This window comes from Candidatus Peribacteria bacterium (assembly GCA_023038255.1).
GTDB lineage: Bacteria > Patescibacteriota > Gracilibacteria > Peribacterales > Peribacteraceae > CALREJ01.
This window is the reverse complement of the sequence record CP082927.1, coordinates 1,144,794-1,202,464: the sequence shown is the minus strand read 5'-3', so window position 1 is coordinate 1,202,464 and position 57,671 is coordinate 1,144,794. Positions and strand designations below refer to the sequence as shown.

Annotated in this window: 48 protein-coding genes, 2 tRNA genes, 1 rRNA gene and 1 pseudogene (2 of these 52 cut by a window edge); 29 read left to right on the top strand and 23 right to left on the bottom strand. The window is 52.5% G+C overall.

All coding sequences use genetic code 11. From position 1 onward, the window contains the following. Positions 1–81 carry the 3' portion of a low affinity iron permease family protein gene (locus K8942_05905; protein UPA23151.1) on the top strand. Its footprint begins 345 nt before the window's first position, so the window shows 81 of its 426 coding nt (coding positions 346–426); its start codon lies beyond the left edge, outside the window; its stop codon occupies positions 79–81. A 242-nt stretch (positions 82–323) separates the two neighbouring features. On the opposite strand, the gene K8942_05900 is transcribed toward K8942_05905, so the two are convergent. Further along, a 16S ribosomal RNA gene (locus tag K8942_05900) occupies positions 324–1,789 on the bottom strand. 417 nt (positions 1,790–2,206) lie between these two features. Here K8942_05900 and K8942_05895 point away from each other — a divergent pair. The 5 genes from K8942_05895 to K8942_05875 all read left to right on the top strand — a co-directional run bounded on the left by K8942_05895 (position 2,207) and on the right by K8942_05875 (position 5,282). Beyond that, positions 2,207–2,959: a hypothetical protein gene (locus K8942_05895; GenBank protein UPA22549.1), complete on the top strand. Its 753-nt coding sequence runs from the start codon at positions 2,207–2,209 to the stop codon at positions 2,957–2,959. Positions 2,960–3,067: 108 nt separating this feature from the next. Beyond that, on the top strand, positions 3,068–3,658 hold the full coding sequence (gene rpsF, locus K8942_05890) for a 30S ribosomal protein S6 (GenBank protein ID UPA22548.1): 591 nt from the start codon (positions 3,068–3,070) through the stop codon (positions 3,656–3,658). Positions 3,659–3,702: 44 nt separating this feature from the next. Beyond that, on the top strand, positions 3,703–3,939 hold the full coding sequence (gene rpsR / locus K8942_05885) for a 30S ribosomal protein S18 (protein ID UPA22547.1): 237 nt from the start codon (positions 3,703–3,705) through the stop codon (positions 3,937–3,939). A gap of 181 nt (positions 3,940–4,120) precedes the next feature. Further along, the gene (locus K8942_05880) at positions 4,121–4,417 is read left to right on the top strand and encodes a hypothetical protein (protein ID UPA22546.1); all 297 of its coding nucleotides are present in this window, start codon (positions 4,121–4,123) and stop codon (positions 4,415–4,417) included. A 127-nt stretch (positions 4,418–4,544) separates the two neighbouring features. After that, entirely contained in the window at positions 4,545–5,282 is a 738-nt protein-coding gene (locus K8942_05875) for a YebC/PmpR family DNA-binding transcriptional regulator (GenBank protein ID UPA22545.1), read from the top strand. Here the strand turns inward: K8942_05875 and K8942_05870 are convergent. Together K8942_05870 and K8942_05865 are read right to left on the bottom strand one after the other, a co-directional pair. Beyond that, complete coding sequence (locus tag K8942_05870) at positions 5,272–5,655, bottom strand: hypothetical protein (protein ID UPA22544.1); 384 nt, start codon at positions 5,653–5,655, stop codon at positions 5,272–5,274. The two genes, K8942_05875 and K8942_05870, sit on opposite strands and share 11 nt — an antisense overlap. 43 nt (positions 5,656–5,698) lie before the next feature. Then, entirely contained in the window at positions 5,699–8,884 is a 3,186-nt protein-coding gene (locus K8942_05865) for a transglycosylase domain-containing protein (GenBank protein ID UPA22543.1), read from the bottom strand. Between the two features lie 75 nt (positions 8,885–8,959). Here K8942_05865 and K8942_05860 point away from each other — a divergent pair, with 75 nt between their 5' ends. The 4 genes from K8942_05860 to recO all read left to right on the top strand — a co-directional run bounded on the left by K8942_05860 (position 8,960) and on the right by recO (position 11,825). Further along, a complete protein-coding gene (locus K8942_05860) occupies positions 8,960–9,289 on the top strand; it encodes a hypothetical protein (GenBank protein ID UPA22542.1) in 330 nt (109 codons plus the stop codon). Positions 9,290–9,420: 131 nt separating this feature from the next. After that, the gene (locus K8942_05855; GenBank protein ID UPA22541.1) at positions 9,421–10,020 is read left to right on the top strand and encodes a tetratricopeptide repeat protein; all 600 of its coding nucleotides are present in this window, start codon (positions 9,421–9,423) and stop codon (positions 10,018–10,020) included. A gap of 174 nt (positions 10,021–10,194) precedes the next feature. After that, the gene (locus K8942_05850; GenBank protein UPA22540.1) at positions 10,195–11,160 is read left to right on the top strand and encodes a permease-like cell division protein FtsX; all 966 of its coding nucleotides are present in this window, start codon (positions 10,195–10,197) and stop codon (positions 11,158–11,160) included. A 23-nt stretch (positions 11,161–11,183) separates the two neighbouring features. Next, on the top strand, positions 11,184–11,825 hold the full coding sequence (gene recO / locus K8942_05845; protein UPA22539.1) for a DNA repair protein RecO: 642 nt from the start codon (positions 11,184–11,186) through the stop codon (positions 11,823–11,825). 48 nt (positions 11,826–11,873) lie between these two features. Here the strand turns inward: recO and K8942_05840 are convergent, their stop codons facing one another. The 3 genes from K8942_05840 to K8942_05830 form a co-directional block, all read right to left on the bottom strand. Next, positions 11,874–13,157, bottom strand: coding sequence for a VanW family protein (locus K8942_05840; GenBank protein ID UPA22538.1), 1,284 nt, complete (start codon positions 13,155–13,157; stop codon positions 11,874–11,876). Positions 13,158–13,230: 73 nt separating this feature from the next. Further along, positions 13,231–13,899 carry a ribonuclease HI family protein gene (locus K8942_05835; protein UPA22537.1) on the bottom strand — a complete coding sequence of 223 codons (669 nt, stop codon included), beginning with the start codon at positions 13,897–13,899 and terminating at the stop codon, positions 13,231–13,233. Between the two features lie 152 nt (positions 13,900–14,051). Then, entirely contained in the window at positions 14,052–15,317 is a 1,266-nt protein-coding gene (locus tag K8942_05830) for a S41 family peptidase (GenBank protein UPA22536.1), read from the bottom strand. A gap of 13 nt (positions 15,318–15,330) precedes the next feature. Here K8942_05830 and K8942_05825 point away from each other — a divergent pair, with 13 nt between their 5' ends. After that, on the top strand, positions 15,331–16,005 hold the full coding sequence (locus tag K8942_05825; protein ID UPA22535.1) for a DUF1858 domain-containing protein: 675 nt from the start codon (positions 15,331–15,333) through the stop codon (positions 16,003–16,005). 1 nt (position 16,006) lies between these two features. On the opposite strand, the gene K8942_05820 is transcribed toward K8942_05825, so the two are convergent. Continuing rightward, positions 16,007–17,377 (bottom strand): radical SAM protein, encoded by a 1,371-nt coding sequence (locus K8942_05820; protein UPA22534.1) that lies wholly within the window; start codon positions 17,375–17,377, stop codon positions 16,007–16,009. A 172-nt stretch (positions 17,378–17,549) separates the two neighbouring features. Here K8942_05820 and K8942_05815 point away from each other — a divergent pair, with 172 nt between their 5' ends. Continuing rightward, positions 17,550–18,338 (top strand): hypothetical protein, encoded by a 789-nt coding sequence (locus K8942_05815; protein UPA22533.1) that lies wholly within the window; start codon positions 17,550–17,552, stop codon positions 18,336–18,338. 48 nt (positions 18,339–18,386) lie between these two features. Here the strand turns inward: K8942_05815 and ndk are convergent, their stop codons facing one another. Beyond that, complete coding sequence (ndk, locus tag K8942_05810; GenBank protein ID UPA22532.1) at positions 18,387–18,806, bottom strand: nucleoside-diphosphate kinase; 420 nt, start codon at positions 18,804–18,806, stop codon at positions 18,387–18,389. Between the two features lie 135 nt (positions 18,807–18,941). On the opposite strand from ndk, the gene K8942_05805 reads away from it, so the two are divergent. Further along, on the top strand, positions 18,942–20,825 hold the full coding sequence (locus tag K8942_05805; GenBank protein UPA22531.1) for a tetratricopeptide repeat protein: 1,884 nt from the start codon (positions 18,942–18,944) through the stop codon (positions 20,823–20,825). A 60-nt stretch (positions 20,826–20,885) separates the two neighbouring features. Here the strand turns inward: K8942_05805 and K8942_05800 are convergent, their stop codons facing one another. The 6 genes from K8942_05800 to pheT all read right to left on the bottom strand — a co-directional run bounded on the left by K8942_05800 (position 20,886) and on the right by pheT (position 26,178). Then, positions 20,886–21,053, bottom strand: coding sequence for a hypothetical protein (locus tag K8942_05800; protein ID UPA22530.1), 168 nt, complete (start codon positions 21,051–21,053; stop codon positions 20,886–20,888). Between the two features lie 55 nt (positions 21,054–21,108). Further along, positions 21,109–22,371: an insulinase family protein gene (locus K8942_05795; GenBank protein ID UPA22529.1), complete on the bottom strand. Its 1,263-nt coding sequence runs from the start codon at positions 22,369–22,371 to the stop codon at positions 21,109–21,111. A 46-nt stretch (positions 22,372–22,417) separates the two neighbouring features. Beyond that, on the bottom strand, positions 22,418–22,726 hold the full coding sequence (locus K8942_05790; GenBank protein ID UPA22528.1) for a hypothetical protein: 309 nt from the start codon (positions 22,724–22,726) through the stop codon (positions 22,418–22,420). 104 nt (positions 22,727–22,830) lie between these two features. After that, positions 22,831–22,974: a 50S ribosomal protein L34 gene (gene rpmH, locus K8942_05785; GenBank protein UPA22527.1), complete on the bottom strand. Its 144-nt coding sequence runs from the start codon at positions 22,972–22,974 to the stop codon at positions 22,831–22,833. A gap of 57 nt (positions 22,975–23,031) precedes the next feature. Further along, complete coding sequence (locus tag K8942_05780; GenBank protein ID UPA22526.1) at positions 23,032–23,577, bottom strand: cob(I)yrinic acid a,c-diamide adenosyltransferase; 546 nt, start codon at positions 23,575–23,577, stop codon at positions 23,032–23,034. A gap of 219 nt (positions 23,578–23,796) precedes the next feature. Further along, on the bottom strand, positions 23,797–26,178 hold the full coding sequence (pheT, locus tag K8942_05775) for a phenylalanine--tRNA ligase subunit beta (protein ID UPA22525.1): 2,382 nt from the start codon (positions 26,176–26,178) through the stop codon (positions 23,797–23,799). Positions 26,179–26,317: 139 nt separating this feature from the next. Here pheT and K8942_05770 point away from each other — a divergent pair, with 139 nt between their 5' ends. The 4 genes from K8942_05770 to K8942_05755 all read left to right on the top strand — a co-directional run bounded on the left by K8942_05770 (position 26,318) and on the right by K8942_05755 (position 27,677). Then, entirely contained in the window at positions 26,318–26,602 is a 285-nt protein-coding gene (locus K8942_05770; protein UPA22524.1) for a hypothetical protein, read from the top strand. A gap of 104 nt (positions 26,603–26,706) precedes the next feature. Beyond that, a tRNA-Ser gene (locus tag K8942_05765) sits at positions 26,707–26,796 on the top strand. A 95-nt stretch (positions 26,797–26,891) separates the two neighbouring features. Beyond that, positions 26,892–27,266, top strand: coding sequence for a hypothetical protein (locus K8942_05760; protein UPA22523.1), 375 nt, complete (start codon positions 26,892–26,894; stop codon positions 27,264–27,266). Between the two features lie 9 nt (positions 27,267–27,275). Further along, positions 27,276–27,677, top strand: coding sequence for a peptide chain release factor-like protein (locus tag K8942_05755; protein ID UPA22522.1), 402 nt, complete (start codon positions 27,276–27,278; stop codon positions 27,675–27,677). A 22-nt stretch (positions 27,678–27,699) separates the two neighbouring features. Here K8942_05755 and rpmB read toward each other — a convergent pair whose 3' ends face one another. After that, positions 27,700–27,909, bottom strand: coding sequence for a 50S ribosomal protein L28 (gene rpmB, locus K8942_05750; protein UPA22521.1), 210 nt, complete (start codon positions 27,907–27,909; stop codon positions 27,700–27,702). Between the two features lie 386 nt (positions 27,910–28,295). On the opposite strand from rpmB, the gene K8942_05745 reads away from it, so the two are divergent. After that, positions 28,296–28,967 (top strand): site-2 protease family protein, encoded by a 672-nt coding sequence (locus K8942_05745; protein UPA22520.1) that lies wholly within the window; start codon positions 28,296–28,298, stop codon positions 28,965–28,967. Here the strand turns inward: K8942_05745 and K8942_05740 are convergent, their stop codons facing one another. The 3 genes from K8942_05740 to K8942_05730 all read right to left on the bottom strand — a co-directional run bounded on the left by K8942_05740 (position 28,968) and on the right by K8942_05730 (position 42,942). Further along, positions 28,968–41,363, bottom strand: a complete 12,396-nt coding sequence (locus K8942_05740) for an FG-GAP-like repeat-containing protein (GenBank protein UPA22519.1) — start codon at positions 41,361–41,363, stop codon at positions 28,968–28,970. After that, on the bottom strand, positions 41,360–42,073 hold the full coding sequence (locus K8942_05735; GenBank protein ID UPA22518.1) for a helix-turn-helix domain-containing protein: 714 nt from the start codon (positions 42,071–42,073) through the stop codon (positions 41,360–41,362). Before K8942_05735 ends, K8942_05740 begins: the two co-directional genes overlap by 4 nt. A 311-nt stretch (positions 42,074–42,384) precedes the next feature. Further along, positions 42,385–42,942 carry a hypothetical protein gene (locus K8942_05730; GenBank protein ID UPA22517.1) on the bottom strand — a complete coding sequence of 186 codons (558 nt, stop codon included), beginning with the start codon at positions 42,940–42,942 and terminating at the stop codon, positions 42,385–42,387. 105 nt (positions 42,943–43,047) lie between these two features. Between K8942_05730 and K8942_05725 the strand changes: the two genes are divergently transcribed. From K8942_05725 to K8942_05715, 3 genes are all read left to right on the top strand, one after another. After that, a complete protein-coding gene (locus K8942_05725) occupies positions 43,048–44,067 on the top strand; it encodes a hypothetical protein (GenBank protein UPA22516.1) in 1,020 nt (339 codons plus the stop codon). Positions 44,068–44,121: 54 nt separating this feature from the next. Next, positions 44,122–45,312 (top strand): hypothetical protein, encoded by a 1,191-nt coding sequence (locus K8942_05720; GenBank protein UPA22515.1) that lies wholly within the window; start codon positions 44,122–44,124, stop codon positions 45,310–45,312. 82 nt (positions 45,313–45,394) lie between these two features. Beyond that, positions 45,395–46,132, top strand: a complete 738-nt coding sequence (locus K8942_05715; protein UPA22514.1) for a hypothetical protein — start codon at positions 45,395–45,397, stop codon at positions 46,130–46,132. Positions 46,133–46,189: 57 nt separating this feature from the next. On the opposite strand, the pseudogene K8942_05710 reads toward K8942_05715, so the two are convergent. The 4 genes and pseudogenes from K8942_05710 to K8942_05695 all read right to left on the bottom strand — a co-directional run bounded on the left by K8942_05710 (position 46,190) and on the right by K8942_05695 (position 48,106). After that, positions 46,190–46,305: pseudogene (locus K8942_05710) on the bottom strand. A gap of 15 nt (positions 46,306–46,320) precedes the next feature. Continuing rightward, positions 46,321–46,395 (bottom strand) — tRNA-Thr (locus K8942_05705). Between the two features lie 14 nt (positions 46,396–46,409). Beyond that, positions 46,410–46,829, bottom strand: coding sequence for an iron-sulfur cluster assembly scaffold protein (locus K8942_05700; protein ID UPA22513.1), 420 nt, complete (start codon positions 46,827–46,829; stop codon positions 46,410–46,412). Positions 46,830–46,849: 20 nt separating this feature from the next. Continuing rightward, on the bottom strand, positions 46,850–48,106 hold the full coding sequence (locus K8942_05695) for a cysteine desulfurase (GenBank protein ID UPA22512.1): 1,257 nt from the start codon (positions 48,104–48,106) through the stop codon (positions 46,850–46,852). A gap of 133 nt (positions 48,107–48,239) precedes the next feature. Between K8942_05695 and K8942_05690 the strand changes: the two genes are divergently transcribed. The 5 genes from K8942_05690 to K8942_05670 all read left to right on the top strand — a co-directional run bounded on the left by K8942_05690 (position 48,240) and on the right by K8942_05670 (position 54,371). After that, positions 48,240–51,062 (top strand): glycosyltransferase family 39 protein, encoded by a 2,823-nt coding sequence (locus K8942_05690; protein UPA22511.1) that lies wholly within the window; start codon positions 48,240–48,242, stop codon positions 51,060–51,062. A gap of 64 nt (positions 51,063–51,126) precedes the next feature. Further along, on the top strand, positions 51,127–51,792 hold the full coding sequence (locus K8942_05685; protein ID UPA22510.1) for a glycosyltransferase family 2 protein: 666 nt from the start codon (positions 51,127–51,129) through the stop codon (positions 51,790–51,792). After that, positions 51,789–52,154 (top strand): DUF2304 domain-containing protein, encoded by a 366-nt coding sequence (locus K8942_05680; GenBank protein ID UPA22509.1) that lies wholly within the window; start codon positions 51,789–51,791, stop codon positions 52,152–52,154. The genes K8942_05685 and K8942_05680 overlap by 4 nt, the downstream gene beginning before the upstream one ends. Positions 52,155–52,158: 4 nt before the next feature. Continuing rightward, entirely contained in the window at positions 52,159–53,262 is a 1,104-nt protein-coding gene (locus K8942_05675) for a glycosyltransferase family 4 protein (GenBank protein ID UPA22508.1), read from the top strand. Between the two features lie 50 nt (positions 53,263–53,312). Beyond that, positions 53,313–54,371, top strand: a complete 1,059-nt coding sequence (locus K8942_05670) for a glycosyltransferase family 4 protein (GenBank protein UPA22507.1) — start codon at positions 53,313–53,315, stop codon at positions 54,369–54,371. Here K8942_05670 and K8942_05665 read toward each other — a convergent pair. Continuing rightward, positions 54,356–55,072, bottom strand: coding sequence for an NTP transferase domain-containing protein (locus K8942_05665; protein UPA22506.1), 717 nt, complete (start codon positions 55,070–55,072; stop codon positions 54,356–54,358). The genes K8942_05670 and K8942_05665 overlap by 16 nt on opposite strands. Before the next feature lie 88 nt (positions 55,073–55,160). Here K8942_05665 and rfbB point away from each other — a divergent pair, with 88 nt between their 5' ends. The 3 genes in view from rfbB to K8942_05650 are tightly spaced (each overlapping or abutting the next) and all read left to right on the top strand, a layout consistent with a single transcriptional unit that may run on beyond the window. Continuing rightward, positions 55,161–56,156, top strand: a complete 996-nt coding sequence (gene rfbB, locus K8942_05660) for a dTDP-glucose 4,6-dehydratase (protein UPA22505.1) — start codon at positions 55,161–55,163, stop codon at positions 56,154–56,156. Then, positions 56,153–57,232 carry a glycosyltransferase family 4 protein gene (locus K8942_05655; protein UPA22504.1) on the top strand — a complete coding sequence of 360 codons (1,080 nt, stop codon included), beginning with the start codon at positions 56,153–56,155 and terminating at the stop codon, positions 57,230–57,232. The genes rfbB and K8942_05655 overlap by 4 nt, the downstream gene beginning before the upstream one ends. Then, positions 57,229–57,671 carry the beginning of a glycosyltransferase gene (locus K8942_05650; protein ID UPA22503.1) on the top strand. The gene runs 682 nt beyond the window's last position, so the window shows 443 of its 1,125 coding nt (coding positions 1–443); its start codon is at positions 57,229–57,231; its stop codon lies off the right edge, out of view. The genes K8942_05655 and K8942_05650 overlap by 4 nt, the downstream gene beginning before the upstream one ends.

Genomic DNA, 57,671 nt, shown 5'->3' with positions numbered 1-57,671 from the left:
TTGAAATACGAAGACATGGCGGAAAAGGCGAGGGCGCATTTACAGAAGAGAAAGAAGACGACGGTTAAACGGAAGAAGTAAGACTGCAGTTCAGATAGGGGAGGGCCTATAGTTTTTATGCTACAAAAAACACCCCTTGCGGGGTGCTGATTGTGTTTTGTGGCGGTCACCACATCGTGTAGTAGAGAGACCTTCCGGGACCAATACTCTGGTTCCTTGCAATGGCAAGAAACAGGGCATTGGTGGTTATTCCCCGGGCAATCAATCATATGTTAGCAATTGAATAACCAGCTAGAGCATATGTAAGAGAGATAACTCCCTGGTAAGGAGATGTTCCATCCGCAGGTTCTCCTACGGATACCTTGTTACGACTTAGTCCCAATCAGTAGTTTCACCGTGGTCCCGCCGCTTGCGCGTAACGGACTTTCGGGTGCTCCTACCTTTCATGACTTGACGGGCGGTGAGTACAAGACCCAGGAACATATTCACCGTGACGTAGCTGATTCACGGTTACTAGCGATTCCAACTTCATGAAGTCGAGTTGCAGACTTCAATCCGAACTGAGACCGGTTTTCTCAGATTTGCTTACCCTCGCGGGTTTGCTGCTGTTTGTACCGGCCATTGTAGCACGGGTGTTGCCCCAGGCATAAGGGCCACGCTGATCTGACGTCATCCTCACCTTCCTCCGCCTTGGAGGCGGCAGTCTCCCATGAAATAACAACATAGGATGAGGGTTGCGCTCGTTGGCTGACTTAACAGTACACCTCAAGGCACGAGCTGACGACGACCGTGCAGCGCCTGTCTCTAGATTCCTTGCGGCACTCCCGAATTTCTTCAGGATTTCTAGGATGTCAAGCCTGGGTGAGGTGCTTCGCTTGTCATCGAATTAAACCCCATGCTCCACCGCTTGTGTGGGTCCCCGTCTATTCCTTTGAGTTTTAGCCTTGCGGCCGTACTTCCCAGGCGGCGAGCTTACCGCGTAAGCTTAAGGCACGGGACCAGATTGAAGGTCCCACACCGAGCTCGCATCGTTGAGGGCGTGGACTACGGGGGTATCTAATCCCCTTTGCTCCCCACGCTTTCGTCTCTGAGTGTCAGTACATCCCTAGCATCCTGCCTTCGCTTTTGGCGTTCCATCGTGTATCTACGGATTTTACCCCTACACACGACATTCCAGATGCCTCTGAATGACTCGATTTTTCTCGTTTCCAACATGGTTACGGAGTTGAGCCCCGTGATTTAATGCCAGACGTGGAAAAACACCTACAGACGCTTTACGCCCAGTAATTCCGAGTAACGCTTGCACCTTCTGTCTTACCGCGGCTGCTGGCACAGAATTAGCCGGTGCTTTCTCCTGAGGTACCGTCAAAAATTTCGTCCCTCAGAACAGAAGTTTACACCCAGAAAGGGCTTCATCCTTCACGCGGTGTCGCTCCATCAGGCTTTCGCCCATTGTGGAAGATTCCTAACTGCTGCCTCCCGTAGGAGTATGGGCCGTTCTCAGTCCCATTCTGGCTGGTCGATCTCTCAATCCAGCTACCCGTCATTGCCTTGGTAAGCCATTACCTTACCAACTAGCTGATAGGGCACAGGCCCCTCCCGAACCGAAACATCTTTACCCTTGCGGGACTATCCGGTATTAGCCCACCTTTCGGTGGGTTATCCCTGAGTTCGGGGTAGGTACCCATGTGTTACGCAGCCGTCCGCCGTGGGTCTAAACCCACTCGACTTGCATGTTTTAGGCGCACCGCCAGCGTTCACTCTGAGCCAGGATCAAACTCTTCGAAAGACTTCCTTTGAGTTTTAATGCCATTCTTACGAACGACCTCTCGGGATCATCTTTAAAGATAATGATAATGGCTACATGATCATAGAGTGATCACTGTAGTAATGAGTTATTTAAGTGCCTCCGCACTTGAGTATTTTGAGTGACTCCTCACTATATATTCAAAGAATATTGGGTTGTGCACCAGATAAGACTTGCGTCTTATAAAGTGACAAACACATCTCTCTACTACACGATGTTGTGAATGAGCCGTCAAAACACCTCCGTCACTCCTTCGCAATGGAAAACCATCTCAAAGAGCGCAGAGTAGGGATACTCTACCAGTCAAAAAGGGTGCGTCAACAGGATTTATATACTTTTCTTCAGAATGCCTGTTTCGCCTCTGGCCCCCACCCCAATCAGGACCCTATACTTCCTGCCGTGCGACGGACTTGTGCGGTCATCTTCGGCCTGGGGATCCTGATAACGCAAACCCATGCACAGCAGCTTGAACGTGCCAAAACAACCAATTATCAGATTCCGAGTGATGTGGTGAGTAGTGGGGGCGGAGACGGTGCAAAGTCCACGAATTATCTTTTAGACGATACAATCGGAGAATCTAATATCGGGTTCGGACGGTCGGGTAATTATGATTTGAATGCAGGGTACCGGCAGCCGGATGGAGGAACATTTCTGTCTTTAACTTGTGAAGATCTGACGAACCTTGGGACCATTACCATGAATGGACAGGCAACTGCGGATAATACCTGCACGGTTATTACGGATCATGATGCGGGGTATGCGTTGATTTGGCAGGTTCGGACGGGAAGTGGTGGCGTGAATACCGGATCGCTCATTTCTACGACGCCACCCCATACCTCTGTCATTCGTCCATTTTCACCAACGGTGACCGATACGCCGCAGACATGGTCTGTTGCTGCCACCGATTCCCGTTGGGGAGGAAGATTGCGTTCAACCAGTACGGATACCGATGTGAAGTGGGGAATAGATAATTCTACCGATAAATGGTTGAATGTTGGAACGGGTAGTTACACCGTTGTATCGCGCGCATCCCGTACATCAGTTGCCGGATCCACGCAGATCCTGCAGTTCAGGGCGGAAGTCGGGGCGACGGCGATTGTGCCGAACGGGGTGTACGAGACGACGGTGACGCTTACAGCCTCTTCCTTATAGAGCAGGCTCATGACGTGAAAACTTGACTCCAGGCCGGAGTCCCCTTATCCTCGCGTCCCCATTTGATTCTCCAACCTCATTTTAGCGTTGGATTTACCCACGAATTCTATGGCTACATTGAAGGAAATTGCCAAAAAGAAGGCAGCCCCGGTCCTGGAACTGGACGAAGACAACGAGCCGCGCATCTATGAAGTTGCGGTTCTCTATCCGTTTCCGATGAACCAGAAAGAGGAAACAACGCTCCAGAAGAGCATCGAGGATATTTTTACAGCAGCCGGTGCGACTCAGGTCATGAAAGACGTCTGGGGACGCCGTGGTCTTGCGTACAAGATCGGTGGCTACACCGAAGGAACGTTCATTATCTATTACTACAACATGGACCCATCCAAGGTGAAGGATGTGGATACAGAACTCCGTATCCTGAAGGGCATGCTCCGTCACATGATTGTGAAGCCGCCCAAGAATTATCAGATTGTTCCGTATGCAGATAACTATCTGAAGTGGAAGGATCAGGAGAAACTGATGCAGGAGAAGGCGACGATGGACAAAGAAGAGAGATTGAAGAAGCAGGTGGTCGACAAGGCAAAGCGCCAGACCAAGAAAGAGGAGAAGCCGGAGGTAAAGGCCACGCCGATGTCCGGTGCCGCTATTACCCAGGAGCTTGATAAGTTGATTTCTGACAAGGATCTCAACATGTAATTTCTATTCTTCACTCTTTAACCTCAACCCTTACCCTTACGAATATGGCTCGCAATCAGAATCAGAACCGTTCCGACCCACGTCTCAAGAAGTGCACCTTCTGTGACAAAGAGGTCAAATATGTCGACTACAAGGACTACCCCATCATGAAGCCGTTCATCGACTATTTCGGAAACATCCGCAAGCGTTACTACAGCGGCGTCTGTCTTCGCCACCAGAAAATGCTCAAGCAGGGCGTCGAACGCGCGCGCTTTATGGGAATGCTTGCGTATCGCAAGTAATCCTTCGACTCCGCTCAGGATGACGTGAATAAAAAGGCGGCCGCAAGGCTGCCTTTTTGTATGTTTTACTATACTTACCGGAGGCGTATAGTATGCGGGTTCAGTCGGTCTTTCTCACTTTACCCCCGTTTGCGAAAGGTCTCGTATGTGTTCACTGTTGAGAACTGAGGATGCTGGAACTATGGTCATTGCGACCATTCTCACTCCAGATATTCCTGACCCAGGAGCGCTGTGTGATGCATTGAGTGCGGTTGCACCAGAGAGCCCGCGTCATTTGCTCATCGACTGTGTTTTTGTGACGAGTCTTAGTGCAAATACACGGCAGAATCTCTGCGCATTCGCGCAGAAAATGCTCGACGGAGGATCCAAGGTCAGGTTGTGTAACCTGACAGAATTCAATGCTTTCGTGATCCATTTTGTGGCTCTGGATAGGTACTTCGATATCTTTGATACGCAGGAGGAAGCATTATTGGCGTAGCCAGCATGGCGTACGTTTGTCGTCGACTGATCACCGCCATCTAGATCTGTATTATGCAGGTCTAGGTGGCAGCCTTTTTTCTGCGCGCCGAACGCGTTAGAATGGAAACCTTTTCCATCACTCTCCTATGTCCGGTCACTCCAAATGGCACAACATCCGCGTGAAAAAAGGCGCTGCCGATGCAAAGCGCGGCAAGGTGTTTACGCGTCATGCAAAGCTGATTGAAATCGCGGCACAGCGTGGTGGAGACCCCAGCATGAACCCGTCTCTCCGCACGGTCATCGACAACGCGAAAGCAGACAGCGTGCCGAACGCAAACATCGAGCGTGCCATCAAAAAAGGAAGCGGGGAGCTGAAGGGGGAGAAGATGGAAGAAATTGTCTACGCAGCCATGGGTCCCGGGGGCACCGCATTTCTGATTGAATGTCTGACCGACAACAAGAACCGCACGCTCAGCAATTTAAAGACCGCCATCAGCAAAAACGGCGGCAGCTTTGCAGACGGTGGATCAGTCATGTGGATGTTTGGACGCAAAGGTGTGGTCACTGCCAGTAAGCCGGAGAAGGGAACAGTGAAGCCGCTTGAAGAGATGGAACTGGAACTGATCGATTTTGGTGCAGAAGACATTAATGCGGATGACGACATGCTGACTGTAACAACTGACATGACCAACTGGAGCCAGGTCAGAGACTTCCTGAAGGGGAACGGTTATGTGATTGATGCAGCAGGATTGCAGTATGTGCCTACGCAGAAAACGGAAGTGTCGGACGCTGAGACCGCTGAAAAAGTCATGCACTTTATGGACATCATCGAAGAGGATGACGATGTGTCTCAGGTGTATACGAATGCCGATATTACGGCCTGAGTATTTTCTGCATAACGTCTGCCAGCGCATTTTTATATGCCTCGCGCCAACTGTCACTCACGTGTTCTTCAAAGGCGGGATCGTTTTCCCGCAGGTCGAGATCAATCTGATTTTGCGGAACCCACGGATTAAAACGCAGTATCCTATTCAGTCCGATCCGGAAACTCCGTTCGCAGTCTGCATAGTCTGTTAGTGTCAGTACCTGCTCCAGAATCTCCTGATAATCTGCAGGATCATCCAGAAAAAGATACCAGGCTAACCCTTTGGTTGTTGAAACAATCACTTCTTTCTGTATGGCAAGAGCCGCTTCCGGGACTGCGGCAGGGGCGTCGCAGTGAATCTCAGAACCGCCTTCAGCAAGTTCCAAAAGCATTAGGGATGACGCTACTCTTCTTTTGTCCGCTCGCAAGAGATCGTCACTCTGTGACAGTTACCTCGACTTCATCATCCGCTTTCTTGTTGGAGTAGTCCGTTGCCACTGCTTTGAGAGTGTAGGTGCCAGCCGGAAGCGTGACGGTGTAACTCAGATTGTATGGTGCGTTCGGCTTTGTGGTGAGCAGCTGACCATCCAGGAAGAATTCCACATATTTGATGCCTGCGGGACTGTCTGCATTTGCGCTCATACTGAGGCTCTCACCACTCTGAATGCTTGTCTCGCTGGCCGGACTGATAAGACGGATATCCGGGCCGCCGCTTGTTGTTCCGAAACGGAAACTGACCTCGTCGGATGCGGTGTTGTAGTATTCATCCGTGATGACAATTTTGAGCGTGTGCGTGCCGCTCTCACTGATGCTTCTCGGAACACGGATGGGGTCTTTGAAGGGGGAGTCTGTCAGCACGCCCACAGATTTATCATCAATGAAAAACTCGACAGATCGCAGGCTGGAGCCGACGCTGGATTCAAACTGCGGCTGGAACGCGGGGTAGGGGGCACTGTCTCCGGACTGCGGGAAGGTGAGTTCGACCTCCGGCTTTTCCATGCGGCCGGGTGTCATGCGGAGCTCGCATTTTTCTGTCGGTGCGAGAGGTAGCGGAAGAGAAGAGCCGGAGAAGGTGTTGGTGAGCGGATCGTAACCGGCCATCTTGCCCTTTGCCCATTCCTGCACTGCGCGATCCCATTCCGGGAAACGCTGTGCGAGAACGCTGGTGGGCTTCAGGAAGCTGCGCATTTCTGTCGCTTCCGCCGGACATTCATCAGACGCGAGAAGGCCCGTCACTTTATCGACAAGCAAACGTACGCAGGCGGAATCTTCTTTGCTCGGGGCATTTTCCTGCAGGAAGATATCGGTCTGGCGATTGGCAATCGGGGTGCATTCGGTCGGAAGTTCTCCGGAGAGGGTGGAGATCTGTGCCTGCACAATGCCGGACGGCATCGGGAAGCTGGTCTTTGGATTTTCGAGCAGCTTGTGTGCACGGATCATGTAGTCCTGCCACATGGGGGCGGCCTGCGAGAGGGACTCCGCTTTTTCGGACAGCGCTTTGGAATCCGCGTTGCCGATCCAGACACCGGTAATGATGTTTGGCGTATAGCCGATGGTCCAGAGATCGGACGGTTTGCGGTCGGTGCATCCGCCGCTTTCGGCACGGTCCATACATTTGTTACTCGTGCCTGTTTTGGCAGCGGTCTGATAACCGGGGACATTCAGGATGTTCTGCCAGAATTCGTTCGGACGGGATGCGGTATCACTGAGAACGGCTGTAATAAGATAGGCAATGCGCGCGTCGATTCCCTGAACACCAACGTCCTGTGTGGAGGCGTCATACAGAATATTGCCGCGGCGGTCTTTGATTTTGCTGATGGCATTGAGCGGCTTCTGCATGCCTCCGTTTGCAAATGTTGCGTAGCCTTCCACCATCTGGACGAGTGGCGTTTCGGCGGCACCGAGTGCCAGGGGCCATCCGAATTCATACGGTTCGCCGCCGCTGCCGGTACGAATTTTTTTCTGTTCAGCAGGATCAGTCACACCCAGGCGCGAAGCAAATGCCAGCACGCTGTCTTCTCCTCCGCCCATGAAGAATGCTTTTGCAGCGGGAATGTTGCGGGAGCCGTCCAGTGCGCGGCGCACGTTCAGGAGACCCCAGAATTGCCCGTCGAAGTTCTGCGGTTCGTCGGTACCGATTTTGGTCGGGACGTCGTAAATAATGGTGGAGGGGCTGTAGCCTTTTTCGAATGCCTGTGCGTACACAAACGGTTTAAAGCTGGAACCCGGCTGGCGCGGCGCCTGCGCCATGTCGACTTTGCCGCTGAATTCTTCGTCTGCGTAATCGGTGTTCCCGACGTACGCGAGAATATTATTGGTGCCGGTTTCCACCGAGACAAGCGCGATGTTGTGCGCCATGTAGACACGGGCAATATCGGCGGCTTTTGCGGCGACTGCTTTTTCCGCAGCCTGCTGCATGTCCCAGTCGAGTGTTGTTTCAATCTGCAGTCCGCCCTGATCCAGAATGCCGTCTTCACTGCCGCTGTTCAGAAGTTCCTGTACCTGATCCTTCACCCACAGGACAAAGTGCGGAGCACGGATATCTTCGCGCGACTGCTGGAAGGTCATTGTCAGCAGGGAGGCGATGGCATCTGTCCGCTCTTTTTCTGTGATGTACCCGAGGTCCTCCATATTCTTGAGTACCTGATCGGTACGGCCACCGATGTAGACCGTTGTACTCCCCGTGCCGACATTGGCACCAAGAAGCCCGATCCAGAAGTCTTCATCGCGGATCTGGCTGGAGTTGGTAATGCGTCCGTCGGCAATTTTCTGCACTACCTCCGGAGTCACTGTTGTACGGACCTGCTTGCCGTACGGGTTGTAGTAGCTGGGCGCTTGCGGGAGAGCTGCGAGAATGGCGGACTCCGGAAGTGTGAGATCTTTTGCTTCTTTGTTGAAGTACGTCTTGGACGCAAGGCCGATACCGTAGGCATTCTTTCCGAAGGGAATCCAGTTGAGGTAGAGGTTCAGAAGATCCTCTTTGCTGTACTGGCTTTCCAGCTGACACCCCAGGATGATTTCTTTGATTTTGCGGTTGAGAATATTTTCCTGTGTCAGGTCGAGCGCGTTTCTCGCAAGCTGACGCGTGAGCGTAGATGCACCTCCTGCCTGTCCGAAACGGAAGACGACTCTGGCCATCGCTCGCATATCAATACAGCCGCGGTCATAGAAGCGGGAGTCTTCAATGGCGACAACGGCATTCTTCAGGTGTTCCGGAATCTGGTCACCGGGAATGTAGGTGCGGTCTTCGTCACTATAGAGGCGATAGAGTTCCACTCCTTTTCTGTCCACAATCACCGAGCTCTGTGCGGCGGTCAGACTCTGCGGGTCACTGATATCCGGGAGTGTGATCCACAAATAGCCGAGATACAGCATCATGATACCTCCAAAGACAAGCACGCCATCGCGCATCAGGCGGCGGCTGCCGCGGCGGTGCATCCACTCGCGGATTGCATAGAGACGCTCCTTCAGTGTCTGTCCGTTTTGCATACGACGGCGCCTGCTCATTCTATCAATCATCCGCAAATTCTCGGGCTTGGGTTCTGGCTGTCTTGCACCAGACAGCGTGTGAGAGGCAAAGCCGTTCCGGTCTTGTCCGTTTTCAAAGGGGTCTCTGTTCATGGAGCATGCATTTTAGGCTGGATGTTCCGGTTTATGCAATGTATGGCAAGAGAAAATCCGTGGTATAGTGGGGCAATGATGCGCGCAGCATTCCGTCGGTTTTCTGTCATTTCACTCATTTTGCTGCCGTCTGTTGCAACTGCACAGCGTACGCTGGATGTCGATATCGGCACCAGTTTCGACTTTGCGACCATTGTGCAGCGTATCATCGACTTTCTTGCTGCCAGTATTACAACGGTGGCTACGGCCATGTTCCTGGTGGGGGCGTTTATGATTGTGCTGGCGGGGGCGAAAGAGGACTTTAAACAGCGTGGGAAAGACCTCATGATCGGTTCTGTCATGAGCGTTGCCGTGGTTCTGGGGGCGTATGCCATCTATAGGACGGTAGCGTCGTTTTTGGCGTAGAGAAGGATTGAATGAAGAACTGCCTCGCCCGGCCCTCCGGGCCACCCTCTCCAGAGGAGAGGGAACGAGGAACGTATTTTCCTCTTAAAATTCCTTGGTGTTTCCTCTCTTTGTGCCTAAAATCTCGCTCTATGGACAACAATCAGCTTCCCCCCAACGTTCTGGAGCGCCTGGAAAAAGCCGAGCAGCTGAAAATGGCCGGCAAAAATCAGGAGGCACTTCTTATTCTTGAGGATCTGATTCTTGAGGATCCGTCCAATGTGTCCGCTCTTGAGGAGATTGCAGATAATGAACTGAGTCTGGAGCGCTACAGCCGTGCCAAAGTGGCGGCAACTCAGGCGATCGCGCTCGATCCGTCCAGCTACACCGGTCATTACATTCTCGGCTTCCTGCTCTCTGCAGAAAGCAAATGGGCGGAATCATTTGTGCGCTTAAAAGAGGCGAACAGACTGAAGGCCAACAACCCTGAAATTCTGCGCTGCCTCGGATGGGTGCTTTTCCAGAGCGGTCAGCGTCCGCAGGGAGTGGTCACCCTTGAACGTGCGCTCAACCTCGACAGCGAAAACACGCTCACACTCTGTGACCTTGGTGTTGCGTACCTGGAACTGAAAAATTTCTCGAAGGCCCGCGCACTCTTCCTTCGCGCACTCGATCTTGAGCCGCACAATCTGCGTGCGAGTGAATGTGTGGCGGCGATTGATAGGATTGAGGAGCAGATTAAGCAGATTTGAGTTATGGGTGTATGAGTTATGAGTTATGGGGTCATTGAAAAGAGATTATCTACATATATCGTCCTCCCATAACCCATAACCTATAACCTGCTTCCTATAATCTGAAGTTTTTTTTAAAACATAAAATTCTTTCTGCATTGAAGCTTTCATAGAAAGAACACTATACTAAGACCCATGCGAAAGAGCATGGACTCATCGGTCGGAATTCGGCGCGGCCTAAAGCGGGGGCTGCTTCTTTTGAAGCGCGAACGGACATGGGGTGCAACGCTCACACTGCTGTCTGCAGTCCTCGTACTCGTCCAGCTTTTTGTGGTGATGCTTTTGAGTGTGTACGGCGTAAACAGATTACTCTCGTCTCAGGCGGCACTCCGTCTGGAAGCGATTGCCGATGCGCCGGACCAGGATATCCAGACATTCTTTGCAGCCGTCCATGCACACCCCGATGTGGGCAGTGTGTCGTTTGTGACCAAAGAACAGGCCTACAACGAACAGCGCAAGCGTGATCCGGATCTTGCTGCATTCCTTGACCAGTACCAGCTTGAGAACCCGTTCCCGGACACCTTCGTTGTCACGCTCAAGTCGCTTGATGCCTACGATTCCTTCCGCCAGTTTATTGAACAGGATCAGTGGCAATCGGTCATCAATCCCACCTTCCTCTCGACCGTGAATACCCAGGAACGCCAGATCCGCGATCTCCTGTCTGTGACCGCCGCCATCCGCTCCGTGACCTACATCTTCATGTTCGTGGCGTTTGCCGTTCTCCTGTTTGTTGTGCTGGAACTGGTGAGCCGCACAGTGCGGACGCATGGTGATGAGCTCTTTGTCGAAAATATGCTCGGAGCATCTCCCATTGGTGTGCTCCTACCCTTCATTGCTGAAATGACCATTCTGCTTCTGGCCGGCACCATCATAGCGACTGCCATCGTCGGGTCGCTCATGACGCTCCTGCCATTCCTTATGCCTGCTCTTGCAATGGAAGCGCCTTTCCGTGCATTTGCCACCGAAGTGCGTCCGTTGCTTCTCTTTGTGTTCCCGTGGATTGTGTTGCTGGAACTTTGTCTGATGCCGGCTATTGCGTACATCGGAACCTTCCTCGGCGCGGGTCGTAAATTATTGTCACCGGTTGCATTCTTTTCTTAAGCCCCTGGCCGTACAATCATCGCATGTCCCGAACGCTCACTGTCGATGCAGTCATTCTCCGCACCGTCGATATCGGTGATGCCGACCGTTTCTGTATTCTGTTTACAAAAGAGCGCGGACGCATGGCGGCGCGGGCGAAGGGTGTTCGGAAAACGACGAGCAGGCTCGGGGGAACAGTCTTACCATTCCGGCATGTGTCACTCCAGCTGGCAGTCAGCGATCATGGCAGCGTGATCACCGGTGCGGTTCCGATGACAAACATCAGTATTGATCTTTCGACGTTCTCCACCTTCATGCGCCTCGAGCGGGGGATAGAATTACTACTCGCGCTTACAGATGATGATGAACCGCTGCCACGCGTGTTCGATCTTCTGCTGCAGTTCATGGCGCTCGCGCCGTCCGATGACTGCGATCCTCTTTCAGCATTCAGCATCCGCCTCCTTTTTTTGCTGGGGCTCCTCCCCTCCAGTCATCAGGATCCGCGGTTTGGGTCGCTCCCGGAAGATGCCCAGATTTTTGTGGAAACAGCGACAAAAACATCGTCGCTCAATACGCTCTGCCGACTCTCTCACCCGATGGGGATAATGGACCACTTCGTGTCGTTGATTGTGACGGATCAGACGAATAGGCCGTTGAAAGCTAGTGAGGTGGCGGCGGAAATGTAGTTGAGAGGAAGACGAGGAGTACGAAGATGACGAAGAGTACGAGGAGTTTTATTCATCCAAGAAGACATCCGGGAGGGCGCCACCCGTCCCGGTTACAGGGAGCTTGTCTGTGCCGACCAGGTAGAAGAGCGGACGGGCGGAGTAGACTGAGTAGGTACCCTCGGTGGTCTCTTTATCATTCTGTTCCACTGTGCGGAACCACGCGACGCGGGCACCGGAGACACGTTCGCCGACTTTTTTGCGCTCACCGGGCTTGAGGTCGAGCGTGAGCTGGGTTTTATCGGGAGGAGGAGAACGCTGATCCCAGATGAAGGGACCAAGAACGTCTGCTTTGCGATCATCTTTTGTGCCGTAGTAGAGGAAATATGCACGGTCGTTTTCGGCATAGGTCTGCATCACGAGAGCGCCCGGAGAATCATTTTTAAACCGCATGTCGATGACACCTGGATACACTGTTGCGTCTGTTCCCTGCGGCAGATAGTGGTTCACCATGTAGCTGTGGTTTCTGCGCTGCACGATGGGGAAGCCGTATTCCCAGATGCCGCGGTACGCAGTCGAACTTACCTGGCAGAGGCCTCCGCCATAATCAGGCACAGTCTGGTCGCCTTTGATCACAAGCTCACGCAGGTACCCCGTCGATCCATCCACCGGACCGAGTGTTTCGTTGAAAGAAAAAACGGAGTCTTTCGGGATGAGATGCCCCTGGAATTTACTGAGTCCCACCGCAATATTGTGCCGGCGGTTATTCGGGGAATTACTGAAGTCCGATTCCCCGACAGTCACGAGCTCCTTCACGCCCTGCGCCTCCAGTTCCGGATCAGTCACCGTCACGGCTGGCTGTGTTTCCGTGACCGGCAGAATAATATGTACGGTTCCGGTTTTGAGCGCTTCGATCGTCATATCGACTGCTGCATCCAGATCCACTTTCACTCCCGGAAATCCGACGCCATCAAAGACAATAGTGCCACTGGCGGATTTGCTGATGGTCACTTTTCCCGGCTCGCGGTTGAGGTTCGCTGCAACAACCTGCTGCAGTGTCTGCAGAATGGCCGCCCGGTTATACGTTGCCTCTGTTTTTTTCTGGAATCCTGGGGGGATGGACGGCGCACTATCTCCATCAGCACGTAATTCCTGAGGCGGGGTCACGGGCTTTCCGTTATATGTCCACACTTCCTGCGGTGCGGTCCATGCAGCCTGACGGCCGGCAGTCACGGTAAAGAGGAAGTGTTTGTGATGATACGTCAGATTCAGCACTGCGGCTTCTGCGGATGACGGGAAGATTCCGAGGATTCCGACGATGCCGATGATTCCGAGGAGAGGACGGGGAAACACGCGGATATTGTGACAGTCTGAGGAAAAATGCGAAACTCAAAATGCGAAATTCGAAGGGGATTTTTTGATGTTTTCAGTATCGCGATGGCGGCCTGAGTCCGCTTCTATACGCGTCACCCGGTCTCTGACTCTGGTTTGACGGTGACGGGAACAGGGTTCGTTGCATCGGGGGAGTCTGCAGAGGGTGCACAGGAGCCGGCATTTCGTCGAGCGCTTTGTTCACGAGGGCATCCGCGCGGTGGTTATCCTCACGCGGAATATGGGTGAAGACCACGTCCGGCAATTCGGCGGCCAGCGCCTGTACTTCATCAAAGTATACTTTGAGCGTCGGCATTTTTACCTGGTATTGGCCGTTTAACTGCCGCACGACCAATTCAGAATCCAGGTGGCAGATGAGGCGATTGGGCTGATACTTCTTTGCCATCTTGAGTCCTTCAATCAGTCCTCTGTACTCAGCCACGTTATTGGTCTCAATGCCGATTCTCTCCTTGTAGTCTTCCAGTACTTTCCCGTGCGTCGGATCTTCGAGGATGGCAGCGATGGCGGCTTGTCCGGGATTGCCGCGCGAGCCTCCATCAGAAAAAAGGTGGAGCGTTCCGCCGATCATTTCTGGGTTTTCATCCATGGGTTCACGGCCTGTTAGTGCCTCTTCCAAAAGATCAGAGACAAACTTCTCGCGTTCCCGGATTTTCGGGAAGAGCTCAGCGAGACGACGCTCGAGGTTGGCAGGGAGGCGGAGCACGGGTGCTAGTATAGAGTTCGTCTTCCTTCAAAGCTACAGGATGGGAGATTGTTGTGTCTGTTTGATGGAGAGGTTATGGGTTATTGGTTATGGGTAATGGGGTCATGAAAGAAAGGGTGCGCTTAAGAGATTCGATCATCTGTAAAAGATGATTAGTTCGAAGTGGAGCCCGTTCCCGTCTTTACCTTTACTACTTTTCCGGTCGCCAGGAATTCCAGCGCTGCGTCGAGCTGCGGATCTTGCTTAGCGCGGATCTGTTCGATGGAACGGTCGACGACAATGTCCGGGGTGATGCCGACTTTGCCCAGGTCTGTGCCGTTTGGAGTCAGCCAGCGGGCAATCGTGACGCGGAGACTGCCTCCTCCCGGGAGATCAAGAATTTCCTGCACCGTTCCCTTTCCAAAGCTCTGCATGCCGATAATGGTTGCGCGGCCGTGATCTTTCATGGCGCCTGCAAAAATTTCCGATGCGCTCGCGCTGCCCTGATTGATCAGTACGACCAGCGGGATGGTCGGCAAGATGGGCTTGCCATTCACAGCGTGCACTTCATTGTCGTCATCACGTCCTGCAACGGTCACCACGTTTCCTTCTTTCAGGAACATGGACGACAAGCTCACCGCTCCATCCAGATAGCCGCCGCCGTTATAGCGCAGATCAATAATCAGGCTCTTGATGGTGTTCTGATCCAGGCCATTCAGAATGGTGCGGATCTCGCGCACGGTATCGGTTCCGAATTCATTGATGGTCAGGAGCCCGACTGTTCCTGCTGCTGTCTGCTTCGTTTCATATTCGGTACTCGGCACGCGGATGTCGTCACGGATAAGCGTGAAGGTCAGCGGTGCATCTTCGCCAGCGCGGATAATGGTGAGCGTGACCGATGTTCCTTTCTGGCCGCGGATCTTGCCGACAATCTGATCCAGCGTCATGTTTTCGTAGGTCTTTCCATCAATGGTCGCAATTTTGTCTTCCGGAAGCAGGCCCGCTTTTTCGGCAGGTGATTCTTTGATGACGTTCTGAATGACGACAATGCCATCCGTCAAAGACAGCTCCGCACCGATACCCTGCAGATGTCCGTCGAGCATGTCGTGGAATTCCGTGTTTTCCTTCGGGGTCATGTAGAGCGTGTAGGGATCGCCAACAGCAGCGACCATGCCGCGGACGGCGCCCTGCACCATTTTCTGTGTGATGAGTTCCTCCGGATGCACGTAGTGTGTCATCAGTAGTTTCCACGTCGTCCAAAGCAGCGAGATATCCGCTTCTTTTTCGGGATTTGACCGGACGGTGCCGCTGCCTGTCTGGGAAGATGTGCCCAGGTCCGGCGATTCACCTTTGATAATGGTCGTATTCAGCCCCAGCTGCCACCCCACAAAAAGGGTAAGAATCGGGAGAATAATGACGGAGAAACGTGTGGACTTCATGTAGAATGAGCATATGTCAGCAACTAGAGGAAAACCAGTGGCCGGGAAGAAAATTCTGGAGAATAAAAAGTCTGATGAGAATATCGGTCACCGGTCACCGGTCACCGGGAGGCCGGTTATTTACCGGACGATGCGGGTTGCGGAAATTTTAGCATTGCTGCCAGACAGTGCAGGACTTTTGGCTCAATATGGACTGAGCTGCTTCAGCTGCAGCGCAAATGCGTATGAAACGCTGGAGGAAGGATGCATGTCGCATGGGTTTTCTTCCGAAGATTTAAATGATCTTGTGACCGATCTGAATGTGATGATTGACGATAAGCCGGAGCGCCCGCAGACACTGACGCTTACCAAAGAGGCGGCCCTTCAGCTGAAAACGATTCTGGAGGCGGAGGGGAAAGCGGGGTGGGGACTGAATGTCGGGCTCGACGAAAATGGTGGCTTCTCGATGGAGCTTCTCGAAAAAGCCGCATCAACAGATAAGACATTTGATTGCGCGGATGTTCCGGGTATTTCTCTCTTCGCATCACCCATCACCTTATTCAGCATCGGTGGCGCGACAGTGGATTTCCGTGAGGGTCGATTCAAATTGGATCTGCCGGAGGATCTGCAGAAAAAGAAAAGCTGCTGCCAGGGGAAAGATGCTTGTGATTGCGGGGGCGGGGAGTGCGGGTGTCAGGATCATGCCTGAATCAGCGATCGCATTTGCCATGATTCCATGCCTTATTTTCCAGTACCTGTTCTTCTGAAAGCCACCATCCAAGTGGTCGGATAGATGCCGTTCTGTTACTGGGAAGTGCTAGATAACGTTCATTATATGCCGATACGGTGCGTCGGATATCTTCATCTGCATGACTCACTGGTGATGGTGCAGCGAGAACATCGAATGCCGTAAATGCATCCGGATGTTTCACGAGAAGATCCATAATTTTCCCCCGGGAATACTCTTTCCAAAAATCACTTCCCGGGAGCGGTTTCCACACATGCGGGCGAGAGATTGCACCATTTTCTTCTGACAGCTTTTTGGTGATTTGATATGCGGCCATCATGTCTTTTTCCGTTTCTTCCTGATGACCAATAACCATCAGGACTTCGGGTGTAATCCCATGTTCCATACAGGCCAAAATTGCCGGCATCGTATTGGTCTCCTGATTGTGTTTTTTATTCATCAGTGCCCATGTAGCTTCCGTTCCATCAATACCAAACCCAAGCGTATGCAAACCTGCCTTTTGAATGGCTTCCAGAATATCCGGATGAGAAGTACGGCAATGAGTGAATGCCGTTGTGGTCGCGAGTCCGCGCATGCCGAAAGTAAAGCCCGGCGATTCCGCTTTAAGTTTCTCCACTGTCTCTGCAAATTCTTTTAATTTGGCTGGCGTCTGAAAGAGGTCCAGATTGCTGATATACATTTCCAGTCGCTCCACTCCAAAGCCTTTTGCTTTTGTCATCAGATACCGCAGATCTTTTTCTATTACGTCCGTTTCCCGATATCGCTCTTTTGTATTTTTCACTGCAGCACAAAAATTGCAGTTAAAGCCGCAGCCTTGTGATAGGTAAAATGCGATCTCTTTAGGCAAAAGCTTCCCGTCTACTGTTAGCGTTACATATGATCGCAAATCTTCATCTGCAATGTGTTCATACACAGGGATCAGTGATGTCTTTTCCGGAGCGGGGAGTGTGCGGATATCAATCTGCAATGCCGTGCATAGTTCCAGCAGATTATTGCCGTAGAGAATATTCGTACCGAAGATTTGGTCGCGGGTTTCGTTACTTAGTGCATTGATGACCTGTCCACCCAATACCCGCATCTGATCGGATCGCAGTGTGCCAAGCAGTCTGATGATTTCCGGAAAATTAGGAGCACCTAGTGCATTGAACCCCACAATGTCTGCATTGTCTGCCTGGAGCGGACGCAGGTTTTCGTCCTGGAATGTTAGGTCCATATCCGGTTTTGCTTGCAGTAACTGCGCGCCTGCCACCCAGAGAGGTCCGGGCGTCATAATATGTGGTCCATACGGAGCCTGCGGCTGGGCAAGAACGACACTGGGTGCATGTATAGACATGACATAAACTCTAAATTGAAATAATTATTGGTATCTGTCTATTAAAGGAATAGGTAATAAATAGATTACTTTTGAGCCAAAAGCCAAAAACACCTCCTGACGAAAATGGTTCGCCATAATTAAATTGACGATCAGTTTTCGTCACCTATACTTCTTTTTCCTTTCAAGTCTTATGCTTCGCACCTTTCTCAAAACCTTTCAGCTCACGGAAAAGGAAATCAAAATTTTCCAGAAGTGCCTGGAGCTGGGTGCGCAGCCCGCGTCTCACATTGCCCGTATGTGCGAATTGCCCCGTAATACGGTGCGGAGCATGCTGGATAATCTGGTGAAGAAGGGATTGATGGTGAAAACCACGCGTGTGAATACGCAGTATTATGCGACGGAGAAAAAAGAAAATCTGGAGCGCATGCTCAAATTCAAAAAGCTACGTACCGATGAAGAAGTGGAAAATCAGCTGAAACTCCTGAGTGAATACGGCGAAGAATTATCTTCCCGTCATTGGGCAACAAATCGGCCCCGCATTACTTTTTATGAAGGGATCGCGGGTCTGGAAAAAGTCTACGAAGACACACTGACATCCAAAGAAGGCCTACGTTCATGGTCTGCGTACGATCCTTTGCTCGAGGTAAAACCGGAATATTTCAATACGTACTTTAAGCGTCGTGCGAAGAAGAATATCCCCATGAAGGCCATTCACCCGGATACAACTGCAGCACAGGAAGCGCAAAAAAGAGATGCCCAGGAATTACGCCAAAGCGCTCTTATCCCCGCTGAGAAATACTATTGGGAACCTGAGATCCAGTTCTACGATAACAAGATCAATATCACGTCGTGGAAAGAAAAACTTGGGATCATCATCGAAAGCCAGGAAATCGCGGATGCCATGAAACAGATTTTTGATTTGAGTTATGAAGCGGCGGAGCGGTATGGGAAGACGACGAAGCCTGTGAAAAAACAATAATAAAAAAGCCCCAGTCTCCCAGGGCCTTTTTGTCGTTGCAAGGATTGTTTAGTACTCGAAGATCTCGCTGTCTGAGAAGAATCTCTTGATCTCCGATGTAGCTGCCTCCAGTCCATCGGACGCATGTGCGACGTTAATCATCATATCCACGCCGAATTCGTTGCGGATGGTGCCGGGAGCGGCCTTGGTGGAATCGGTCACGCCGAGCATTTCGCGGATCTGGCCGATGACGTCGTTTCCTTCCAGGACGAGAGCGATCACGGGCTTAGAGCTCATGAAGGTTTCAACTTCCGGGTAGAACGGCTTATCTGCAATGTGTGCGTAGTGATTGCGGAGGATTTCCGGGCTGAGGTGGATCATCTTGCAGCCGCGGATCGTGAGACCAGCGTCTTCAAAACGGGAGATAACTTTGCCGCAGATTTTCTTTTCGACGGCGTCCGGCTTCAAAAGGATGAGTGTGCGCTCCATATGTGAGGTGAGAATAAAGTGAAGGAATAAGGAAAACGGTTGCCCATTTTTAGCATAATTTCCTCTATTGCGCCAACTGAACCCTTTGGCCGCATTCTTTGTCCTTTTCATGCCCTTTCCCTCTATACTGACCCTATGCAGCCTCTTCCGTCCCTTCCGCGCGTTCGTACCCTCCTGTGGATTCTTGCAGGATTTTTTGTACTTGGCCTGCTGACGTACGGTTGGTCGCTCGGGAATGAGTTTGTCCGCTGGGATGACGGGATGCTGATTTTTGAGAACCCTGCCATCCGGCAGATCACACCGGCATCGCTCTGGTGGATCTTCACGCACTTCGATCCGGAGCTCTATATTCCGCTCACGTTCCTGTCATACCAGATTGAATATTTTATTGCGGGTGTGCATCCGTTTTTGTATCACCTGGATAGCCTGATACTGCACACTCTCAATGCAGCTCTTGTTTCACTCCTCGCATTTTTCCTCCTCCGTAAAAAATACCTCGCACTCTTCTGCGGTCTGCTCTTTTTAGTGCACCCGCTCAATACTGAAGCGGTCGAATGGGCGAGCGGACGCAAAGATGTGCTTTCAACCTTTTTCCTGCTGGCTTCGATTGCCTCGTATTTTGTCTATCGTGACCGTGACAATCGGCGCTGGTACATCGCGAGCCTTGTGCTCTTTCTCTGTGGGCTGCTGTCCAAGGTCATGATCATCACGCTGCCGGTCGTGCTGGTGGTACTCGATATTGCGGAGAGGAGAGCATTCACCAAACGCATGGTACTGGATAAAATTCCGTATCTGGGATTGTCCATTGTCTTCGGACTGATCGGTATTCTTGGGAAAGAAAGCGTGCTCGCGTCATCGTCACTCTCGGATAAAATTCTCATGGCTTTCAAGAGTACGACGTTCTACATCTATCAGTTTCTGTGGCCCGCCAAGTTCTCGTTGCTCTATCCATACAAAGAAGATATCAGCATCACGTCTCCGGATTTCTTCGTGCCGATCATCATCGTTCTGTTGCTTCTTGGTATTGTTGTTTGGACCTTCAAACGCCAACGCCTCATTGCAGCGGGCATCGGATTTTTCTTCATCACGGTTGCACCGACCCTTCTAAACTTTGCGAAGGGCGGGGAGATGGATATTTACTTTGCGTCTGACCGCTATGCCTACGTGCCGCAGATCGGACTGATTCTGGTTTTGGGTACGCTGATTGCGTGGGTCCTTGAGAAGAGGCCGCAGTTCCAAAAGATCATTGGAGGAGCCGGGGTGGTGCTCGTCTGCATCTTGTCGATTCTGTCCTACAGACAGTCGCTGGTCTGGCAGAACACCCGCACGCTCTTTCAGCATGTTATCCGCATCTACCCTGATGCATCGCATGTTGCGTATAACAACCTCTGTAATGCAGACAGAATTGTCGGCAATCTGGAGCTTGCGATTGATGAGTGTGAGAAGTCCGTTGCCATCAAACCGCATCCGAAAACGTATGCGAACCTCGGTGCGGCGTACCGGAAACAGAAGAATTATACCCGCGCACTGGAGGCCTATGAAAAGGGTATCGCGCTCGATCCGCAAAGTGCGTATCCGCATTTCGGGCTGGGCATAGTGTACGCAGAACAAGGCCGGTACGACGAAGCGGAGATTGAATATCTGAAAGCCATCGGGCTGAATCCGCGCTATGTCGATGTGTATGTGAATCTCGGCGCTCTCTATGCTGCACAGGCGAAATATGAACAGGCGATTGCGCAGTATCAGAAGGCGATTGCATTGCATGAGTTTCATGCAGCAGCTCTTTTCAACCTGGCTGTGGCAGAAGATGAAAGCGGAAAACTCGACGACGCTGAACGTGATTACAAACGCGCTATCACCGCAGATCCCACCCGTACCGCGCCGCGCATCAATCTCGGATTACTGCTGCACGAAATAGGAGATACGGACGGTGCCGTCGCGCAGTTCCGGGCCGTACTGCGTATTGACCCGGAGAATGCGGCTGCCCGCTCAGCGCTACAGCAATTGGGTGAATTGTAATTGCCTCACCCGGCCCTTCGGGCCACCCTCCCCCATGGGGGAGGGAAGGCGGAAAGTATTTTATGCTCTGTCTGAAGCAGGATGTGCCGGGTTATTGTCCGGAGCATCAGGGCCTGGCATGTGTGGCGGTTCGGCCGGGTTCGGCTGAATGTCGCCTGTTTTCTCCTGAGGCATCGGGACCTCGTTGCTGTGTGCGCCGGTATCGGCGTCGTTTAGTTCTGGAGACATACAAAAAAGAGGGAGGGGATACATCTATAAGACGTACCGCCACTCCCTCTCTTTCTTAGTTTTTCATCAGATTTTCAAACTTGTCCGGCGTTGCATCTTTGCCGATCACCACGAGGCGCAGTTCTTCAGGCTTCAGGAGTCTCTTGGCGAGTGCATCAATCTGTTCCTTGGTGACTTTATCGACCTCTGCAAAATATTCATTGATGTCGAGGACCTTCGGGTTGAGCAGGAGCTGCTTGCCGTAGTAGTGCGCACGCTCCTCGCTGTCTTCCAGCCCGAGGGTGATTTTGCCCTTCAGGAAGGCCTTGGCGCGTGTCAGCTCATCTTCCTCGATTCCTTTGTCGGCACAGAGGAGATACTCGTGCTTGATAGCTTCCAGTGCTTCCAGAAGTCTGGACTGGTCCACTCCCGCGCTCGTCGTGAGGGCACCTGCGTCCATGTAGTTATCAGTGTCGCTGGAGATGTAGTAACAGAGACCGCGTGCCTCACGGATACGGAGGAACATGCGGGAGCTCATATTGCCGCCGAGGATGATGGCGAGGATTTTATGAACGAAGTGATCCTTGTCCTGAGAGGAGAGTCCCGGAACGCCGAAGACGAGGTGTGCCTGCTCCGTGTTTTTGTTCCGGAGGTACATGCGCTCCGGGCCGTAGCTCGTAAGCGGTTCGAACGTGCGCTTGGAGCCGCCGCTCAGAGGACCAAAGAATTCATTCGCGAGCGCCATTGCCTCTTTCTCCGTGATCTTTCCCGAGAAGGCGATTATGCAGTTGTGTGGACCGTAGAGTTCATCTTTGTGCTTCTGGAAGTCTGCCTGCTGGACGGACATGATCACCTCTTCGGTTCCGATTGTGTCCCACCCGAGCGGTGTCTCGCCGTAAATCAGCTGTTCGAAATCCCAGCCTGCGCGGTACATGGGGGTGTCCTGGTACATGCGTTCTTCTTCCATGATCACGCCGCGCTCTTTATCGATTTCCTCAGGCGGGAACGATGCATGCAGGAGCATGTCGCTCAGCACGTCACACGCGAGGCGTGTTTCTTCGGATGCGACTTTTACGTAGTACCCCGCATATTCTTTGCCGGTGAAGGCGTTGAAGTCACCGCCGACTCCGTCAATCGCCGCGCTCACTTCCTGCGTGGTTTTATACTTCTTGCCGCCCTTGAAGAACATGTGTTCCAAAAAGTGGCTGATGCCGCGTTCGCTCTGTGTTTCGTAGCGGGAACCGGCAGTCGCAAACACCATCACGGTGACCGATGCCGTTCCGTCGACAGGTGCAGTGAGCACGCGGAGGCCGGAAGGGAGAGTGTTGATGGTATACATGATGGGTTATTGGTAATTCGTTATTGGAAATAGGGACGAATGAAGATTAGTAATTCAGGATGAAGGTGGTGGGCCAGAAGCTGAGGATGGTAGTGATGACAAAGATGAGAGCCAGGGGCACACCAATAATCAGTGCGATGCTGCGGGAGGGCTCGCGTTCGTGTGTGAGGCTCCGGTAGACGCTGACGCCGCCGTAGAGGAGGGCACTGGCCACGAGAGGCAAGTCGGCAATCTGCATCCATGTCTGGGACGGGAGTACGGCAATGTCGTTATAAGACAGAACATATGCCACAAAAAAACTGAGTCCCAGAATGTAGAACAGTGTGGCCGAGAGTGTGTGGAGATAGCGCGCCATGGACTGGATTAGAGTAACAGAAACGCGATAGGAACACGAAAGCTTCAGTACAGGGAAAAACACCTTTTAAGAGGAAATAGATCCATTCTGGCTCAAATCCCTTCTTATTTAGCCTTCTTCTGCACCGTCAGACGCTTGCGGCCTGCTGCACGACGACGTGACAGCACGGCACGACCGTCCTTCGTTGCCATACGGGACAAAAATCCATGTCTGCGAAGACGCCGGCGCCACTTGAGTTTACCTAACATAGCCGGGGTACGTTACAGATGAGGTGGCAGGTACGTCAAGTGTCGTTTTTGTGGGTTTTAGCTGTATCGGACGCGGATATTCTCAAATCCGGCATTTCTATTGGCTTCGAGAGCTGCCAAAAACAGGTAATCGCTCAGTCTATTGAGGTAAATCAGCAAATCCTGGTTGATACTCGATCGCTTGCTGAGGCTGATTGCCAGCCGTTCCGCGCGTCTGCAAATCGCTCTGGCAATGTGGAGTTCTGATGCCGCCAGAGAGCCTCCGGGAAGGACAAAATAGGGCGGAAGTGGGGTTTCTTCCAGTGTATTGATCCACCTTTCTAGCATCGCAGTGTGTTCCTGCGACATGCGGGGCACGACTGCTGCATTGTTTTCCTGGGGAGTTGCGAGATCTGCTCCGAGGTTGAAGAGCATGTTTTGGATGAGCGAAAGTTGTTCGATGATGCCCAGCGAGAGGTCATCAGCATCCGTCGGGAGCCCCAAATGGGCGTTCAGTTCATCAACTGTACCGATTGCTTCAATGCGAATGTCATCTTTCGGGACGCGCTGGCCTCCGAAGAGTCCGGTTTCCCCTTTGTCGCCGGTTTTGGTGACGATGGTCATAGGTCTTTTATTGTATGGATTTTAGTGGCAGGTGTCACACTGAGCGAAGTCGAAGTGTGATGTTTGTGGTTGTTTTGTTTGCCCTTTGGGGATTGTTCTTTCTTGTCTGCCCCGACAAGAAAGAACCAAAGAAACGCACCCATCGCCAAGAGCCTCCCGCTTGCCGCACCACCCCCCTGACGATGGGTTCCGCCCTTGTGTGGTGAAGTCGATGACTTTTTAGCTGATCGCCTTTAGCACTTTCTCATGAGCCGCTTTCACTTCGTCTTCCGTCAGCGTCCTTTCCAGTGACCGATACGTGAAGCGCAGTGTGGCATTGTAGGTATCGCTTCCTGCTTTCTGGTACAGATCATGCACAACAACGCTCTCAAGCAGATCGCTTTCTTTTCGGGCCTTCTCAAGCAGTGCTTCTACATGCTGATCGTGTGTGCGGCTGAGCGTGACGTCGTAGGTGACGGATGGGAAGAGGGGGAGCGGTTTTGCGTGGATGATGGCTGGAGCGTGTTTCAGGAGTGCGCTCAAGTTGATGATGGCGCCCGCGGCACGGCCGGGGATACCGAATATTTGGCGGACTCCCGGGTGGACTTCGAAGATTTCGCCCATAACTTCTTTCCCAAACATCACCGATGCAGCGCGTCCCGGGTGAGCATAAGCGGGAGCAGATTTTGTCGCCGTAATCGTCACGTCATATCCCATGGCAGCAACTGCCGCGAGAAGCGTTTCTTTGGTTTCCAAAAATGGATCATTCAGGAGGCCTGTTGTCTCGCGGGTGGAGGTCATCATCGAGAGTTCCAGATGTTCCGGTTGTCCCTTTGCAAAGACATGACTCCAGTGGAAGGTGCGGAGCGTGGTGCTGCGCATGAGGTTGTTTTCTGCGTGGATGAGGAGTGCCGGGAAGGTGCTTGTCTGCAGATACGCAGTGTCGTCGCCGAGCGGATTTTCAATCTCGACTGCGTGTGCAGAATCGAATCCTGCCTTCTGCATCTGCTGTCTGCTGATGAACGTGAGCGGTACGGTTTCCAGATACATCGCGCTCTTCAGAACATCGCGCATTGCGTGAATGCGTTCGTCACGCTTCGGAATGCGGAGTTCTCCCATCGGCAGGACATCTTCAAGTCTGTCGTAGCCGTAGATGCGTCCGATTTCTTCGAAGAGGTCGTGATCACCATGCAGGTCGCGGACGCGGTGGAGTGGTGGAGTGACGGTCAGGACTCCTTTCTTCGGTCCTTTTTTTACATCACACTCCAGTGACTCCAGAATGCGGACCATCTCGTCTTCGGGAATAGCGGCACCGATGTGTGCCTGTGCGCGTTCCACGGAAAGGGGAATCGTTGGCGTTGTGCCGTTGTCACCTTTTGTGACAGGGCCAGAGGCGATTGTGGCACCCGGTGTCAGCTCCAGCATCAGTTCCAGCGCGCGCATGAATCCTGCTTCCGTTGTGACGGGCGGCACTCCTTTTTCATACACGGTGGAGGCATCTGTCCGGTGATCGGTTGCAATGACGGTGCGGCGGATGGTGGCAGGGTCAATCGAGAGAGCCTGCATGAATATCTTCTTTGTTTCTGGCTTCGTGCTGCTACGGAGGCCTCCCATAATGCCGAGGAGATCGAAGATGCCGTCGTCGTCATTCATGATCAGTGCGCCGTCCGGCAGATTGATTGTTGTGTTATCGAGTGTGACCAGACTCTCGCCTTTTTTGGAGAGCCGCACATGGACCGCACCCTGAATATCACCGGCGTCGAAGCTGTGCATGGGGACGCCTATTTCGTTTGCGACGTAGTTTGTAATATCGACCGGCAAACTGATAGACCGAATGCCGACTGCAGCGAGGCGCTTCTTCATCCACTCCGGTGTTTCGCCGATATTTTCCACGTGGATCATGCATCCCAAAAAGCGCGGGACGAGATCCGGCACATCAATGCTGACCTTGAGCGGCGACGGTGTTGCCGGGAATTGTATCTCTTTGGCAGATTTTTTCTTTTTCCAGGTCGCGAGTCCGAGTGCGACCACTTCGCGCGCAAAGCCGATGTGTGAGAACAAATCCGGACGGGTGGTGATGGCCGTGTTGTTGATGTGCAGCACGGTGTCTGTCATGCCGAATGTTTCCCTGAGCGGGCTACCGACGGTGACTGCATACTCATTGCTCAACCGATCAAGATTCATAATGGGGCGTTCGCCATCTTCAGTATGTACCTGATAGATCCCGTCAAGTCCGATTTCTTCCGCCGCGCAGATCATCCCTTCACTCTGGGTTCCACGAATCTTTACCGGTTCGAGTGTCACTGTATCTTCGCCGTGCCACTTTACTGTTGCACCGATGTGTGCGAAGGCGACGTGCATGCCCGGGACAACATTTGTTCCGCCGCATACAACGGTCTTCACACCGTTATCAGTCTCCACTGTACAGATCATTAAACGATCCGCATTCGGATGCTTGTCTGCAGTCAGCACTTTTCCGACGCAGCAGCGGTTGAGATACCTTCCCTGTTCTTCCACCTCCTCTACTTCTGCTGCTCCAAGCGTGATGCGCTCAGCAATTGCGTGCGGATCTTTTTCAGTCCACGTCACAAAATCCGATAGCCATGCCAGGGAGATCTTCATACCCCTTCAGCCTACAGGAAGGGGAGGGTCCGATACAACGGATGCAGATGGCATCCCATGTCGGGTTTATTGTCCATGCATCCTTTTTTGTGGTGCGGTTTATGGGTTGTATGATTGGCTCCATCTCTTCCCCCATTTCATGTTCAAAAAATCTTCCAAGAAAAAAGCAGCTGCCGCAACCTTCTCCATTGGAGGCATGTGTCAGTACTGTTCCGTCACGACTATTGTGCTCGGCATCATCACGGTTGTTGCGGTTATCGCAGCACTCGTCGGTGTGTATAAGGCACATTTCCTGTCCGCAGGGCTGACATTCGGAACCCTCAACGGTTCTGCGTCTCTCATTGCACTTGCTCTGACTGCAAGTCTTCTGAAAAAGCTGACGAAGGCATGTCCGTGCCAGTGTGCGTTGCCGTCCAAGAAATAAGGTTAAGAGTAAGGTTAAGGTTAAGGGCGTCCTCAGGGACGCTCTTTTTAGATATTTTTCTCTCTTGTGATAGCAAAAACCGTCTCTATACTAGGCTCCACTTTGGAGAGGTCGCATAGTGGCCTAGTGCGCACGCTTGGAAAGCGTGTAGACCTGAAAGGGTCTCGAGAGTTCGAATCTCTCCCTCTCCGCCATTCGATGAAGTGTCGCGCCGTGCGCGCACGTACTTTTCTATGCAATCTCGCTATCTTCGTCACTTTTAACGATTTCATACGTCTTAATTGTATCTATGACACCTTCCCAGTTCCTCACAGTTGCCGGCCCAGCCTCCCTTTTTCTGGGTGTGCTTGGGTTTTTGGAACCGGATTTTACGCCGGATTTATGGTTTGATCTGGCGGAAAACGTTGTCCATACGGGTTTCGGCATTGTGGCGCTGTTTGTATTGGCCTGTTCGGCACAATTTCAGTGGCGTTTTGTCCTGACGATATCGTTACTGACAGTGGTTGTAGCGGTGGGGGGACTGTTGGTCGCAGAGAGTCCTGCACCGAATTTTGTTATCACGAACCTCGAGCATCCGCTCGATAATGCGTTACATCTGACATTTGTGATCGCAGGACTGATTGCGTGTCTTCCAAAAACTAGACTTGTGGCGAGAGGGCAGTAGTCTTGGTCTATGCCGTTTCCCATTGAGCTATCGCCGCCGCTTTTAACACTTGCTGATGAAGTAGGGCTGAAACCCGAAGACGTTGAGGAGCAGTTTACCCGCGGAACCGGTAAAGGAGGCCAAAAAATGAATAAAACATCGAGTACAGTCTGGTTAAAACATCTGCCGACCGGTACGGAAGTAAAGGTGCAGCGGCATCGGGAACAGAGTAAGAATCGGCTTTCTGCCTGGAAACTGCTGATTCTGAAGATAGAAGAGCAGGTGAAAGGGAAGGAGTCTAAGCATGCGAAAGCGATTTTTAAGATTAAAAAGCAGAAACAACGCCGTTCACGTAAAGCAAAAGAGAAGATGCTGACAGAAAAACATCTTCGAGGGGATATTAAAGATACGAGAAAATCAGTCTCTGAGTAATTCGTACACCTTTACGTTCAGATTAGACCGGTTTGCCCTGCTGCATACGCTTTGCAAGGGTGCGCAGGTAAGAAGCTGCAACTTTCATGGTTTTGTATTCGCCTGTTGCCGGGTCAAAAATACGCTTTTTGATCATGTTGACCTTCCAGTTGCGGCGTGTGGAACGCAGCGAGTGGCTTCGGGTGTTACCGAAGGAGGTCTTTTTGCCGGTTTTGGTACATGCGCGAGCCATGGGTTGCGATAAGGTACCTAGGTTCAAGAGTGCCGTCAACTCATTATTTTGATGATTCAGTTAGTTTTGGGCTCTTTTTAGTGTCGCCCCCAGCGTACTCCTCCGTGGATGCAGCTATTGGTTTTTGTGTAGCTGCTTTGCGAGCAGGTCTTTCTTTCTGTGAAGAGGAGAAGAGAAACCGTGTGGCGTTTTCCCTTCTCCTCTTCACGATCTCCACATCCTTTCCGCCGAGACGAGGCGGAAATCGCCTTATGATAAACAACTCAAGACGTCGCACTCTTCATTGGTATCGCATATTTCAATGTTCTACAAAATGGGGTGAGGCGATTTCAATAAGGAATGTGTTTTTTAATTAATCCTCGGAATCCTTTCGCTATACTCCTCTCATGAGCCCCTTTCTGAATCCCGCGTACATCATCAGCATTCTTATTGCGCTCTCCATTCATGAATGGGCACATGCGTACACTGCGCATAAGCTCGGGGACCCGACGCCGGAGCAAAATGGGCGGCTTACTCTGAATCCTATCGCGCATCTCGATCCGATGGGGGCGATTATGTTTCTTCTGATTGGATTCGGATGGGCGAAGCCGGTGCCGGTTGATGGTCGGTATTTCCGTCATCCGAAGCGTGATTTGTCTTTGGTGGCTGTAGCCGGACCGTTCAGCAATCTTATTCTCGCTATCGTTGCATTTACGATTCTGACTATTGTGACCGGTGGCGATGCATTGTCTGCGTCTGATTTGCTGCAAGCGCCGGAGGGCTCTGCGGGGTACACGGTCTTGATTCAGATTTTGCAGAGTTCACTTTTTGTGAATCTCGCGCTGATGGCATTCAACCTGTTCCCGATTGCGCCGCTCGACGGATCGAACATCATCCAGATGTTTGTGCCGTATCAGTATGAAAGACGGTATGAAGATTTCGTCCGCATCGGACCCTTTATCTTGATTGGACTTATTCTTTTTGAAAGCTTCCTGCCGATCCAGATTCTCTCCGGATGGGTCTATGGCATTATTGGGTTTGTCCTTTCTGTGTTTGAACTGGTTGCCGGATTTTTTTGATTACTCGGTAACTGCGGGTTCTGCTTGCGCTGCGGCTCCGGTGGATGAGTCGGATGGGGCACTCACTTCTGTCGTAGGTTCAGCTGCAGGTTCTGGCTCAGGCTCTGTCACCACAGGATTAATGGTCAGTTCATCAAGTGACGATTCGGATGGTGTCTCGGATGCAGATGTATCAGCAGGAGTTGTCTCAATCGGCTCGGTTTCTGTTGCAGGTTCCTCAGGAGTAATGTCTTCTGAAGCAGGTGTGTCAGATGCGGCTTCTTCCGGAGTAGTTTCTTCTTCGATTGGTTCTGCGGGAGTCTCTTCAATAATTCCCTCGGTTGGTTCTGGTGTCACAGGCTCTGCTTCATTGGTGCCGAACGTGAATGCACTGCGGATACTCTCCGCATCCTCTGTCACTTCCAGTGTATATCCATCCGGGAGATGAAGGAGCGGAGGAGTGATATTTGTATTCCAGAGGAATTCAATCAGGAGATCCGGGTGGGTCCAGGTGTAGTCCTCGTGATAGCGGGCGCAGGAGTGCGGTTTGCCGTCCGTATCAATGATCGCAATGTTTCTGATACAGGCATTCCAGTACATGCTGCTACTGACCGGGATATTGTCGGAACCCATCGGGAAGATCATAGAGGTGTCGCGGAGGGCGACTGCGCCTGTCTGTGTCATTGCGTTTTCCGTCACCATCGCAATCCAGGAGAAGCGGATGTCTGCGGTAGCAGGTCCGGCGAGATTGATGGTGAATCCGCTGTGAGTTGCGTTCTTCACACCGTAGAGAACAGGGGTGTCCGGGCTGGCTGTGACAACAGGAATGCCACTGAGTCCGCCGGAACCAAAGAGGACGGTGACAGAGGTACCGCTCTTGGGGATGAGGGCGAAGCCTGCCTGTTTATTGCTGAGGATGAGTTCGCCGTGGATGATCACATTTCCAAAGAACCGTGCGAGTCCATCGATCGTAATATCCCCAAGGATGATGAGACTGCGTTCGACGACAAGATCAGAAAGACTCAGGGTTGCACCGGAATCGAAGAGCAATGATCCGCTGCTGATTCGGATGTCTCCATTCACGGTCAGTGTTCCGTCGATGGTTGCACCGGATGTGCTGTGGATGGTGGTTGCTGCAAGGGTGCCTGTAATGGTTGCACCTCCATCAATGGAGAGGCCATTTGGAACGAAGAGACTACTTGCCATCAATGTGCCATCCAGGTGGAGATCGCCACCGATTCTGGCATCCCCTCCGGTTGCCAGTGTCTGCTCGAGGACGAGTGTGGCAGCCGTGAGATCTGCAGCGAGCGCAGAACCTGTGGTGGTGATAACTGTGGTGGTGGAGCCTGTCTGACTCTTGATGAGAGCAAGCTGGTTCTTCAGGTCATCCAGCTCTGTCTGAAGAGAAAGAATATCTGCATCATAGGACTTGATGCCGGAGACCTGCTTCTGCACTTCTTCCTGGATCTGGGAATCGACATTCAGGTTTTCGAGACTGGATGCAACCATCAGCTGCACTTCATCACCGATCTTCATGGAAGCGATGGTATCAAGCACCTTCTGTCCGACGGCATCCACGGTCATGGAAGAGTTTCTGCGGGAGATGAGGACGTTGATGACGCCTTCGCCGGATGCAATACCTTCGAGCGCGACACCGACTGTCGATTCACCCGGCATCGCCTTGCGAGCGTAGCCTGGAGTGGAGGCAGGTGTGAGAGCGTCACCCGGACGGATGGAACCAGTACCGGAGACAATCACTTTGGTCGGCACCTGTCCGATGAGACCGATTAAGGCATATCCCGGAGGGATGATGCCGTCTGCACCGGTGATGCCGTTACCAATGAAGGCGGGGTTCGTGGAGACGATACCCATGACATTGCTGTCTGCTTCGTTGAGACAACGCTTCACAGTGTTGTTCTTGGTGATATCGATACAGACGACTTCACCGGATTTGAGTTTCTCGTTGCCGGAGTAGAACCACTCGGCGTAGTCGGCGCCGTTTGAGGTGTAGGCACCGTCTGCGAAGGTGGCACCGTTGGCCTGGATGCGGAAGACTTTGTTTTCGTCTGGTCCACCGAAGGAGGTGGTTGCATCGGAGATGATCTGGAAGACGTTACCGGTGGCATCTGCTCTTTCGGTGTTCAGAGTGAGAAGAACTCCCGTGTTGGATGCAAAGGTGAGGGATCCTGTGGATGTACGGGTGATGCGTGTGTCGAAGGCGCCGCGGTAACCGAAGAGGAGATGCGGGGTCTTGGCGCCGGAGAGGGTGCGGGCATCCAGAGCGAGGACGGCACCGGACGAGTAGATGTAGGCACCGGTCATGACACCATTATTCGTATTGCTGACAGTGAGTTTGGCCTTCATGTGCGGGGTGCCAATGCTCACGTATCCACCCGTTCCTGCAGACGCGTAGAGGAGGGTGCTTGTTCTATTGAACAAGACAGCGACTGCACTATTGCTCCAGAGTGGCATGACAAGATCCGCCTTTCCGTCGCCGTTCATATCGGCCATCGAAACTACGAGAGGGTTTGATCCGGCTGTATAGGGAACTTGTGTGGCGAATGTTCCGTTTCCATTATTGATATAAATGGACACGGTTGTTGTGCTGAAGTTGCTGACCGCCATATCTGGTTTTCCGTCTCCATTAAGATCTCCGGATGTTACTGTGTTTGGACCCGCTCCCGTGGCGTAGTCGACCTTTGGCCTGAAACTTCCCGTGCCGGAGTTAATGAAGACAGAGACCGTTGTACTTCCGTTGTTCACAACTGCAAGGTCCGCCTTTCCGTCGCCATCAAAGTCAGCTGTTGTAGGGTTGAGCGGAGTGGTGCCAGTTATGTAATCGACTTTTGTTCCAAATGTTCCGTCTCCGTCGTTCATAAGGACAGACATGGTGGTAGTGCTACTGTTTGCAACTGCGACGTCCGCATGTCCGTCTCCATTATAGTCACCGGTTGTCATACCGAATGGGCCGGACCCTGCGGCGTAATCCGCCTTTGTTGCAAATGTTCCGTTTCCTTTGTTTATAAAGACGGAAATGGTATTAGATGAGTAGTTTGCTGTTACCAGATCCGGCTTTCCGTCTCTGTTGAAATCTGCAATGACAAGGCCGCGCGGGGCAGTGCCGGTTGCGTAGGTTGTGTGTGTTGCAAATTTACCACTTCCTGTATTCAGGAGCACAGACATGGTGTTTCCTCCGCTGTTTGCGGTTGCAAGGTCCTGCTTGCCGTCTCCGTTCAAATCTCCAATAACGACCACATAGGGGAAGTTTCCGACTGTATAATCTGTTTTTGCCGCAAGCTTGCCCGAGCCTGTATTCAGGAGCACGGAGATGGTTGTGGTGGAGGCATTGGTCACAACCACATCTCCTCTTCCGTCTCCGTTAAAATCTCCGATGGCTGAACCGCGCGGGCCGCTTCCCACAGTATAGGTTACCGCGGTGCCAAAGGAGGCATTTGTAGTCGCATGGATTTCTCCGGATTGGATGGATCCGATATTGTTGAGGTTGCCATCTGCACTCATGCGCGTGACGCCGTAGGTCGCCAGTCCTGCATTGTTCAAGTTGAGAACCTGGTTATGTCCATTGAGACTGGTCAGCAGCACGCCGGACAAGTTAACGCTCGGAGTCTGGAGTGAGCCCGTCATGCTGTCACCCTTCAGTTCCACGTAGCGGGCGCCACCCAGGGTGAGGACGTTTCCTGTGGAGAAACTACTGGAGGAATCTGTGCCACAACTGAAGCGTCCGGTTGTAGAGTCCCAGAGGAGTTTGCTTGTGGATGCGGTGTCACAGTCGGAGACAAGGCCTGCCCCTCTCATGGATCCTCCGATGTAGAGGCTGGCTCCGGAGATTGTTCCTTCTGCGGTAATGGATCCAGATGAACGCAGAGCGCTCGCTGCATAGACCGTAGAACCGCTGATGGTACCAATGACTTCAAGAGCAAGACCTGCTTTTGCCCTGGTGTTTGCGGTGCCCTTTCCGTTGATGATAGTGGCGCCCGATACCGCAAGGGTGGAACCCGGGGTGATGGTGCCGATTCCTACAGCTCCGGAGCTCGTGATAACCATGCGGCTGACCAGTGTATTCAGATCGGATGAGCTGGCTGAGACATTACCGGCTGCGCTTGTAACGGTGTTGTTGTCTGTCAGGGTGTTGGATCCGTGGCTGTCTGCTCTGCTGCCAGATGTCTCGTCCAGATCCCACCAGGAAATAAGGGAAGTGGTGAGATCAGAGCCATCTGTTGCAGGGATACCGATTCCTCCGTACACGCGTCCTGCTCCACCGTTGTAAAGGTATGTAAGTTCAGTGGGGGTAAGCACTCTGTTATAGATAGCTATTTCATCCAAGCGTCCATCGAGTTGCGCGCTGGACAGACCTACCATGTTTCCCAGTGCGAAGGTCGATGCACCATCACGTCCTCCCAGGCTGTAGGAAAGGGTGTCAGCCGTGTTGTCGTTTACTTTAAGCACAAGCTCATTGTTTACGGAATCATGTTCAGCATAGACGAAGTACCATGTGCCCGTGGTGACGCTGACGGTGGAATCGAGGATGCCGTTCGCGACGGATCCATTGTTTGTGACAACAAAGCGCAGTTTGTTGGTACCGGATGGCAGGTACACGGAATATTCACGTTCGTTTGCTCCTGTATTGTATTTGCCGACAATCGTTCCGAATGATCCGCCACCTGTCAGACTATTGAAATACACCCAGCCCGCAATGGAGAAATCTTCGTCACCGAACGAGAGATCGGCGTTGTCTCCAATGGAAAGGTATTCGGTGTTGGCAGCAACAAAGTTGGCAGCAACAGCAGCACTTGCAGTATTGGTAGGTGCGGTTTTGAAGAGGATATCTCCGCCGCTTGCAGAACCCTGCGCGCGACCACCGGCTACAACCAGGTTGGTTCCTCGTGTATTGATTGCCGTTGCATCATTTCCTCTGATTTCCGGTACCTGCAGGGCACCGGTCATCGTATCACCCTGCTTGCTCACGTATTTTGCAGAGCCGATCGTCAGGACATTTCCTGTAGAGAAACTGGAGCTGCCACCTCCTGTCTGGTCTGTTCCACAGGAGAAGCGACCTGTTGTTGTATCCCAGAGGAGTTTGCTTGTTGCACCAGTGTCACAATCCGTCAGACCTGCACCCTGAATGGATGTGCCTACGTACAGATTTGCTCCGCTGATTGTTCCTTCTGCCGTAATGCTTCCGGAGGAGCGGAGAGCAGAGTTTGCAAAGAGAATAGAACCAGAGATTGTACCATTCACTTCCAGCGCGGTCCCCGGATTGAGTGTTCTGATACCAACGTTTCCTGCAGCAACACCTGCACTGGTCATGCCAAGCATTACGTTTCCCGAGCCGGCAGATACCCCGTCTCCTCCGTAGATGTAGACAGATCCTCCTGCTCCCGTGAATGAATTTGCTCCACCTGCAATCACAACATATCCCGGATTGTTTCCTCCGTTTCCGGCGGACAGTGTCAGGTTTCCCCCCTGCTCGGCGGTGTTGCTTGCATGACCTGCAATGACACTAATATCACCGCCAAGATCTCCTGTGCCGTTCAGGGTAATAGCAGCGCGGTTTGTTCCGTTTGTTCCACCCTGCAGGACCAGCGCGCCTCCCAATATCGCAGCGTCTCCTGCAACAATGCTCAGTCCTTTTCCTGTGGTCCCTGTTGTGCCCTGTACGCTGATGACGTGATTTCTTGCAGCATCGAAGCGCACATCGCCCCCAATGTATGCACCAGATTCTACCGCGAGCGATCCCGAGGATGTCAGCAATCTGTCTGCGCGGAGAACGGATCCGGAGAATGTTCCATTGGTTGAGAGCACATTCGCAGCACTTCTCCAGAGAGCGATATCAAAGTTTCCCTTATACCCAAACAGAATATGCGGAGACTTGCTGCTGCCGATGCCACCTGCCGTACTATCCAGGACAAGAATGGCACCGGATGCTGCCATGTATGACCCTGTTCCGTAGCGTGTCGTGTTTACTGCTGTCAGCGCTCCCGATCCACGCGTTGTTCCCGTCTGCTTCACCATTAATGTTCCGGAAGAGGTGAGTTCTTTCTCTGCGTGGATGATGGCACCGGAGAGGGTATTTATCACTCTCAGGCCCATACTTCCGAGTGAACCACCCTGGATATTAATGACGAGAGCCCCCGTCATTGTGTCACCCTGCTTGCTCACATATTTCGCATTGCCAATCGTCAGCACATTTCCAGTGGAGAAGGAACTGCTTGTTCCTGTCTGATCTGTGCCACAGGAGAAGCGTCCGGTGGTTGCATCCCACAGCAGCTTACTGGTTGCACCTGTATCACAATCACTGAGTCCTGCTCCGCTGATCGATGTTCCTGCGTAGAGACTTGATCCACTGATCGCGCCTTCTGCGGTCATACTTCCGGATGAGCGGAGAGCATTTGCTGCATAGACGGTGGAACCGCTGATGGTGCCAATGACCTCGAGTTTCGTATCGGCATTGTTTGTTCCAATACCTACAAATCCATTGGAGTTCAGGATGGTGAAGGCATTGGTCTGACTACTGGTTCCCACTGTGAAGTAACTTCCTGCCGTGTTGTAGCCTACGGTTGCCTCATTGCCGTTTGTTCCAATGTGCAGGCTGGAGCCGGACAGATACAGATCTCTCCAACGCATAGTAGAAGAACCAAGGTCGTAACGGTTGGTGGAACCTGGCAGGAAGGATCCTGTCAGAGACAGTGTGTTTGCTGCAGTGCGGGCAAGGGAGACATCGAAGGTACCCTTGTAGCCAAACAGAATATGCGGGGACTTGCTGTTGCCCGCGCCACCCGCCGTACTATCCAGGACAAGAATGGCACCGGATGCTGCCATGTATGACCCTGTTCCGTAGCGTGTCGTGTTTACTGCTGTCAGCGCTCCTGATCCACGTGTTGTTCCCGTCTGCTTCACCATCAATGTTCCGGAAGAGGTCAGCTCTTTCTCTGCATGGATGATGGCGCCGGAGAGGGTGTTCAGGACACGCAGTCCGAGTGATCCCAGAGTGCCGTTCTTGATATCGATGACGAGTGTTCCTGTCATGGTATCTCCCGCCTTTTTCACGTAGTTGGCGTTGCCGATCGTGATGACGTTACCGGTAGAGAAGCCTCCTCCGGCTGTATCCGTTCCACAGCTGAAGCGTCCGGTTGTAGAGTCCCAGAGGAGTTTGCTGGTCGATGCGGTATCACAGTCATTCACCAGTCCTGCTCCACGGATTGAAGTTCCTATATAGAGGTTTGCACCACTGATGGTTCCTTCAGCCACAATCGATCCGCTGGAGCGCAGTGTGTTTGCGGTCACGATGGCACCGGAGATGGTACCAATCACTTCCAGTCCGACGTTTGTCTTCGTTGCTCTATTTGTAATGTTATTGCCAATGAGCACCGAGCCGGACACTGCAAGCTTCGCACCCGGAGTGGAGGTGCCGATACCGACTGTTCCACCTGTTCCACTGGATGCATAGAGGATGGTTTTGGTGTTGTTCAGGAAGACGGAGACAGTAGTAGTGCCACCATTTGCTGTCGCCAAATCTGCTTTACCATCACCATTCAGATCGCCGATGGCAATGGAGGCAGGATTGGCTCCTGCGGCATAGTCTACTTTCGTTGCAAATGTTCCGTTCCCTCTGTTTTGGAGGGTGGAAATAGTGTTGCTGGTGTAGTTTGCCACTCCCAGGTCTGCCTTGCCATCACCATTGATGTCACCAATAGCAATAGAGTATGGCAAGCTTCCCGTTGTATAATCTACCTTCGTGGCAAAGGTGCCATTTCCATTATTTATCAAGACTGATGCACTGGTGCCGCCATTTGCTGTCGCCAAATCTGCTTTTCCATCACCGTTCAGATCGCCGATCGCAACAGAATATGGGCTGCCCCCCACGGTGTAATCTGCCTTTATTGCAAACGTGCCGTCTCCTTTATTTAAGAATGCTGAAACTGTGGTGGTGCCATTGTTGGCCGTGACCACATCCAGTCTTCCGTCACCATTCAGATCACCGATGGCAACAGAGAATGGGGTTGATCCTGTTGTGTAGTCCACTTTTGCTGCAAACGTGCCGTTTCCTTTATTCATGAATATAGAGAGGGCAGAACTGCTGTTTGCTACCGCCAAGTCTGCTTTGCCATCACCATTCAGATCACCGATGGCAACAGCTTTTGGACTCGATCCTGTTGTGTAGTCCACTTTCGCCCCAAACGTTCCATTTCCATTATTGAGCAGGACAGAGATCGTAGTGGTTCCATTGTTTGGCGTGACGATATCCAATTTTCCATCTCCATTCAGATCGCCCACGGTCACAAAGTACGGACTGGATCCCGTTGCATAGTCTGCCTTTGTTGCAAATGTTCCATTTCCATTATTGAGCAGGACAGAAACAGAATTGTTGCTGTAGTTTGACGCCACCAAATCCTGTACGCCATCTCCGTTCAGATCTCCCATGGCAACGGAGAATGGACTGTTTCCTACGGTGTAGTCCACTTTCGCTGCAAACGTTCCCCCCATTGTTGCATGGATTTCACCTGACTGGACGGAGCCGATATTGGTGAGGTTTCCATTCGCCTGCAAACGAGTGACGCCATAGGTTGCAAGTCCTGCATTGTTCAGATTGAGTGCTTCGTTAAATCCATTGAGATTGGTCAGCAGGACGCCCGACAGGTTGATGCTCGGTGTCTGCAATGATCCAGTCATACTGTCGCCCTTCAGTTCAACGTAGCGAGCATTGCCGAGCGTCAGGACGTTTCCTGTGGAGAAGCTTCCGGAGGAATCTGTGCCACAGCTGAATCTTCCCGTTGTTGCATCCCACAGAAGCTTGCTCGTTGCAGAGGTGTCACAATCACTTAAACCTGCTCCGCTGATGGATGTTCCTGCGTAGAGACTTGATCCACTGATGGCTCCTTCTGCAACAACCGAACCAGAGGAACGGATAGCAGAGTTTGCGTAGAGTGTGACACCGGAGAATGTTCCATTGGTAGACAATGTTGCAGCACCGCTTCTCCAGAGAGCCGTATCAAAGTTTCCTGCATATCCAAACAGGATATGACGGGATGTGGTTGATGCTGTATTGAGCACAAGGACAGATCCAGATGCTGTGATATATGCTCCTGTTCCGTAGCGTGTCGTGTTTACTGCTGTCAGCGCTCCCGATCCACGCGTTGTTCCCGTCTGCTTCACCATCAATGTTCCGGAAGAAGTGAGTTCTTTCTCTGCATGGATGATGGCACCGCTCAATGTATTCAATACTCTGAGACCAATACTTCCAAGTGATCCACCCTGCATATTGATCACCAACGCTCCTGTCATCGTATCACCCTGCTTTGAGACATATTTCGCATTGCCAATCGTCAGCACGTTTCCCGTAGAGAAGCCACCACCAGCAGCATCAGTTCCACAGCTGAAGCGTCCGGTTGTTGCATCCCACAGAAGTTTGCTCGTTGCAGAGGTGTCACAATCACTTAAACCTGCTCCACGGATACTTGTTCCTGCATACAAAGAAGATCCAGAGATCGCACCTTCTGCGGTAATGCTGCCAGACGAGCGGAGTGCATTGGCTGCATACACCGTCGATCCGGAGATTGTGCCAATCACTTCTAGCGGCGTATCGGGTGTTGCAGTTCCAAGACCCAAGCCGGCTGTCGTAAATGTGGCAATGTTATTGATATTCACATAGTTCGGAGCGGACATGGCGATATAATCGCTTGAATTGATTAAGAGTGTGTTTTGCGTAGAAATCGCGAAAGTAAATGTCGCCTGATTATTCGAAATAGTTGCACGCTGTGAACCGTCATAGAACGAGAGAGTGGACGTGTTTCCCGCTCCCCCTGTATCCAGCCGGATTTCGCCGTTACTTTGGAGTACATGCAGCATGCCACCAACCGTTGCTGCTCCTTCGACTGCAAGGGTTCCTGAAGAAGTAAGGCTCTTTTCCGCATGAATGATTGCGCCGGAGATTGTATTCATAACATTAAGGCCAACCGTATTCATGGTGCCACCCTGCATATTGATCACCAACGCTCCTGTCATCGTATCACCCTGCTTGCTGACGTACTTGGCGTTTCCAATCGTGAGCACATTGCCCGTCGAGAAGCTGCCACCAGCCTGGTCTGTGCCACAGCTGAAGCGTCCGGTTGTTGCATCCCACAGAAGCTTGCTCGTTGCAGAGGTGTCACAATCCGTCAGGCCTGCACCACGGATACTGGTTCCTGCGTACAAAGAAGATCCAGAGATCGCACCTTCTGCAACAATCGAACCAGAAGAGCGGATCGCAGAGTTTGCATAGAGCGTGACACCGGAGAATGTTCCATTGGTAGACAATGTTGCAGCACCGCTTCTCCAGAGAGCCGTATCAAAGTTTCCTGCATATCCAAACAGGATATGACGGGATGTGGTTGATGCTGTATTGAGCACAAGGACAGACCCGCTGGATGTGATATATGCTCCTGTTCCGTAGCGTGTCGTGTTTACTGCTGTCAGCGCTCCCGATCCACGCGTTGTTCCCGTCTGCTTCACCATCAATGTTCCGGAAGAGGTGAGTTCTTTTTCTGCATGGATGATGGCACCCGAGAGGGTGTTGAGTACCTTCAATCCGATTGTTCCCAGTGTGCCGCCCTGCACATTAATGACGAGAGCACCCGTCATTGTGTCACCCTGCTTGCTCACATATTTCGCATTGCCAATCGTCAGCACATTTCCTGTGGAGAAGCTGCTTCCTGTAATGGTGCCGCAGGAGAAGCGGCCTGTTGTTGCGTCCCACTGTAGTGCGGACGATGCGGTATCACAATCACTCAAGCCTGCACCACGGATGCTGGTTCCTGCGTAGAGACTTGATCCACTGATGGCGCCTTCTGCCGTGATAGAGCCAGAAGAGCGGAGGGCAGAATTTGCGTAGAGAGTGGTACCAGAGATCGTTCCTCTTACATTCAAGAGAGCAGTTCCAGTAGGAGTGTGTGTGTTGCCGTTCTGGATCACAAGCACTCCTGTCATGGTATCACCACTCTTTTTTACGTAGCGTGCATCACCCGCAGCCTGCGAAAGGCCACTCGATCCACTCTGATCCGTTCCACAGCTGAAGCGGCCGCTTGTTGCATCCCAGAGGAGCTTGCTTGCCACTCCGTCGTCACAGTCTGCCAGACCAGCACCGCGGATGGTGTTGTCTGCATAGAGAGATGCTCCCGAGAATGTTCCGTTTGTAGAGAGTACGTTTGCTGCACTTCTCCAGAGGGTCGTATCAAATGTTCCCTTGTAGCCAAAGAGAATGTGTTTGGATGCTGCAACTGTATTGGCTGTGCTGTTGAGCGCAAGAACGGCGTCATTTGCAGCCATATATGCTCCTGTTCCTGTGGTCGTTGTATTCACCACCGTCAGAGCTCCTGATCCACGGACTGTTCCCGTCTGCTTCACCATCAATGTTCCGGAAGAGGTGAGTTCTTTCTCTGCATGGATGATGGCACCGCTCAATGTATTGATCACTCTCAGGCCCATACTTCCGAGTGAACCACTCTGGATATTAATGACGAGAGCCCCCGTCATTGTGTCACCCTGCTTGCTCACATATTTCGCATTGCCAATTGTGAGCACGTTGCCCGTCGAGAAGCTTGGGCTGATGGTGCCGCAGGAGAAGCGACCGGTTGTTGCGTCCCAGAGAAGTCTGGAGGATGCAGCATCACAATCGGTGAGCCCGCCACCCCGGATGCTTGTTCCGGCATAGAGAGAAGAGCCGGAGATCGTTCCTTCTGCAATAATATTTCCGGATGCACTCAGATCCTGATCCGCATGGATTGCCGTACCGGACAGTGTGCCGATTGCCTTGAGTGCAAGAACGGATGAGACATTCGGTTTAATAGTCAGCGTGCCGGAGAGTGTTTCCGGCTGGTCTTTGCGGACGAACTTTGTGGAATCGAGTCCGTCGAGCATGTTTGCATTGTGTGCGTAGGGGACCGATCCGAAGCGGCGGCGCGGGGTGAAGATTTCCGTGTAGGTGTTATTGTTGTCGTCATCGAATTCAATCTGGAGATAAATATTGTCCGTATTGAAGTTGACGCTTCCTGTCATGGTCACATGTGTACCAAGGGGGACAGAGAAGAGTCCGCCGGTCATGGTGACCTGCTGTGTGGTAGTGTCCCATGTTTCGCTCCAGACGGGAGATCCGCCAATCGCTGCCGTGTAGATTTTGAAGCGCACGTTATATTTACCATTCGCAACAGATGTCCCGTTGATGCCTGTGATGCGGCCCTGATAGTTGATAGCCGGGAAGATGCCTGTCGCGGCTTCCGCTTTCGGGATGGCGAGAGCAGAAGAGAAGGCGGAGAGCTGTGTGAGACCTGACATCTGTGTCAGCATGGTCATCAATGTGACAGCGGCGATGCTCCGCTTGAGACGGATGCACATTCTCTGCCGGTGGCGGAGGAAGGAGTGCATCATGGGCGGTCAAGATTGGAGACGGTGATTGTCTGCGCCGGCTTTTCTTTGGTGACGGACGCATTCATGTCTTTCAACTCCCAGGACGCAGTGGCCAGGAAGAGTGTGATGATGGCGATGTTGATGAGGATGCTGCTGGTAATAAGTGCACGCTTCCATGCCGGGTGTTTTTTCTGTGTGATGCGTACCGGCATTGTGTGTACTGCCATCACAGGAGCTACCTCCCCGTTTTCATTCTCTGCAGGAGTGACTGCATACTGTGCAGAGCTCGTGCGCTTTTTCCAGTGCAGTGGCGTTGCAGCAAAGTACAGACGTTCACGTTCGATCACGCGGCCGACTGTTGAGCTCGAGATGGTGATACCATGTTCTGTGGCCAGCAGGGCGCGGATTTTTTCTTTGCCCATGTGCGGGCTTGTCTGGCGGTACGCGCGGATGAGCGTCACTGCATCGGCGGACACGTTGGGTACGCGCGGCGTCAGTGGCTCATGTGATTTTTCTTCGAGCGTCGAAAGATCTTTCGGATCGAAACGTTCGAGCCACCGGTGAAATGTGCTGCGCGAAATTCCGATGTTCTCACAGGTCTCACTCACTGACTGTCCATGCTCCATGAAAGTCACAATCCACCCGAGACGTTCACGCGCGCTCACGCTCAAGCGTGCCGCCTCCGGACTGGAAGCAAGCTCGCGAAGCTGTGATGAAGTGAGAGCGTGCATTTTTGTGTCGTGTGTGTTTGTGGTGAATTTTTCTAATTATTATATCAAAAAGTTCACTTCGGTGCAATCATTCTGAACTTTTATGCCAGATGCAAAGCCTGCTATACAGCCCCGGACCCCCGGGATCGGCATGGGCGGGGGCAGAGGGAAGTATCGCAGACACAAGCCATGTCTTGTTTGCTATACCCGATTGTCCTCTCACAGATTGTGCTCTGATTGCCGTTTCACGCCACTCTCCGGCTGTTGCGCATCCATCTGAACTTTTGTAGCGCAGCCTGAACCTTTGTTCTCTTTGCCAAATGGCGGTGTTTTTAGAGGGAAATAGTCGTGAAATACTCTTGCTGGCCGTCAAAACGCAGATAGGGGAGCAATGCACCTTCCGTTCCCAGGATATTTCCTTTTAAGCTGCCTATCTTGTTTTGTATCCGGTCATTCCATTGCTTGGCTGCTTCATTGTAGGCACTCAGCTGTTCATTGATATCGCCGCGCTCGCTCATTTCATGCTGCAGGTACGCGATCGGGTCACTGCCGGAGAATGACTGGTCCGGTTGTACGCTTTTCAGAAAAGAGACGAGAGAAAGCTGCATGGTATGAATGAGTGAGACCATGGCAGGTGTTTTTTCTTCTTCCCCGAGGGCCTCTCTTGTTTGGGTGACGACACGCAAAATGGTGGCTTGCGTTTGACTGAGCGTTTGCGTCTTGTTCAGTGGCACAAGTGTCTGGTCAATGATGGTGCCATATCCTGCTGCCACTGCAGCCGCTTTTTCTTTCACGAGTGTTTCGAGTGCGCGAATTTGATACTGGTTATAAGCAACAACGCCGACAACCACCAGGACAAGCGTCAGAAGAACGGCAAGGATTTTTTTCATAAAGAGAGGCGGATGGAAAAGCAGTTGCAGTGTAGACCAGGGTGTTTGTCCATACCAGCCGCACTTGTGCATATGCTGTTCCATGCACTACTCTTCCACACCAGCATGAGACGCGCACTTCAGTTGGTTCTTCTAGCGGCATTTTTTCTTTCCATCACGCCGGTGGATGCGGCCACGACTCCTTTGGTGAATTCGGCTTTGCGCCCGATGAGTTTGCGTATCAATGTTCAGAGTGACACACCTGTCCTCAACGATTTCACACTCGGTCCCACACGATTTATTTTATCCATGGCTCCGGGGGAAGAGCGGACGGTTGATGTGGAACTCACGAATCGCAGCGGCACTGATGCGATTTTTAACCTTACGAGCGAAGATTTCATTGCCAACCCTGAACAGGAGGGGACGCCGATGTTTTTTGCTGAAGGCCTCGACAGTGCCTATTCCGCGCGCAGATGGCTCACCCCGGAAATCCGCCGCGTTCAGCTGTTGCATGCAGACCGCGCATTTATCCGTGTCACCGTCCGTGTGCCGGCCAATGCCGATGCCGGAGATCATCAGGCAGCACTGATTGTCACCCGCGAAATTCCGCCCACTGAAGAGTCCGGTATCAATATTGTTTCCCGCGTTGCCAGCCTCTTTGTGGTCAGTGTGCAGGGAGATGTCATTGAAAATGGACTCATTGACAGTCTGACTGCCAGCAAGCGGCTCAACTGGTCGTTGCCTGTCCATCTTCGCTTGCTTGCCAAAAATACCGGTACGGTTCACATGTTGCCTACAGGAACGGTCGACATCCGCAATATTTTCGGTATTCCGGTGGATGAAGTGCCTTTTAAGGATTGGGTAGTTCTGCGTGAGTCTGAGCGTGCGCGTACATTTACCTGGTCTCCGCGTTTTGCCCTCGGTCGTTATACCGCTTCCACTGATTTTACGGCATTCAATGGCCGGCATCTCGAATCAGTGTCCACCAGTTTCTGGGTTATCCCGCTTCTGCCGGTTCTGGTCATTCTCCTTCTGATTTTCCTGGTTTCTTTCCTGGTGCAGTACGTAATGGCCCGCTTTGAGTTCCGCCGCCGCGAGCCGGAAAATGCGGCACGCAAGACACCTCGAAAGAAGGAGTCCCGCTGATATCCTGATGAACGGGATGGCCTTTTCGGTGCTTTTTTGCTATAATGAGGGGATTTGAAGACACACCCTTTATCCCGCAGGCAGAAGAGATATTTTCCCGCCTGGCACGGACTGGTTGCAGCTGTTTTCCTGATGACCGGTTTGTCCATCTCGTTGCTTCTTTCTCCGTTGCACCATCTTCGTGCCACAACGGAGGAGGTGTGTATTGCTGTCTCTGTCATTGGGCCGGATGACGGAGATCCGGGAACCGGCAATTGCGGATCGGGAACGCCTGTCGTGTCTTCTTCATCTGTTTCATCCAGTTCCGTTTCATCCTCTTCTGTCTCTTCTTCTTTGTCGTCCTCTTCCGATGTGTCATCAGCTGTGTCGAGTGACAGCACATCATCCGTTACCGTCGCTGTTGTCACCCCGCCGGATCTTCCTACCGGATCGCTCGGGGATCGTATTGATGAAAAAATAAATCGATGGGCCCGCTTGCATCGCACGCGTCCCGCTGCACCTGTTCCGTGTGACGGAGCCTGGTATGAGGATGTTCCGGATGATGTCTGGTTTACCGCTCCTGTCCGCGCTTTCCGTGGTGCCGGCTATATAGATCCTGCCTGCCTTTTTTATCCTGAAGCCGGCGCAACCCGTGCTGCTTTTGCAAAGCTGCTTGTGGTGATGTCCGGTGGCATTCTTGCGCCGTCTCCTTCTGTGCCGAGCTTTGCCGATGTCCCTCTGCGCAGCTGGTATTTTCCCTACACTGAAGAAGCAGGGCGTCGTGGCTGGATGATCGGGTATGGAGATTGTTACGGCACACGTCCGTGTTTTGATAAACCTGCACTCCTTGTGACCCGTGCAGAAGCTGCGCAGATGATTGTGCGCTTCCTCCATCTTTCCCGGAATGGGTATGCACCGGTTTTTCCGGATAATCTTCCGGATCAGTGGTATACGCGATCAGTGCAGATTGCTGCCGATCATTGTGTGCTGCTGGGAGATGCCGATACGGGTCTTGTCCGTCCGAATGATCATATGAACCGTGCGGAAATGGTTACGATGCTGGCGCGTGCCGTGTTGAATCTGACCTATGGTGTGGATTGTGCACGCGGTGAAACAAGCCGCATTGAGCAGCACACTCCTCTGACACCGATGAAAGAAACCCTTCCTCGTACCGCCTGGCGGTCCTTGTCTGATACATTGCGTCATCCTGCCACATTCTTCAAATCTCTCATGTTTATCCTTTGGGAAGGGGAAACTGCGCTATGAGTTTCTTGCAAATTATGTGAATCTATGCTATCATTGTTACGAAACACGAAATAATTAACACATATATATACCCACACATCGTATGAGTACATCTCCTCTCCTTACTTCCGAAAGAAAGCAGCGTGCAGTGACCGTTGGTATTGTTGCCATGGTTGGTCTCTACTGTATGACTGTTACCATTGCGGAGCCGCTGAAGGGATTTGCACTGACAGATAGCGAAACTGCCGTTGTTCAGGTCACATTGGCCGCGGCGCTTGGACTTGCATGTGATGCGAACGGAGATGGTTCCCGTGGTTCTGGAGAAACACTGAGCCTTGGAACGATTACCTACACAGGAGATACGGGTGTGTATTCGGATAACCGTGCGGTGAAGTGTCGTGTGCAGACAAACAATACGGCTGGCTATACCCTTGGCTGGCGCGTTCAGACGGGAAGCGGCGGTTCAAAAACAGGACACCTTATCAGCCAGTTTGAAGATATTATCCAGGCCTTCGGTACTGGAAGTGCCTTCAACTATACCAAGACGTGGGAACTGAACCCGAGCGGTACGACCAATGATGCCCGTTGGGGTGGTCGCGTGTCTTCCACTAGCTCCGGATCCGATGTGGCGCCGATGCTGTGGGGAACAGATGCATCCACAGAAAAGTGGGCCCGCGTGAAAACAGGTTCTACGCTTACTATCCGTCAGAGCACGACTGCGTCTCAGACAGGAAGCGGTGACATGATCAAGATCGGATTCCGTGCGCAGGTTGGTGCAACCAAGATTCAGCCGACAGGAACGTACCAGACAACGGTGACCTTTACGGCAGCCACACAGTGATGTGATTCTTCCTTTGATTCTCAAAGCCGGCGCAAGCCGGCTTTTTTGTATGTTGAATGGAGCCGCCCATCGGGATTGAACCGACGACCACTTCCTTACCATGGATGTGACGCTGTGGCGTCACAGGTGTTTTTTAGGGGCGCCCCTCTGGGGCTGCACTGAGCTAGGGCTACGTGGATTTACAAAAATGGAGCCGCCCATCGGGATTGAACCGACGACCACTTCCTTACCATGGAAGTGCTCTACCACTGAGCTAGGGCGGCTCGGGACTGCCATCCTAACTGGTTTTGGCGTCATTTCCAACCGTTTCTGCCCAAGTCTGCAATGATTCGCCCCGGAGTGTATGGAGGGTGTTTTTCAGGGTATGGAGGCAGAGAAGGGCGCATTTGATGCGGCGGTTGCCGACAGGGATGCCCAGAAGCGTGAGGATATCGGCGGCTGTGAGAGCATCGAGTTCGGTCAGGGTTTTCTCCTGCATGGCCTCTGCCAGAATCGACATTCCTGCCTGACTGATGGCGCAGCCGTCGCCGGTCCAGTTCAGTTCTGCATGGTCCACATCATCGCTTGTCAGGAAGGCTGTGAGCACGTCGCCGCAGCTTAGATTTTTCTCTGTATGCGCAGCCGTCGCATCGCCGCGCTCCTGTTTGAAGCGGGGATGTCGGTAGTGGTCGAGGATGGTGTCGGCGTAGAGATCCATGACGGGTTATTGGTGATTGGTTATGGGTTATGGGGCTTGAGAATGTTGATTGCGTCGAGAATTGCGGGGCGGACACGAAGGATTTCTTCTTCAGTGGTGTGGATGCTGACGGAGAGTCTGGCGGATGCATTCATGCCGAGTGCTGTGTGCAGTGGCTGGGCGCAATGGTGGCCCGCGCGGAGGCAGATTCCTTTTTGTCCGAGCATGTCGGTCAGGTCGTGAGGATGGATATTGTCGATAACGAAGCTGATGCAGCTGTGATGGGTGATTGGTGATGGGTGATTGGTGATTGGGGTGCCGGTAGAAAGATTGCCTAAAATATGAAGTCCTTCGATCATCGATAGCTCTTCTTGGGCCAAAGTGAGAAGGGCTTGTTCATGAGCAATACGGTCATCCCAGGAGAATTGGTTTTGCCAGTCGATAGCCGCCTTGAGCCCGATTGCTTCTGCAACAGGTGGGGTTCCGGCTTCGAATTTTGCGGGGGCGTCTGCGGCGGTGAATCCGTCCCTTGTCACTTCGCGGATCATCATGCCGCCACCGAGGAAAGGGGGAAGTGTGCGCAGAAGATCGCGTTTTCCGTAGAGCACACCGATGCCGGTTGGTCCGTAGATTTTGTGGCCGGAGAACGCGAGGAAGTCACAATCAATGTCTTGCACATCAATCGGAAGATGGGCAGCCATCTGGGCTGCATCAACAATCAGGAGTGCATTGTGCGCGCGTGCGAGCGCACTGATTTTTTTCAGATCCGGTGCAGTACCCATCACATTGCTCAGTCCAGTCACTGCTACAATCTTCACGCGGTTATCCGTCATCTGTTTTTCCATGGATTCGCTATTGATCTGTCCACTCTCCGTTATCTCGATCCATCGGATATCAATTCCTTTCCGCTCTTTCAGCTGGAGCCAGGGGACGATATTGCTGTGATGTTCCAGAACGGATATCAGCACCGCATCACCGGGGTGCATGTCTTCACCCAGACTATGTGCCAGCAGGTTGATAGACTCGGTCGTACTCTTCGTGAAGATAATTTCGTCGTTGTACTTTGCATGAACGAATTGCTGAACGGTTTGCCGGGCATCGTCGTAGAGCGCCGTCGCTTTTTCGGCAAACGGGTGCATGCCGCGATGAGGATTCCCGATGCCTTTTTCGTATACATCGCACATCGCATTGATCACTACCTGCGGCTTTTGCGATGTGGCCGCACTGTCGAGATACGTGATGTTTCCTGCATTCAGGAAAGGGAAGTGCCGGCGGATGTCTGTGAGGGGCAGGCTCATGAGGTGACAGTATACCGTATTCGCCGGAGTGCTTTTCTGCTTTCCAATGGATTTTTCCTATCCTTTACCGAAAAGTAGAGTGACCAGGCCTCTGGTGGTCGCTATACTTCAGGCCATTGATTTCCCGCTTTCTATGACCGAACAACTCCAAAAGACCCTGCGTATTAGCCTACTGTGTCTGCTTATTCTCTGGGGAGGCTATACCGTGCTGACGTATCTGTCGGTCCAGGTGCACCAGGCAGTTCTTCTGTCCGAAGCGAGTCAGGCTTCCATCACAAGCCGCTGTGGTGCCAATCTGTTTTGTCAGCAGTGGAATACGTTCTTTCCGTTCATCGGGCATACCATCGGACGGGCTGCGCCTTTCCTGTGGTATCTGGTCTGGAGCGTGATTGCGTATGGTGTGCTGCTTGGAATGTCCTTTATGAAAACGGGAGAGTGGAAGCTGCGCTTCACCATGACACCGCTTAAAATGTGTCTGGCGTTCCTTGGGTGTACGTGGTTGCTCTTCACGGTTTTGAGTTTCGGTTCCATTGATGGCCAGCCGTACAGCCGGGTCTTTATGCCGAGCGCTCAGGTGTATCCGGGTGCTGATCAGAGCACCATCAACACCCTTGCGGAGGATTATATGCAGTTAAAGGAGAGCGGATGTCTGACGGAAGTGCAGAGTGCATCGGTCGGTGTGGAGATTTCTGAAGTGCATCACCTGTGTATGCAGCGTGCGTTTGTGACACGCGTCTTTACGGAAATGCTCTCCATCGGGTATCTGCTCTTTGTGCTTCTTGCGTTCGGTCGCATGCTTTTGCAGCTGCTTCGCGTTCCTGCAAAAACGCCGTTATTGGAAGCAGTATTCAGTGCGGCACTCGGAGTGTGCGGATTGATTGTCGTCTTGTGGTTATTCGCTGTTGCCGGTGTTTATACACAGTTGGCCGGATGGCTGGTTCTTGGTGCATTGCCGTTTATTGCCTGGCCCCATGCCGTGTACTGGGTCCACTCTCTTGCCAACAGACGTTGGGAGTTTACCGGAGCATGGCACAGTGCGTTCTTGTTCCTCACGTGGTTACTCCTGAGTTATCTGGTCTTTAACTTCCTGACCGTTGTCCGCCCGTTCCCGATTGGCTGGGATGATCTTGGTGTGTATCTGAACGACCCGCGCCTGCTGGTGAGCTATGGCAAATTCATTCCGCGCATGGGTGCATTCCAGTGGGAATATATTACGTCGCTCGGCTTTTTGCTTTTTGGGTACAACAGCTGGTTTGGTGCTACGACTTCTATGATGATCAACTGGATGGCAGGCCTCTTTGCGGTCTTTGCCATCTACGCATTCGGTGCCACGTATCTCGGCCGCAGGCAGGGGCTGATTGCCGCATTGCTCTACTACACATTGCCGCTTGTCGGACACTTCTCTTTTGCAGACATGAAGGTGGACAACGCCGTCTTCACGATGGGTGCGCTCTGTATTCTTGCCGCCTTCCTCGGTGTCTTTCCGGCGCATACAGAAGAGGAGCATGACAATGATGATGCAGAAGTGGTTCCTGCAGGATTCTCCTGGCAGTGGATCATTCTTGCCGGCATTCTCGGTGGATTTGGCTTTGCCATGAAACCAACCACTGTCATGGTGGTGATGTCCGTCTTCTCCGTTCTTGTTGGTGTGCTGTTGCAGCCTGCCGCCTTTATTGGTGGTGGATTTTTGGCATGGGCGGTCTTCACGTTCCAGAATGTGTTCAATGTAAAAGATGTCTTCCAGCGTTTGTTCGGCAATCCTGATGTTGTCTCACGCTCGACCGCTGGCGTACTTTTTGCAGTCATCGGCGCCGCGATTATCGGTGTCTTCTCTGCATTGCATCCGGCGCGTGTCAAAAAAGCATTCCTTGTCTCTGCAGTCTTCTTGGCTGTGTTTGTCGGTACGCTTTTGCCATGGGTCATCCATAATAATATTGTCGCCGGTAACGTTATCCCGAAACTGATTCTCCGCACGCCAAACCGTATCACGCCGGATTTCCTGGTGGGTGGACAGGTGGTGGGTCCGGAAGATAATGCGCGTTCTCTTCCTGCTGAACTGGCAGTCGATCCGCAGAATGCCGCGTGCGTGGGTGGTACTTCCAAAGTGGAAGAGCTCGATCGGTACTGGGGTTACGGCACAGGTATTTCCCATTACCTGGGATTGCCCTGGAGATCAGTCATGAATACGGACAGTGCCGGGTATTACGTCACGACAATTCCTGCGCTGCTTCTCTTTCCGTTGCTCCTTCTCCTCCCGTACTTCTGGACAAAGAAAGGCCGGTGGCTGCGATGGCTCTTTGTCGCAACATCGTTCATGGTGGTGCAGTGGGTCTTCCTTGCAAACGGCGTGCCCTGGTATGGCATCGGTATGTTCCTGGGACTCGTGATCGGACTGGAAGCACTCGTGGCCAAAGCGCCGGATCAGGCGACGAAAATCACTGCGTCGGTATTCCTCGGTCTGTCTCTTCTCATCGCGTTCGGTAACCGCTTCTGGCAGTTTGAAAATCAGCGGAGTCTCTACACGTATGCCTTTGGTGTCGTGTCTGCGCCTGCCATGCAGGAACGCACAATTCCTCACTATAATCTCATCCGCGATGTTGTCATCCAGCGTGCGGAAACGATGCCCGATGCACCGTATGTCTACCGTGTCGGAACCTTTATCCCGTACTTCATCCCGAAAAATCTGGAAGTGCTGCCTATTGCCGATAACCAGCTCGATCTCTTCAGCTGTATCAATCAGGATAAAGATGCACAGCTGACGCTCAAGCGCATGAAGGCTCTCGGGTTCAACAGCATCATTTTCGATACGAATACCGCGACCATCGAACGCGATCCGAACGGTACGCTGCATAAGAAAGTGGAAGCATTCCTTGATTTTGCCAACACGCCGGGCCTCGGGCTTCAGGCTGTGGTGAATGATACGGCTGGCGGGATAGTCTATATCCTCTTGCCGTAAAGTCAGGATTGGGGCTGTTTTGCGCGTAGTGGAAGCTAAAAGCCAAAAGCTATAAGCTATCCTCATGATTATTGCCGTCATTCCTGCCTATAATGAAGCCACGCGTATTGCGTCGGTGGCGAGTGATGTCATGAAATATGTGGATCGCGTGGTGGTGGTGGATGATGGATCGAAAGATAATACGGGTGATATGGCAATGAAGGCAGGTGCATTGGTGGTGCGGCACATGAGTAATAGTGGCGCCGGTGCGGCAACGATGACCGGTCTGGAAGCAGCACGCAGACTGGGTGCGGATATTGTGGTGACGTTGGATGCTGACGAGCAGCATGCGCCGGAAGACATTCCTTCACTCCTGAAGCCGCTTACAGAGAACAAAGCAGATATCGTGTTCGCCAACCGGTTCGGAACCCGCAATAAAATCCCGTTCGTCCGCCGTGTTTTCAATGGTATTGGAAACATTGTGTCATTCACTGCCACAGGACTCTGGGTGAGTGACAGTCAGTGCGGATTCAAGGCATTCGGACCGAAGGCGCTGAAAGACATCAATCTCCGCATGAGCGGTTTTGAATTCTGTACGGAGATTGTGCGTGAGTCCGTGCAGCACAAGTGGCGGATTGCAGAAATCCCCATCAAGGTGATCTACTCCGAATATACACTCGCGAAAGGCCAGTCATTCGCCAATGGCGTCCGTACCGCTTTTAAAATTCTCTTACGCTCCTTTCTCCGATGACCCTCACGCCCTATCAGATTGTTGTCCCGCTTCTCTCTATCCTTGCAGTCATCTACGCATGGAATCTGGTGATGCGTCAGAAAAAGACGTTGTGGGAGGCACTGCTCTGGACCGTCTTCTGGGCGGTGATTGCACTGATTGCCATTTACCCCAAGCTTCTGTCGTACCTCACGGCTGCAACGGGTATCAAGAGTCAGGAGAACGCGGTGATCTTCACATCCATCGGCATTCTCTTCTTCATGGTGTTTTACATCATTATCCGTTTGGAAGAACTTGAGCAGCGCCAGACGCGGATGATCCGGGGAATGGCTTTGCGCGATGCAGGCCTTGCAAAGGACGATCAGGTGAAAGATTCTCATTAACCCTATGCAGACGATTCTTCTCATCAGTCCGTACTGGAAAGAGCAGCATCGGTGGATGGTGAGCAGTTTCAAGCTGGCTGAACTCTGGCAGAGAATCGGGTACAAGGTGGTGGTTGTGTGCATGGGATCTGAGACGCGTGTCGAAAAAATATCCGACACGCTTACAGTCCATTTCCGCAAAGATATTTTTCTGAAAGATCCGCTGAATTTCGGGATCGCATTTGGCTTTGCAGGCTACGCCCGCCGCGTCATCAACGAGGTAAAGCCGGATCACATTGTCATCAATAAAGTCCTCTTCTGGACATCATTTTCCATGATTCCGCTGCGACTTCGCGGCTATCGAGTACAACTCCTGACGGATGCGCTCGTCGGCATTACGTGGTTTCCGCGCGGCATTGTGCCGGGCATTATCATGCGGATGGGTGCGTGGACAATGGGATGGCTTGTGCTGCTTGGCGCCAGTCGCGTTGTATTTTTCCATCCGCAACCGGAGCGCATTCTGAGGATTCTTGGCATCAGGAAAAAATCCCGCGTGATTCCGACAGGAATTGATCCTGCTCCATACGGACGGGGTATCGGTCATCAGTCATCGGTCACCAGGGTGACGTATATCGGGCGCTTGGAATCGGTCAAAGGTGTGGACGATTTTGTGGCGGCTGCGGTACCGCTTAAGAAAGAATTTCCGGATCTGCAGATTCAGGTTGTCGGTTGGTATACAGACAAGCATCCGCTCGTCGAAACATATCAGCATGAGGTGCAATTCACGGGGCTTCGAGAGGATATTCCCGCCATCCTCGGTGCGACTGATATTTTTGTGCTTCCGAGCTATAGCGAAGGCCTCAGCAATGCACTCATGGAAGCGATGGCAAGCAGCTGTGCGTGTATTGCATCCGATGTCGGTGGTAACCGCTATCTGCTCCAAAACGGTATCTCGGGACTCCTGTTTCCGGCAGGTGATCGTGAAGCTTTGGCAGCACATATCCGCCGCTTACTGAGCGATGCTGCCAAGCGGCGCGACCTTGGGATTGCTGCACGCAAGCGGATTGATGAAGTCTTCAGCTGGGATTCGGTGGGGTGGCAGTATCAGAGTTTTTTTGAGAATCGGTAAACGCGTCAATGAATGTGGCGCATTTGCGTTAGACTGGTTATGCTGGGTACGTGAAGAAGATTGTTATCCTCTCGGCATTCCTGACTCCATTCCGGAGCGGTGCGGAGGCTTGTGCGGAGGAGGTGCCGGCCATTCTTGCGGATGATTTTTCGTTTGTGATCATCACAGCGCGCATGAGCAAGTCACTTCCGGTTCATGATCAGATCGGGAAGGTTCCTGTTCATCGCATCGGGTTTGGATTTGGATTCGATAAGTGGCTCTTCCCATTTTTGGCGCCCTTTGCCGCACGCCAGTACAAGCCGGATATTATCCATGCGGTACTCGAATCGTTTGCGGGTCTTGCGCTCGTTTTCTGCGCCCGCACGGTACCGAAAGCCAAAAGGATTCTCACGTGCCAGAGCACAAACACGTCATTCCTGCTCGGGCTTATGCACCGGAAAGCGGATGCAATTACTGCCATCAGCTCCGTTCTGGTGGAACGTGCGAAGCAGTTGGGACGCACCGATGTTGTCCATATTCCGAACGGTATTCGTCTGGAGGATCTTCGCAAAGCACGTAAGAGTACCAAGAAGGTGCCGGGACGCCTGCTGTTTGTCGGACGCCTGGAACCAATGAAAGGAGTGGCAGTGCTCCTCGATGCCTTTGCGCTCCTTGTCCCGCGGTACCCGGACAGTATTCTGCATGTGGTGGGGGATGGATCACTGCGATCAGCTCTGGAAGCACGTCATCCGCAACTCGTCAAAAGTGGACACATTGTCTTCCGTGGATATCTGCCCCCTCTTTCCGTCTCTACTGAGTTTGCCGAAGCCGGCATTTTCTGCGCTCTCTCCCGCAGTGAGGCACTCGGCAATGTTTTTCTGGAGGCGCAGGCCGCTGGATGTGCGATTGTGGCGACGAATGTCGGCGGGATTCCGGATATTGTGAAAGATGAGGAAACGGGATTACTGGTTCCGCCCAATGACAGTGAAGCAGCAGCGCTGGCTTTGGAAAGACTCTGTGCGGATGAGGCGCTCCGCGCACAGCTGAGTGCGCAGGGAATCGTGCATGCGGAAACGTATGACTGGAAGGAGATTGCCGAGCAGTATGCAGCAGTTTATAACGCAGCCTGACGCTGGGCGCGTACTAAGCTCGCTGCCTCAAACAAACTCTCGAATGTTCCGGCATCGACCCATTCTTTCTGCAGGACGGTTGCCTTCAGGTCTCCTGCTTCCAGGAATCCGCGGCTCACATCCGTGATTTCCTTTTCGCCTCTGGCGGATGCTGCAAGATTCTTGATAATCTCGAAACAGCGAGGGTCGTAGATGTAACACCCTGTCACCGCAAAATTACTTTTCGGCTCTGCCGGTTTTTCTTCGATGGATATCACCCGGTCGCCGTCCATTTCCGCCACGCCGAAACGGCGGGGGTCATCGACTTCTTTCAGAAACACATGTCCGCCCCGCTGGAAAGACCGGATGACAGGGGTCAGATCATCAAAGAAAATATTATCCCCCAAAAGTGCGCATACACTCTGGCCGTCCGCAAATTCCTCCGCGAGTCCCAGTGCTTCTGCAATGCCGCCTGGTCTGTCCTGCACTTTATACGCAAAAGTCGCACCGAAACGGTTTCCGGAACCGAGGAAGCTGGTGATCTGATCAATGTGTTCCGGTCCGGTAATGACCGCAATATCCGTAATTCCTGCATCAAGAAGTGTCTGGAGCGGGAACTGGATGAGGGGCCGGTCGTAGACGGGGAGCAGGCTTTTGTTCGTGATTTCGGTTAAGGGCCGAAGCCGGGAGCCGGTGCCGCCGCAAATGAGGATGCCTTTCATGGGTTTAGCTTATAGCTTCTAGCTTTCAGCTTCTAGGCCAAGATGGGTTCGGGTTGGGGTTGAGGCCCGGGTTCGGTATGATTCTCCTATGAATATTCTGGTTACCGGTGGCGCAGGGTTTATTGGCTCGCATTACGTCTTGCGACACGTCCGGCAGCATCCGGAGGATCAGGTGATTGTGCTGGATGCGCTCACGTATGCTGCTGACCGCTCCCTCCTTGATCCTGTGGCAAATGCCATCGTCTTTGTAGAGGGGGATATTGCCGATCTGCCGCTCCTCGAAAAGCTCGTCTCGGACTATGAGATAGATACCATAGTAAACTTTGCGGCGGAGACCCATGTCGACCGGAGCATTCAGAATGCGGTGCCGTTTTTGCATAGTAACGTGCTCGGAGTGCAGTCGCTCATCGAACTTCTCAAGAAGCATCCGTCTATTCTGCTTGTGCATATTTCCACGGATGAAGTCTACGGAGACCTGCAGGATGACGAGCCGATCTTTACACGTGCATCCACTCTCAAGCCCAGCTCACCCTACGCGGCGACGAAGGCGTCCGGGGATTTGCTGCTGCTTGCAGCTGCCCGCACCTATGGCATCAGTGTCCGCATTACCCGTTGTACGAATAACTACGGTCCGCATCAGGACAGGAGCAAGCTGCTGCCGGTTATTATCGGCCGTGCATTCATGGATCAGAAGATTCCCATTTATGGCGAAGGAAAGCAGAAGCGCGATTGGCTCTATGTGACAGACCACACCGATGCAATCGAACTCGTTCTTGAAAAAGGTGAGAACGGTCAGGTGTATCTGATCGGGGCGTCAAACGAACGTCAGAATATTGATGTAGCCAAGACGGTGCTCAAGGCTCTTGGGAAGCCGGAGAGCCTCATTCAGTTTGTGCCCGATCGTCCGGGTCATGACTGGCGCTATAGTCTGGATGCGTCGTCTGTGCGTGCGCTTGGATGGGAGCCGCAGGTGTCGTTTGCAGACGGAGTGCGGGAGACGATAGCGTGGTATGAATTGAAAATGGAGAATGATGAGGATTCCGATGACGCCGAAGAATCCGATGATTCCGAGGATTTGTTATGAAGATTATTCTTGCAACCGGCATCTATCCCCCGGAAATCGGCGGACCTGCGACGTATGTCGAGAAGCTGGCACGACGGCTGGTTGATCGTGGATGCACGGTGAGCATCATTGCGTATGGCGAGCAGGAGAATATGTCTGCACCTATTCCGGTTATCCGCGTGTCACGCAAAGGAGGGATGCTTGCGCGGTGGAGACGGTATGCAAAAGCACTTCGGGAGCACGGTGCGGAGGCGGATGTGATCTACGCATTTTCATCCATCAGCTGTGGCGTGCCGCTCTGGCTCGCAAAACTCAAACACCCGCGCAAGGTTCTGAGGCTCGGTGGAGATTTCCTGTGGGAGCGTTATACAGACAAAGGCGGACTCCTCTCACTTTCAGACTGGTACGCAACCAAACCGATGTTGCAGGGCCCGATGAATGGCTTACTGCAAACGTTTGATCACATCGTATTTTCGACGCACTTCCAGGAACAGCTCTACGAAAAAGTGTACCGCAACCTGCCGCTGCATCATGTGATTGAAAATACCCTGCCTGCCGGAACGCCGGTGCTGCATGAAAAGCATGACCCGTTCCGTGTGCTCTACCTCGGGCGGTTTGTCGGTTTCAAAAATCTCGGATCACTGATTATGGCGCTGCACGATCTTCCTGCAACAACGCTCACATGTGTGGGTGAGGGGCCGCTCCTGAAACAGCTGCAGGACCTGGTGCATGCGGAACATCTTGCGGATCGTGTGACGTTTTGTCCGGCACAGGGTGCAGATGAAAAGCAGCAGTCTTTCCTGGAGCATGATCTGCTCGTGCTGCCGTCGCTCACGGAGATCAGCCCGAATACCGCACTGGAAGCACGCAGCCTCGGCTTGCCCGTTCTTCTGACACAGGAAACGGGCCTCAGTCGCCAGCTTTCTGATGCGATGCAATTGCGTGCTCTGCGTTCGCCAAAAGACATCAGTAATGAAATCCGCGACATCGAACAACTGTATCCGGTCATTGCGGAGCGCGCCGCAAGTGCACTCCCGGAGCGGTCATGGGATACTGTGGCAGATGAGCATGTCGCTCTCTTCCGCAGCTTGCTATGAATCTCCTCATGATTTCAGGCGATCGATCTGTGCTCTCGGGAAAACGCGGGGCGTTCTGGTATACGCTGGAGGCGTTTTCGAAGCATTGGGGGCGTATTGATATCATCTGCCCGTACGTGGATATCGACACAAGTAATCCAGACACGCTGACCTTTTTCGGGAATGTGCATTTTCATCCGTCGCCGCAAAAAAGTCTGTGGAGCCAGCCTGCATGGATTCTCAAAAAAGGAATGCAGCTGCACGCGCTCTTTCATCACAATGTGATGACCGTGCACGAGTATCCGCCTTTCTATAACGGCATCGGTGCCCGAAAACTTCTGAAACGCATGAAGATCGGGAGCGTGCTTGAGCTGCATCATCTTGTTGGATATCCGGATCCTGCGTCACTTACGGAACGTATTGGGCGGATGCTCTCCCGTCTCTATCTGCCATTCGAAAT

Bases quoted from the DNA above. Each gene is read 5' to 3' on its own strand.
- K8942_05865 (UPA22543.1), bottom strand. From the start codon at position 8,884: ATGAACAGAGACCCCTTTGAAAACGGACAAGACCGGAACGGCTTTGCC.
- K8942_05725 (UPA22516.1), top strand. From the start codon at position 43,048: ATGAGACGCGCACTTCAGTTGGTTCTTCTAGCGGCATTTTTTCTTTCC.
- rfbB (UPA22505.1), top strand. From the start codon at position 55,161: ATGAATATTCTGGTTACCGGTGGCGCAGGGTTTATTGGCTCGCATTAC.
- rpmH (UPA22527.1), bottom strand. From the start codon at position 22,974: ATGTTAGGTAAACTCAAGTGGCGCCGGCGTCTTCGCAGACATGGATTT.
- K8942_05820 (UPA22534.1), bottom strand. From the start codon at position 17,377: ATGTCTATACATGCACCCAGTGTCGTTCTTGCCCAGCCGCAGGCTCCG.
- K8942_05760 (UPA22523.1), top strand. From the start codon at position 26,892: ATGACACCTTCCCAGTTCCTCACAGTTGCCGGCCCAGCCTCCCTTTTT.
- rpsF (UPA22548.1), top strand. From the start codon at position 3,068: ATGGCTACATTGAAGGAAATTGCCAAAAAGAAGGCAGCCCCGGTCCTG.
- K8942_05860 (UPA22542.1), top strand. From the start codon at position 8,960: ATGATGCGCGCAGCATTCCGTCGGTTTTCTGTCATTTCACTCATTTTG.
- rpsR (UPA22547.1), top strand. From the start codon at position 3,703: ATGGCTCGCAATCAGAATCAGAACCGTTCCGACCCACGTCTCAAGAAG.
- K8942_05880 (UPA22546.1), top strand. From the start codon at position 4,121: ATGGTCATTGCGACCATTCTCACTCCAGATATTCCTGACCCAGGAGCG.
- K8942_05825 (UPA22535.1), top strand. From the start codon at position 15,331: ATGTCAGCAACTAGAGGAAAACCAGTGGCCGGGAAGAAAATTCTGGAG.
- K8942_05795 (UPA22529.1), bottom strand. From the start codon at position 22,371: ATGTATACCATCAACACTCTCCCTTCCGGCCTCCGCGTGCTCACTGCA.
- pheT (UPA22525.1), bottom strand. From the start codon at position 26,178: ATGAAGATCTCCCTGGCATGGCTATCGGATTTTGTGACGTGGACTGAA.
- K8942_05680 (UPA22509.1), top strand. From the start codon at position 51,789: ATGACCCTCACGCCCTATCAGATTGTTGTCCCGCTTCTCTCTATCCTT.
- K8942_05675 (UPA22508.1), top strand. From the start codon at position 52,159: ATGCAGACGATTCTTCTCATCAGTCCGTACTGGAAAGAGCAGCATCGG.
- K8942_05730 (UPA22517.1), bottom strand. From the start codon at position 42,942: ATGAAAAAAATCCTTGCCGTTCTTCTGACGCTTGTCCTGGTGGTTGTC.
- K8942_05875 (UPA22545.1), top strand. From the start codon at position 4,545: ATGTCCGGTCACTCCAAATGGCACAACATCCGCGTGAAAAAAGGCGCT.
- K8942_05790 (UPA22528.1), bottom strand. From the start codon at position 22,726: ATGGCGCGCTATCTCCACACACTCTCGGCCACACTGTTCTACATTCTG.
- ndk (UPA22532.1), bottom strand. From the start codon at position 18,806: ATGGAGCGCACACTCATCCTTTTGAAGCCGGACGCCGTCGAAAAGAAA.
- K8942_05745 (UPA22520.1), top strand. From the start codon at position 28,296: ATGAGCCCCTTTCTGAATCCCGCGTACATCATCAGCATTCTTATTGCG.
- K8942_05715 (UPA22514.1), top strand. From the start codon at position 45,395: ATGAGTACATCTCCTCTCCTTACTTCCGAAAGAAAGCAGCGTGCAGTG.
- K8942_05805 (UPA22531.1), top strand. From the start codon at position 18,942: ATGCAGCCTCTTCCGTCCCTTCCGCGCGTTCGTACCCTCCTGTGGATT.
- K8942_05700 (UPA22513.1), bottom strand. From the start codon at position 46,829: ATGGATCTCTACGCCGACACCATCCTCGACCACTACCGACATCCCCGC.
- K8942_05815 (UPA22533.1), top strand. From the start codon at position 17,550: ATGCTTCGCACCTTTCTCAAAACCTTTCAGCTCACGGAAAAGGAAATC.
- K8942_05655 (UPA22504.1), top strand. From the start codon at position 56,153: ATGAAGATTATTCTTGCAACCGGCATCTATCCCCCGGAAATCGGCGGA.
- K8942_05685 (UPA22510.1), top strand. From the start codon at position 51,127: ATGATTATTGCCGTCATTCCTGCCTATAATGAAGCCACGCGTATTGCG.
- K8942_05870 (UPA22544.1), bottom strand. From the start codon at position 5,655: ATGCTTTTGGAACTTGCTGAAGGCGGTTCTGAGATTCACTGCGACGCC.
- K8942_05665 (UPA22506.1), bottom strand. From the start codon at position 55,072: ATGAAAGGCATCCTCATTTGCGGCGGCACCGGCTCCCGGCTTCGGCCC.
- K8942_05770 (UPA22524.1), top strand. From the start codon at position 26,318: ATGTTCAAAAAATCTTCCAAGAAAAAAGCAGCTGCCGCAACCTTCTCC.
- K8942_05755 (UPA22522.1), top strand. From the start codon at position 27,276: ATGCCGTTTCCCATTGAGCTATCGCCGCCGCTTTTAACACTTGCTGAT.
- K8942_05780 (UPA22526.1), bottom strand. From the start codon at position 23,577: ATGACCATCGTCACCAAAACCGGCGACAAAGGGGAAACCGGACTCTTC.
- K8942_05850 (UPA22540.1), top strand. From the start codon at position 10,195: ATGCGAAAGAGCATGGACTCATCGGTCGGAATTCGGCGCGGCCTAAAG.
- rpmB (UPA22521.1), bottom strand. From the start codon at position 27,909: ATGGCTCGCGCATGTACCAAAACCGGCAAAAAGACCTCCTTCGGTAAC.
- K8942_05690 (UPA22511.1), top strand. From the start codon at position 48,240: ATGACCGAACAACTCCAAAAGACCCTGCGTATTAGCCTACTGTGTCTG.
- recO (UPA22539.1), top strand. From the start codon at position 11,184: ATGTCCCGAACGCTCACTGTCGATGCAGTCATTCTCCGCACCGTCGAT.
- K8942_05800 (UPA22530.1), bottom strand. From the start codon at position 21,053: ATGTCTCCAGAACTAAACGACGCCGATACCGGCGCACACAGCAACGAG.
- K8942_05855 (UPA22541.1), top strand. From the start codon at position 9,421: ATGGACAACAATCAGCTTCCCCCCAACGTTCTGGAGCGCCTGGAAAAA.
- K8942_05830 (UPA22536.1), bottom strand. From the start codon at position 15,317: ATGAAGTCCACACGTTTCTCCGTCATTATTCTCCCGATTCTTACCCTT.
- K8942_05735 (UPA22518.1), bottom strand. From the start codon at position 42,073: ATGCACGCTCTCACTTCATCACAGCTTCGCGAGCTTGCTTCCAGTCCG.
- K8942_05695 (UPA22512.1), bottom strand. From the start codon at position 48,106: ATGAGCCTGCCCCTCACAGACATCCGCCGGCACTTCCCTTTCCTGAAT.
- K8942_05740 (UPA22519.1), bottom strand. From the start codon at position 41,363: ATGATGCACTCCTTCCTCCGCCACCGGCAGAGAATGTGCATCCGTCTC.